Consider the following 57671-nt stretch of genomic DNA (forward strand, 5'->3'; position numbering starts at 1 on the left):
GAACGATAATGAATTGACTGTGCCAAATAACCGAAGTTATTTGTATTGGTCACTCAGTTCATTGAAATCTTTGTGCTTATCGAAATAAGCTTTGGATTATCATCAACGAGTGCCCACACAGATTGATAGGTTTATATTGTTAAAGAGCGTTCTTCTTTGTGACTCACATCACTTCGGAAGAGGCGGTCATTTTAGCGAGATAAAGTTTAGTGTCAACCACTTTTTTCAAACTTATTTTCAAGCGTTTCCGCTTGGCTAATTGACCTTGCTAATTCGTTCTCGTTTCTTTCGAAGCGTTCCCGTGTCAGCGAGGGGGCATTATAGAGATCGCCATCACATTGGCAAGCCCTTTTTTCAGTTTTTTTTGATTTTTTTGCCGTTTGAGTATTTTCTATTCAAAACGAGCTATTTTCCTCACTTTTCTTAGCCTCTCCAGGCAAAAAACCCTCTATATAAGGAGAAAAAATGAGTTCTCTTAGAAGTTACAAAGGAATTTCCCCACAAATTGGGCAACGAGTCTATATAGATAGCAGCTCTGTTTTAGTCGGAGACATTAAGATAGGCGACGATTCGAGTATTTGGCCACTTGTCGCAGCCCGAGGAGATGTTAACCACATTCATATTGGCCAGCGAACCAATATCCAAGATGGCAGTGTTTTACACGTTACCCATAAGAATGCAGAAAACCCAGAAGGCTACCCTCTTATTATTGGTAACGATGTGACTATCGGCCACAAGGTGATGTTGCACGGCTGCATTATTGAAGACCGTGTACTCGTCGGGATGGGTGCGATCGTATTAGATGCAGCAGTAATAGAAGAAGAAGTCATGATTGGCGCAGGGAGTTTAGTGCCACCGGGAAAACGCTTGGAAAGTGGTTATCTGTATGTAGGTAGTCCAGTTAAACAAGCTCGTCCTCTTAACGACAAGGAACGAGCTTTCTTACAGAAGTCTGCAGACAACTATGTGCAGAATAAAGAAGACTACCTTCATGAGGTTAAAGCGGTTAACTAACTACCTCTATATTACCTTCTCCATTGAACTCTTCTTCTTCAATGAGTTCTTCAGCAAGCTCTTCAAGATCAAATCGATATTGTGAAAAGACTTCCAGGGCTTGCTGTTCGTTCTTTATATCCTGCCCCGACAGCTGTTTCAGTTCATTCATGCTCACTAGACATTGAATTAGCGCACCTGATTGTTGCGCCGGAAAGAGAACGGCTTGTTTCTCTTCATCCCATGTTTGTATGTCTGGGAATAAGATCGATTGATTCATTACAATCCCTCTAGGTTCTTTCTTAACTCACGTAAAATTTGTTTGGTACCTGGTCTTAAGCCACGCCAAAGCATAAAACTTTCTGCCGCTTGGCCAACGAGCATCCCAAGCCCATCATAAGCGTGAGCAACACCATTATCTGTTGCCCATTGATTAAAGGTTGTTTGACCTGACCCATACATCATATCGTAGGCAGAAGTTTGGGGGGTGAATATAGTTGAGGAAATAGCAGGAAGCTCGCCACTCAAACTTGCAGAAGTCGAGTTAATGACAACATCAAACCCTTCTTGAATATCAGACATTGCCGCAGCTCGAACCGAGCCATAAGGTGCGAACATGTCAGCTAACTGTTCAGCTTTAGATAAAGTGCGATTGGTAATGACAATTTCTTGAGGTTGTTGATCGAGCAATGGCTTAACCACGCCGCGGGCTGCGCCACCAGCCCCAATAAGTAAGATACGCGCTCCTTTCAATGGGACTGAGTATTGAAGAAGGTCTTGAACTAAACCTTCACCATCAGTGTTATCACCAATGATCTCACCATCATCCAATTTTTTAAGCGTATTCACCGCGCCAGCCAACTGAGCTCTTTCGGTTAGTCTGGTGGCAAATTGGTAAGCATCTTCTTTGAAAGGCACAGTCACGTTACACCCCTTCCCTCCCGTAGAGAAAAAGTGCTTCGCTGAGCTGGTAAATTCATCAACAGGCGCTAACTCAGCAGTATAAGTCATCGGCTGATTAGTTTGTCTTGCAAATAGCGTATGAATGAAAGGGGATTTGCTATGTCCAATCGGATTACCAAAAACGGCATAACGGTCTATTTGCTGTGTCATATCCTTACCTACAGAAATTAAAAAGGGCCAGTGCTATCTACTGACCCTATCACTATCTATATATTGAAGAAAGCCTTACCACTCTCTTGGTTTAAGGTAGTGATCATACAACTCAGCTTCTGGGGAACCCGGCTCCACTTGATATGAATATTCCCATCGAGCAAGAGGAGGCATGGACATTAGAATCGACTCTGTTCGTCCACCACTTTGAAGACCAAACAAGGTGCCACGATCATAAACTAAGTTAAACTCGACATAGCGACCTCGACGATATAGCTGGAACTGGCGCTCTCGCTCACCGTACTCGGTCGCTTTACGACGCTCTACAATCGGAATGTACGCTTCGGTATAACCTTCACCGACCGCTTTTATGTAGTCGAAACACTTATCAAACTCCCAGTGATTTAGATCATCGAAAAATAAACCGCCGACACCACGTGTTTCATCACGATGAGGAAGGTAGAAGTATTTATCACACCACTCTTTGTGCTCTGGGTAGACTTCACTACCAAATGGCGCACAAACTTCTTTAGCCGTGTTGTGCCAGTATTGAGCATCTTCTTCAAAAGGATAAAACGGCGTGAGATCAAAGCCACCACCAAACCACCAAATTGGTGCTTCACCGTCTTTTTCTGCAATAAAGAAGCGAACATTCGCATGAGAGGTCGGGACATAAGGGTTGTTTGGGTGCATAACTAAAGACACACCCATCGCTTCAAAGCGGCGTCCAGCGAGTTCTGGACGATGCGCTGTTGCTGATGCAGGCATTTCTTTACCTTGAACATGAGAGAAGTTAACCCCTCCTTGCTCAAACACGGCGCCCTCTTTCATTACTCGTGTGCGACCGCCACCACCAAGTCTTTCTCCGGGTTCACGGTGCCATTCGTCTTCGACAAATACCGCTTTTCCATCCACTTGCTCTAATTGTTGGCAAATAGAATCTTGAAGCGTCATTAAAAATTGTTTTACTGCTGACTTATCAATCGCTGACATTCGACTTCCTTAACGCAGGCTTAACCCTGTCTTAATACTTGTGAGCTTCTTGCATCTCGAATTTCACTTGGGCTCAATCGCCCTCCAGTAGCACCCTCTAGCACCGCAACTAACCGGTCACCAAGACAGGCATATACCTGCTCTGTCGTCATGCAGGGTGGTTCACCCGTGAGATTCGCGCTGGTAGAGGTTAACGGCTTTCCAAAAGCATTACACATCTTTTGTACTAAAGGATGATCAGTCACACGCACGGCAATCGAATCGTGTTGGCCAGAGATCCAAGCCGAGACTTTTTCACTGCATGGCATTATCCAAGTAACCGGGCCAGGCCAAGTGTTTTTCACTGTGTTGAGCTGCGCTTGAGTTAACGCGGACTCGTCAATATAAGGCAGTAACTGTTCATAGTTCGCGGCAACTAAGATCAGCCCTTTCTCTTTCGGCCGTTGCTTTAACTTAAGTAACTTTTTGATAGCCGAGTCATTATCAGGGTCACACCCTACGCCGAAGACACCTTCTGTTGGGTAGGCAATGACTTCACCTTGCTGTAATGCAGAGAGTGCCTGTTCAAAATTGCTCACACATGCATCCTATTCGTTGACCGTTTCGACTAAGTGTACAAACAATCACTGACTGTGACTAAAGCAATTTTATGCGGATTGTTAGTTGAGCGATTGAAACCTGACGCAAACGTTTGCTTACTAGTAAAATCCCCGTATAATGCGCTCAGATTATTTGCTCACCAGTTCTAAGCAGCTTTGAAGGAGTTTGAGATGAAAGTCGGTATCATCATGGGTTCTAAGTCAGATTGGCCAACAATGAAACTAGCAGCAGAAATGCTAGATAGATTCGGTGTTGAGTACGAAACTAAAGTCGTCTCTGCACACCGCACTCCTCAACTTCTTGCTGACTATGCAACAAGTGCTAAAGAGCGAGGCCTGAAAGTGATCATCGCTGGCGCTGGCGGTGCCGCTCACCTTCCAGGCATGGCTGCAGCCTTTACTTCTTTGCCAGTACTTGGCGTTCCCGTTCAATCTCGCGCTTTAAGCGGTTTGGATTCTCTTTACTCTATCGTTCAAATGCCAAAGGGCATCGCGGTAGGCACGCTTGCTATTGGTGAAGCTGGTGCAGCTAACGCGGGTATTCTCGCGGCACAAATCCTTGGTACTCATGATGAAGAAGTGATGGCTAAGGTAGAAGCGTTCCGCAGTGAGCAAACTGAAACTGTATTAGCTAACCCGAATCCAGCTGAGGACTAATACCATGCATGTATTAGTGCTAGGCGCCGGCCAACTCGCTCGCATGATGTCGTTAGCAGGTGCTCCACTTAACCTTGAAATCTCAGCCTACGATGTGGGCAGTAAGGACATCGTTCATCCGCTAACTCAGGCCGTGATCGGTCACGGTTTAGAAAATGCGATTGCTCAAGCTGACGTCATTACGGCTGAGTTTGAACATATCCCTCATGACATTCTTGAGGTGTGCGAGCAAAGTGGCAAATTCCTTCCATCGACCGAGGCCATCAAGGCCGGTGGCGATCGCCGCATTGAAAAAGCGTTACTCGATGATGCGGATGTACGTAATGCCAAATATTATGTCATCCACTCTCGTGAAGATTTTGACCATGCTATCAACCACGTCGGTATTCCTATGGTGCTGAAGAGCGCACTGGGTGGATACGATGGAAAAGGTCAGTGGCGACTAAAAGACGCCAATCAGGCAGACGCAATCTGGGCGGAAATGGCCGAGTGTATTGCAGCCAGTGACAACCAAGCGATCGTTGCCGAAGAGTTTGTCCCATTTAACCGCGAAGTCTCTCTGGTTGGCGCTCGTGGCAAAGATGGCAGTGTTGCTGTTTATCCACTTGCTGAAAATGTTCATACCAACGGTGTACTCACACTATCGACGGCGATTGCTGATACTGAACTGCAAGAACAAGCAAAAGCAATGTTCACTGCGGTGGCCAATAAGCTCGACTATGTTGGCGTTTTGGCGCTCGAGTTTTTTGATGTTGATGGCACTCTCTTGGTCAACGAAATCGCACCACGAGTTCATAACTCGGGCCACTGGACTCAACAAGGTGCAGAAACCTGTCAGTTTGAGAACCACTTACGTGCAGTATGTGGCCTACCGTTAGGCTCTACTAAGCTGATTCGTTCAACCTCTATGATCAATATTCTTGGTGAAGACACATTACCGCAAGAGGTATTGAAAATGGATGGTTGCCATATCCACTGGTATGGCAAAGAAAAACGTGCCGGTCGTAAAATGGGCCATATCAATGTTTGTGGTGACTACAACGGCGAGCTACAACGTAAACTGTGTGCTTTAGCAGAAAGCTTAGACAAAGAAGCCTTTCCAGCAGTCCATGAGTTTGCTGCTAACTTCTCTGAATAATTCAGATTCAATGCCATAAAAAACGGCGCCTATGCGCCGTTTTTTCGTTTAACTTTGTTGTATATGGTGACACTTCCTGTCCGCGCATTGCTGCTTAACGCCACTGGCGAGTTTCTTCTCGACCAAAAGTGGATAACCGCACTTTTCACAACTGCCCGACACCGGCGGTAAATTAACGGCAAACTTACACTTGGGGTAGTTGTCGCATGCATAGAACAACTTACCAAAGCGTGTTTTGCGCTCAACTAGCTGCCCTTCGCTGCACTCTGGACATGAGTGCGACTCTGGTTTCTGCTCTTCTTTCGGCTGATCCAGTGATTCTATATGGTGACATTCAGGATAGTGACTACAACCAATGAACATGCCATAGCGACCTTGGCGTAACACCAGTTCATTGCCACACTCAGGGCAAGGCACACCAAGCTCTTTGACAATGTGACCGTCATTTTGATGAAGCGGTTTAATAAAGTCGCAAGTAGGGTATTGGTTACAACCAAGGAAAGGGCCATGTTTACCGTGGCGCAGTTGAAGTTCACCTTCTCGCTGCTCGCCTTGGCATTTAGGACATGATTGATGTTCCAACGCATGTTCATGCGCTGAAAACAAACTGTGGTCAATCTTACTACTCATATCAACTCAGAAGATTAGTGGAGAATACCTTGCTCTTTGGTATACAGCAGCTCTTCCATAAGCGTATAAGCATTTTCATTGCCCGGCACGTTAAATAGCACCATTAAGACAATCCATTTCAAGTCATCTAACTCAAACTCGTCTGTTTCGAGCCCCATGATACGGTCTACAACCATTTCACGAGTTTCTGTTGTTAGAACATTGACCTGCTCAAGAAAAGTTAGAAAGCCACGACATTCAATCGATAGACGCTCACACTCTTTCGTCGTGTAAATACGCGTTGAGTTCGAAGTGCTGCACACTGAGATCGCCGAGTGAGTTTCACTTTGCTGCAGTGCTGCAAGCTCTTCTAGCCAGACAAGGGCTTTGTAAATGTCTTTTTGATGAAAGCCAGCGCGAAGTAATTCGTCTTCTAACTCATCTTGATTGACTTGTAACTCTGCATCGCTATGGATGTAAGTCTCGAATAGATACATTAGGATATCCATCATCATAGCTAGCCCCTCCCCTTTCGAATATAGCCACCGGAAACTGCAACAACATGCCCTAGAAGCTCAAGCTCTAAGAGCTGCATCATGACTTCCTGCACAGGTATATTGGTCCTGCTAGCAAGAATATCAACTGGTGTAGCCTCACTTCCTACGTTAGCTAACAGCAAAGGAAATGGCAATTCTTCTTTACTCTCTATTTTCTCAAATAGATCAGTTTGTATAGGCGGCTTATTCTCATTAGACCAAGATCGCAGCGATTCTATTTCATCCATGATGTCCTTCACCGAAAGCACCAAACAAGCCCCCTGCTTTATCAGCAGGTTACCTCCTCTCGCACTGGCTTGGTGAAAGGAGCCAGGAAGAGCAAAGACCTCTCGACCTTGCTCAATAGCATAACGAGCCGTGATCAATGAGCCGCTCTTCTCTGCGGCTTCAATCACGAGAACACCAAGAGACAATCCACTAATGATTCGGTTACGGCGAGGAAAATGATCCGCTTTAGGTTTCGCCAACGGGTGGAACTCTGACACCAATGCTCCGCCCTGAGCAACAATGCGATCTGCCAACAAGCGATGACGGGCAGGATAAATCGTTTTAAGCCCACACCCTAAGACAGCAAAGGTTTTACCCCCGCCTTGTAGAGCGCCATCATGAGCGTAACCATCAACACCAAGCGCTAGCCCGCTCGTCACCACCAAATCATTTTCCGCTAACTCACGCCCAAACAGCCTTGCACTGTCAAGACCATCAATACTGGCATTACGGCTACCGACTATCGCGACTTGAGGGGAAGACAAAGACTCAGCATCTCCTTTAACAAACAGAATAGGAGGTGAGCTATCGGCTTGCTTCAGGAGCTCAGGATAGCGGACATCATTTGAGGGAATAATATGGTGATTGGGCGATTGTTCAAGCCAGTCAAAGCACTGTTCGACCTCTTTCGCTGAGGTTCGGTGAAGATAATGGATTTCTTTATCTGAGAAGCCCATTGCATGAAGCTGATCAGGGTGGGAGTCGAGGATGTTGGAGGGAGACTCTACCTCAAGTAAACGGGTGAACGTTTTGGGCCCGACTCGGGGAGTAAAGTAAAGAGCTAACCAAGCAGCTAACTCTTTGTCTTGCATTACTGCGCACCCGCTACAGGCTGAGGCGCAATCACTTTTGTATCCAGAGCTACGGGCTGTTTGCTCTCGGTAATAAGGGCTAAACTGAAGTGTTGATAAGGACGGATGATCATTAGATTACCAATATGGGTATCAGGGAACTGAGCACCCTTTTCGAGTTCTTTATCAAGAGAAGTATCGATATCGGCCCCTTGCTGATAGAGCTCAAACATATTGCCTTGGGCCAAATCATCGCTACTACCACGGTTCAAAACCACCACTTGGTTTTCACCCACATAATTCGTGCCTTCAATCGTGCCAAGAATATCGGCAAAAGAGCCTTGAGAAGAGGGAGTTGGATGGAAGGTAGTAGAAAGTTCAGCTATTTCACCTTCAACAATCGGTAAAGCAATGTCATTGACCAAGATCTCTTGAACTTGATGAGTCACGCTTAAGCTGGTCATCTTGTCATTCACGTCAACTCGCTCAGCCGTAGCAATGCGTTTTAGCGCGACGACAACATGCTCCCCACGAGTGAATGTCTCCATTTGGCGATAGATTCCCCAATTCGCTTGAGACTGCACACCTGAGATATAAAGCTGCTCTTGCTGCGTCAAATATTGCCTTCCGTTACTGGAACCTAACACTTTAGAACTCTGTTTTAGCTTTTGTTCACTGAGCAGTCGGTCTGATTCTAGGTAGGGGACCACCAGCTCTTCTAGCACGGTTGGAATCGGCTGTTTCTCAGCGACGCGTATTTTAGGGCTCAGTTTCTTCATTGATTTTCGGCTCAATACCGGCTGGCCATTTTTCCAAATCAAACTTAAGCGATCGCCCGGATAAATAAGGTGAGGGTTTTCAATTTCCGGGTTTACCTGCCACAACCTTGGCCATAACCAAGGGCTATCAAGGTAAAGCGCGGAGATATCCCATAAAGTATCGCCTTTGACGACCGTATAGGTGCTCGGCGCATCTTTTTTAATGGTGAGTGGTTGCGACTCTTCACTGGCATTACTTATAAAAGAGGTAAGCAGTAAACCAATGAAAAGCGTGGGGTACTTCAATAAACGTAACATAGCCAATCCCTGACAATCATTAAAACCCTTAGCCAACTTCTCTGTTTCGTCTTGTTCCATGCGAGAGAAGCTGTTCAAAAAGCCGCATTGATGCTGTCATTTGCCATATAAAATGTCTAGAATTGAGCCAACGAGGTTTATCCTGATTCGGCACAGTTCAACATTTCGAGTGTATATGTCTGTATTACAAGTATTAACATTCCCAGATGATCGTCTTCGCACCGTGGCAAAGCCAGTAGCGGAAGTGACTCCTGAGATTCAAAAGTTCGTTGATGACATGATTGAAACCATGTACGACGAAGAAGGTATTGGTCTGGCAGCAACCCAGGTTGATTTCCATCAACGTATTGTTGTTATCGATGTTTCTGAGACTCGCGACGAGCCTATGGTTCTGATCAACCCAGAAATCATTGAGAAGCGCGGTGAAGACGGCATTGAAGAAGGCTGTCTGTCTGTTCCTGGCGCTCGTGCGGAAGTAATGCGTGCAGCGGAAGTCACCGTCAAAGCACTTAACCGTGACGGTGAAGAGTTCACCTTTGAAGCGGATGACTTACTGGCTATCTGTGTTCAGCACGAACTTGATCATTTAGAAGGCAAACTGTTTGTTGATTACCTTTCGCCTCTAAAGCGTAAGCGCATTCAAGACAAGCTGGCTAAGATCAAACGCTTCAACGAGAAGAACGCGAACAAAGCCTAACCGCTAATCAATTAGAAGGAAGGTACCTTGAGCAAACCTTTGAAAATCGTTTTTGCTGGTACTCCGGATTTCGCCGCCCGTCACTTGGCGGCGTTGTTGTCTTCGGAGCATGAAGTTATCGCTGTTTATACGCAGCCAGATCGCCCAGCAGGCCGCGGCAAGAAACTGACTGCCAGCCCAGTGAAACACATTGCCCTAGAGCACAACATTCCCGTTTACCAACCTGAGAACTTTAAGTCAGACGAAGCAAAACAAGAGCTTGCTGATCTCAACGCTGACCTCATGGTTGTAGTGGCTTACGGTCTGCTGCTTCCTCAAGCGGTGCTTGATACGCCAAAACTTGGCTGTATCAACGTTCACGGTTCAATCTTACCTCGCTGGCGTGGCGCGGCTCCAATTCAACGTTCTATTTGGGCGGGTGATAAAGAGACCGGCGTGACCATCATGCAGATGGACATCGGCCTTGATACTGGCGATATGCTGAGTATTGCGACTTTGCCTATCGAAGCGACTGATACCAGCGCCACTATGTATGAGAAGTTGGCAGAGCTTGGCCCTGACGCTTTAGTTGAGTGTTTAGCGGATATTGCTGACGGCAAAGCCGTGCCTGAAAAGCAAGATGATGAGCTAGCAAACTACGCTAAAAAGCTCAGCAAAGAAGAAGCGCGTATCAACTGGGCAGATGATGCTGAACATATCGAGCGCTGCGTTCGTGCCTTCAACCCTTGGCCAATGAGCCACTTTGAGGCGGCTGAAAACAGCATCAAAGTATGGCAAAGCCGTGTTGATGATCAAACAACGACTCAGCCTGCAGGTACGATTCTGCAAGCGGACAAAACTGGCATCTACGTGGCAACAGGCAACGGCGTGCTGGTTCTAGAGCAACTGCAAGTACCCGGCAAAAAAGCAATGCCAGTTCAAGATATCCTGAACTCACGCGCAAGCTGGTTTGAAGTTGGTTCTCAACTGATTTAATTTTTCTCCCGATAGGGAAACGTACATTTTGAGGGTGGAGACACCCTCCCTTTATTTAAGGTATTCAACATGAATGTTCGCGCAGCTGCTGCAAACGTCCTTTTCCAAGTGGTCGATAAAGGCCAATCTCTTTCACACGCATTACCTGCGGCGCAAAAAACCATCAGACCAAGAGACCACGCACTCTTACAAGAGATCTGTTACGGCGCTCTGCGTTACTTGCCTCGCTTAGAGTCTATCGCTAATGAGCTGATGGATAATCCGTTGAAAGGGAAAAAGCGTGTTTTCCACCACTTGATCCTAGTTGGCCTGTACCAACTGAGTTTCATGCGTATTCCAGCACATGCGGCAGTAGCGGAAACCGTAGAGGGCACCAAGACGTTGAAAGGCCCAAGCCTACGCGGTCTGATCAATGCAGTTTTACGCAGTTACCTGCGTGAACAAGAAGAGCTGGATGAGAAAGCCGTTAGCCACAACGCGGGCAAATATGGTCACCCAAATTGGTTGCTGAACATGCTGCGCGAGAGCTACCCAGAACAATGGGAACAGTTGGTCGAAGCGAACAACAGCAAAGCGCCAATGTGGCTGCGTGTTAACCGCCAACACCATACTCGTGATGAATATCTAGAACTGCTGAAAGATGCAAACATTGAATTCAGCATTCACCCAGAAGCAGCCGATGCCATAAAATTGGCTTCACCTTGTGACGTCACGCTTCTACCCGGTTTCGACCGTGGTTGGGTTTCAGTCCAAGATGCAGCAGCTCAGCTGTCTGTAAACTACTTGCAGCCACAAGATGGTGAGCTGATTCTTGATTGTTGTGCAGCGCCAGGCGGTAAAACAGCACACATTTTAGAGCATACAGAAGACACTGAAGTGGTTGCGATTGACTGTGATGCCAAGCGTCTTGATCGTGTCTACGATAACCTAGAACGCCTGCAATTACGTGCCGATGTGATTTGTGGTGACGCTCGTTACCCGCAAGAGTGGTGGACAGGCGAGAAGTTTGACCGCATTCTGCTGGATGCGCCATGTTCAGCGACCGGTGTTATTCGCCGCCACCCTGATATTAAATGGCTACGCAGAGCGAACGACATCGATGCGTTGGCAGAACTGCAGAGCGAAATCATGGATGCGATGTGGGGACAATTGAAAGCCGGCGGCACCATGGTGTACGCAACTTGCTCAATCACGCCACAGGAAAACGTGCTACAAGTGAAAGCATTCCTTGAACGTACCAGTAATGCAACCTTGGTCGGCTCTGACATTGAACATCCTGGCCGCCAAATTTTACCTGGTGAAGAGGACATGGACGGCTTCTACTATGCCGTCTTAACCAAGAACGCATAAATAATAAGGCGGTGACAATATTTGTCGCCGCCTTTTCAGTAGTTAGACGAGAGAAACCTATGAAAATCATCATTCTTGGTGCAGGTCAGGTTGGCGGCACACTGGCAGAAAACCTCGTTGGTGAAAACAACGACATCACCATCGTAGACCGAAACAGCGATCGGCTGCGTGAACTGCAAGACAAATACGACTTGCGTGTAGTCAACGGCTACGCAAGCCACCCAGACGTCCTGCGCGAGGCCGGTGCTCAAGATGCCGATATGTTGGTTGCTGTAACCAATATGGATGAAACCAACATGGCCGCCTGTCAGGTTGCCTTTTCTCTGTTTAACACCCCTAACCGAATTGCTCGTATTCGTTCTCCGCAATATTTATCGGAAAAAGAAGCCCTATTCCAATCCGGTGCGGTGCCCGTCGATCACCTTATCGCGCCAGAAGAACTCGTAACAAGCTACATCGAGCGCCTCATCCAATATCCTGGCGCACTGCAGGTTGTGAGCTTTGCCGAACAGAAAGTCAGCCTAGTAGCAGTAAAAGCTTACTATGGTGGCCCACTAGTAGGTAATGCGCTTTCTGCTCTGCGTGAGCATATGCCACATATTGATACCCGTGTGGCGGCGATTTTCCGCCAAGGCCGTCCTATTCGCCCACAAGGCACGACCATTATTGAAGCCGATGATGAAGTGTTCTTCGTAGCAGCAAGTAACCACATTCGCTCGGTAATGAGTGAGCTACAACGTCTAGAGAAACCTTACCGCCGCATCATGATTGTCGGTGGTGGTAACATCGGTGCTAGCCTTGCTCGCCGATTAGAACAGTCTTACAGCGTTAAGCTAATTGAACGCAGTTACCAACGCGCTGAAAAACTCTCAGAAGAACTAGAGAACACCATCGTTTTCTGTGGCGATGCCGCAGACCAAGAACTGCTGGTTGAAGAGAACATCGACCAGGTTGATGTGTTTATTGCTCTTACCAACGAAGATGAAACCAACATCATGTCTGCGATGCTGGCAAAACGCATGGGCGCCAAAAAGGTAATGGTGCTTATCCAGCGTGGTGCTTACGTTGATTTGGTACAAGGCGGCGTGATTGACGTGGCGATTTCTCCACAACAAGCGACCATCTCTGCCCTTTTGACCCACGTTCGCCGCGCCGACATTGTTAACGTATCATCATTACGCCGAGGCGCTGCCGAAGCAATCGAAGCGATTGCTCACGGTGACGAAACCACCTCTAAAGTGGTTGGCCGAGCGATTGGCGACATCAAGCTGCCACCGGGTACCACCATTGGTGCGATTGTACGTGGTGAAGAAGTCCTGATTGCGCATGATAGAACCGTTATCGAGCAAGATGACCACGTTGTCATGTTCCTTGTCGACAAAAAATACGTACCTGATGTCGAAGCGCTATTCCAACCGAGTCCGTTCTTCCTGTAAGGCTCCTTTATGGTCAATTTTCGTCCCGTACTATTTGTAATAGGGTTGGTGCTCTCTAAGCTCGCCCTATTTATGTACGTTCCGACTGCGGTTGCCTTTATCACAGGTACCGCAGGTTTTCTTGAGTTTGGGCAAGCGGTCATCATTACGCACCTTGCGGCGTTTCTCTGTCTCACGCTAGGGCGAACCAAGTCTTTCAAACTCAGTGTTCGGGATATGTTCCTGATCACCAGCTTAGTGTGGATGATTGCCAGTGCCTTTGCGGCGCTGCCGTTTGTTTTTATCAACCATATCAGCTTCACCGATGCCTACTTCGAAACCATGTCAGGGATTACCACCACGGGTTCTACGGTACTCAGTGGCTTAGATAATATGGCGCCGAGCATTCTGCTATGGCGCAGCATCTTACAGTGGCTTGGTGGGATTGGCTTTATCGTTATGGCGGTTGCGGTACTGCCGATGCTCAACGTAGGTGGTATGAAGCTGTTCCATACCGAATCGTCCGATTGGTCAGATAAGAGTAGCCCAAGAGCAAAAACGGTCGCTAAGAATATCGTCGTGGTCTATTTGGTGCTCACTGGTCTCTGCATGCTTGGCTACCTAGCAACCGGCATGACATTGTTTGAAGCCATCAACCATGCCTTTACCACGCTCTCTACTGGTGGCTATTCCACTTCTGACGGGTCAATGAACCACTTTGCTAACTCGGCACACTGGATTGCTACCCTGTTTATGTTCTTGGGTGGCCTGCCCTTCTTGCTGTTTGTCGCCGCCATGCGAAAACGCCGACTCGATCAGCTGATCAATGATGCCCAAGTGCGAGGCTTCACTTATCTGTTTTTGGTTAGCAGCGTGATTATCTCGGCTTGGCTGGTGATTCGTGATGGCTACACAGTGCTGGATGCGCTGCGAGTATCGATGTTCAACATCGTTTCAGTGGTCACTACGACAGGGTTTGGCTTAGAAGATTTTACCGCTTGGGGCGCACTGCCAACGACGCTGTTTGCCTTCTTGATGATGGCGGGCGCATGTTCAGGTTCAACGTCTGGCGGCATCAAAATCTTCCGCTTTCAGATTGCGATTACTCTGCTCAACAAACAGATGATGAAGCTTATCCACCCGTCAGGTGTATTTGTTCAACGCTACAATCAACGACCAGTGAATGATGACATCGTCCGCTCAGTAGTCGCTTTCGGTTTAACCTTCTTTATCACTATTATCGTGATTGCAGGTGGCCTAAGTGCCATGGGGTTAGACCCAATTACCAGTATCTCAGGTGCGATTACAGCCGTTGCTAACGTTGGCCCAGGCATGGGTAGCGTCATTGGCCCAACGGGTAACTTCGCTCCTTTGCCTGACGCCGCTAAATGGCTACTAAGCTTAGGTATGTTGATGGGTCGACTGGAAATTCTGACCTTGTTAGTGCTATTTTTCCCCGCTTTCTGGCGACGCTAAACCGGATCAACGTAGAGATAGATAGCAAAGAAATGGCAAGCGCATCCGGCTAATACAAATCCATGCCAAATTGCATGATTGTAAGGGATGCGCTTCATGACATAGAACACCACACCCAGCGAATAAATCACGCCACCAGCGGCCAATAAGGTTAGCCCTTCTACCGACAGGTTCATTGCGAGTTGGTAAATCACAATCAAAGATAGCCAACCCATCGTCAGATAAGTCACCAGTGATAGCTTTTTAAAGCGATAGACGAAGGCTAACTTCATCACAATCCCAAATAACGCAATGCCCCAAATTACCGCCATCAGTCCGATAGCCAATGGCGTTCTTAATGTGACAAGCAAGAAAGGGGTATAACTGCCAGCAATCAGTAAGTAGATGGCGCAGTGATCAAAGGTTTTTAACGCACGCTTCGCGCGAGGATTAGGAATGGCGTGATAAAGCGTCGAGGCAAGAAATAGCAGAATCATGCTGCCGCCATAAACACTCATACTGACAATCGTCATTGTGTCGGCATTGTGCTGAGAAGCCTTGGTGAGCAGTAAGACTAAACCAACAATACTAAGTAGCATGCCTAACGCATGAGTCAACGTATTAGCGAACTCTTCTTTTACACTGTATTCGGCAGCAGGATGGGTAGGCATGCGTGTCACACTCTTGAGTAAATTGGAACAATTACTCAAGAGTATTACACATTAAGCGTACACTTGTAAGCTGAAATATTTTAACTTTCTGTTAAGAATGGCTATCTAAATACTCAAGTACCTGCTTACCCGCTTCTACCGCCGATGTATTTAGTGGTAGTGACAACTCTCGTTTCAGCTGACCTACTCCGAGTAAGCTCGCCAACATCCCTTTGGCCCCTTCGCGATGACGATCCACTTCAAACCACAGCTTGAGTTCATCATCGGTTCGATAAGCGACCACTTCAAGCTCTCGCCAACGACCATGAAAAGGCCCTGTTGTCGGTACAAATTCAAATTCTTGGACAAATGGCATCGCAAAGCCATCGACCTCTTCACACTCTACCTGCCTAATACGCAAGCCTTGCTCTTCCAACGCGGTAAAAATGCCGTCCAACAACGGATCAGGACGAACAGTAAGAATGTCTTTGTCGGTTGGATCTTTCGCCATCGCGATATCTAAGCCCGTTTCCAACCACACTTTGGAGTCGCCAATCGTCACTGGGGTATTCCAAGGGACATCGAGCTCAACCTCAAAGTCGCGAGTTTCACCCGGCTTAATCGTAAACGCGTAAGGCAATGACCATTTGGCTAACACATAGCTTGCCGGCACTCGGCGCATACGCCCAGCCGTCTGTTTGCTCTTATCATGATCTGCGGGCATCTCTTTGATGTAACGGCAATAGAGTTTCAAATCGATATTATCGATCTCTTGCTCCGTTGATCCGCCATAGACATGAATGGTGATATTGACCTTTTGGCCCGGGTGCAATACCTCTTGCTGCAGAACTGAATCTACATTCGCCGAACCAATACCAAAACTTGCCAAAGTTTTCTTAAATAACGACATAGTTACCTCTTGGTTTCAAAAGTGATTCAATAACTTTCATACTAATCTCGTTTACTGTCTCACTGCTACTACCTGCTTCACATAATTGTAGCCAACGAAAAACGATTAGATATCGACCAATCTGACTGATAATGCTAATCTATTTATTGATATGCGTGCATATCACTACTCCTGATTAATTATTTGGATTGGCGAAAGCCAAAAAGAGCCAAACTTCAGCAATGAAGATCGACTCATGGTTAATCAGGCCATTACATTGGCAATGGATATGCCTGACAGTTAGGTATGTTAAATGCGCCCAATGACCGTCAGGTTTTCGCACACTAACCGTAGTGCGATGCGCCGCCGCAGTGGCTTTACAGCTGCTCCAGTAGCAAAGAAAACAGCTCCGACAATGACACTCGTTGAAAAGAGTGCTATCACAGCCTCAGTTTCAACCAAAGTTGTTCAGGCAGCTTAGTTAAAAAGCGCAGTCTTCACTGCGCTTTTTTCTTACCTTCATTCAACCAATTTGATACCTTTAGCGTTAAATCATTACAAAAATCATGGAGAAACCCTGTGAAGTGTCACCGTATTGAGGAGCTTCTTGAACTGCTTGAACCTGAATGGCAAAAAGATCAAGAACTTAACCTGCTACAAATGATCGTTAAATTGGCGCAAGAAGCAGGCTACGAAGGTAAGCTTGAAGGCCTCACTGACGATGTACTTATCTACCACCTTAAAATGCGTAACAGCGCAAAAGATGAGATGATCCCAGGCCTGAAAAAAGACCAAGAAGATGACTTTAAAACAGCGATCCTTCGAGCTCGCGGCATCATCGACTAGATAAAGATTGAAAGTAAAAAGCGGCGTCAGCCGCTTTTTTTATATCTATTCTGATATGGAAGGACAAACTGTTAGGCGATTTATTTCTATAACTGTACTAGGGTCTGTTGACCTTTTGCGGTTAAATTTTGTTCGAGATAAAAGCGTTTTAATCGCGGCGAGAGGTTTGTAGCCTAGTCATTCTAAGCAAAAAACTCTCAACAAAGAGAAAAACGCTTTTAGCCGAACCCTTTGGGCAGCGTTTGTGGCTCCTTTCTACTGCGTTATCGGCTTATCAGGTAGAGCAACTACATTTCAAAGCCTCTGCCTTGTATAAAGAACCCACAAACGGCTGCAAAAATCAGCTCAAAAGATCAACAGACCCTAATGTTTGTTGTTAAAGGTTGATAACCTTAAAGAAATGAAATTGTTATTGCGTATATAATCGCCGCCCATTAGTTAATACTAAAATTGCAATGTCTATAGAGTGTGAAACGTATAAATCACACCGCAAAGCCTAAGAAGGAAGCTTCATGAGTCAGGACAAGATCGATATAAAAGATGTGACTCCTAAAACCTTTAACCCTAAGACGCACAAAACAAAGGGCGACAGGTTTAACCCTAGCAATCGTATTTATGTACGAGAAAGCAAAGGAACATTCCAGCAATTACGTCGCTACGGCGGATGGTTTCTGTTGCTCTTTTTTGCGTTGATTCCATGGATTCCCTATGGCGAGCGCCAAGCGATCTTGCTTGATATCGGCCAGCAGCAATTCAACTTTTTTGGTACCACCCTTTACCCGCAAGATCTTACCTTGCTGGCTTTGCTGTTTGTGATCGCGGCCTTTGCGCTGTTTTTCATTACCACCTTCCTCGGCCGGGTTTGGTGTGGCTATCTCTGCCCTCAAACCGTTTGGACCTTTATGTATATTTGGTTCGAAGAGAAGCTCGAGGGCAGCGCCAATAAACGCCGCAAACAGGATTCAGGTAAGCTAACCGCTAACTTAGCCATGCGCAAAGCGGCCAAACATGTCGCCTGGTGGGCCATTGCCCTTGCGACGGGTTTTACCTTCACCGGTTACTTTGTTCCTATCCAAGATTTGGTTGTGGGCTTCTTTACCTTCAGCGCTGAGTTTTGGCCTGTCTTCTGGGTACTGTTCTTTGCGGTTTGTACCTACGCGAATGCGGGCTGGATGCGTTCTATCATGTGTATCCACATGTGCCCTTACGCGCGTTTCCAATCTGCGATGTTCGATAAAGATACCTTCATTGTGGGCTATGACAGCAAGCGCGGCGAAACACGTGGCCCTCGCTCACGCAAAGCCGATCATAAAGCACTTGGCTTAGGCGACTGTATCGATTGTGACTTATGTGTACAGGTCTGCCCAACCGGGATTGATATTCGTGATGGCCTACAATACGAATGTATCAACTGTGGTGCGTGTATTGATGCCTGTGATAAAACCATGGACCGTATGGGCTATGAGAAAGGTCTTATTAGCTACACCACCGAGCACCGCTTATCGGGCAAACACACCAAAGTCGCTCGTCCTAAACTGCTTGGCTATGGTGCCATATTACTGGTTATGATTGGCTTGTTCTTCGTTCAGGTGGCGAGTGTCGACCCAGCAGGACTCAGTGTGCTTCGTGACCGTAATCAGCTATTCAGAGTCAATGGAGCGGGTGAAATTGAAAACACCTACACACTTAAGATCATCAACAAAACTCAGCAAGAGCAACAATACACGCTGAATGTGGAAGGTTTGAGTGATGTCTCTTGGTACGGCAAGCAAACCGTGCAAGTGGACCCGGGCGAAGTATTAAACCTGCCGATGAGTTTAGGCATAAACCCTGATAATCTCAGCTCTCCTGTTTCGACAATTCAGTTTATACTGTCGGATAGCGAAGACTTCTCTATTTCAGTAGAAAGCCGCTTTATTAAGAAGCTTTAGACTTTCTACCCACAGAATGGAAAGGGGCTCAGTAATGAGCCTCTTTTATTTTATGACCCAACAAGCATTTAACTTTGATGCCCTTACCCCAGATTTCATGTGGTACGCATTAGAAAGCATTGGTATCCGAGCTGAGTCCGGTTTTCTTGCGCTCAATAGCTATGAAAACCGTGTTTATCAATTTACCGATGAAGAGCGTCAACGCTATGTGGTGAAGTTCTACCGCCCAGAGCGTTGGAGCGAAGCACAAATTCAAGAAGAGCATGACTTCACCCTTGAGCTCATTGAGTCCGAGATCCCAGTCGCGCCCCCCGTCAAGCTCAACGGTCAAACCTTGCATTACTACCAAGGCTACCTATTTGCGCTATTTGAAAGTGTCGGTGGGCGTCAATTTGAGGTCGACAACCTTGAGCAACTTGAAGGCGTGGGTCGATTCCTCGGTCGTATTCATAAAGTCGGCTCTCGCGCCCCGTTTGAACACCGACCAACCGTTGGTCTAGATGAATACCTTTATCAGCCACGCAAGCTCCTAGAGTCATCGCAATTTATCCCGATGCATCTAGAGAACGCTTTCTTTAATGATTTAGACCTACTGATTAAGTCGCTAGAGAACCAATGGAATAACTCGACCAATATCATTCGACTTCATGGTGACTGCCACCCGGGCAATATCTTATGGCGAGATGGGCCAATGTTTGTCGACCTGGACGACTCTCGTAATGGCCCTGCGATTCAAGACTTATGGATGCTACTCAACGGTGAGAGAGCCGATAAGATCATGCAGTTGGATATAATCTTGGAAGCGTATCAAGAGTTTAATGATTTCAATGTCAATGAATTGAAACTAATTGAGCCATTGCGCGGTCTACGTATGGTGCACTATATGGCATGGTTAGCAAAAAGATGGCAAGATCCGGCTTTTCCTATCGCTTTCCCTTGGTTTAATGATCCAAAATATTGGGAAAGCCAGGTACTGGCCATTAAAGAGCAAATCTCTGCACTGGAAGAACCACCACTTTCGCTCATGCCGCAGTGGTAAATAAAACAAAACATGGAGTCAACAATGAAAAAGCTGTTCGCACTAGTTGCAACATTGATGCTAAGCCTCTCTGCTCACGCAGCACAATTTAGCCAAGGTGAGCACTACAAAGTGCTAAATTTAGAAGCATCAAAAAAACCAACAGTAACGGAATTCTTCTCTTTCTACTGCCCACACTGTAATACGTTTGAACCTATCATTCAGCAATTGAAAGCTCAGCTACCAGCCGATGCTAAGTTCCAGAAGAACCACGTTTCTTTTATGGGCGGCAACATGGGTGAGTCAATGAGCAAGGCTTACGCGACCATGGTGGCACTAAAAGTCGAAGATAAGATGACACCGGTTATGTTTAACCGTATTCACAACATGCGTAAAGCGCCTAAAAACGATGAAGAGCTTCGTCAAATCTTCCTAGATGAAGGTGTTGATGCGAAAAAATTCGACGGTGCATTCAAAGGCTTTGCGGTAGATTCTATGGTTCGTCGTTTCGACAAGCAGTTTAAAGATAGCGGTCTTTCAGGCGTGCCTGCTGTTGTCGTTAACAACAAGTACCTTGTTGAAGCTCAATCAATCAAAACCATTGATGAGTACTTCGCACTGGTTAACTACCTACTGACACTGAAGTAATCAGTCGATGCAGATAGACAAAAGGGAGCTGATGCTCCCTTTTTTGTTGATGTTATTTTGGCTGATGAAGCTGTTTAAGTAACTCATCTTTCTCTTGCCACACCTCACCCAGCCACTGTTGAAACTGACGCTTAAAAGGCTTGTCGTTAAAGTAATCCCCTTGCACTTTCTCATCCACAGGCAACACCTTAGTTCGCACCACTATCTTGGTCATACGCCCCATCAACACATCTTTAAACGGTTTATCGGTATTTTCTGGATAGGCTAACGTCACATCAATGATGTTCTCAAATTGATCGCCCATCGCCGCGAGTGTGTAGGCAATGCCACCCGTTTTAGGTTGCAGTAAATATTCGTAACCGGCTTTGCTCTTAGCCTGCTTAGCAGAAGTAAAGCGTGTCCCTTCGACGTAATTCACCACCGTTGTCGGTGTGTGCTGAAACTTAGCACATGAGCGGCGCGTGGTGGCTAAATCTTGGCCACGCTTTTCAGGATGACGAATCAAGTACTGACGCGAATAACGGCGCATAAACGGCATATCGAGCGCCCAACAAGCCATGCCGATAAATGGCACATACAACAGTTGCTGCTTAAGGAAAAACTTCGGCATTGGGATACGGTCTTTAAATACGCAACACAGCACCACAATATCTGTCCAGCTAAGGTGGTTGCTGATCATCAAGTACCAACCGTCCTTCTTAAGCTCCTTTCCACCCTCGACATCCCATTCCACTCGGTTGGAGACATTCAGGATGAGAGAGTTAACCGTAGCCCATAACCACATGATTTTATTCGCTAACTGAGTTCCTTTCGCTTTGAGAGCCGCACTAGGCAGCAGAAGCTTAAAGATCGCCACCACACAAATAGCAATGGAACAGAGTGCTGAGTTAAGGATGACTAATGTGCTGTTCAGAACAAGAAGTAGATGTGCCAACATATCGCTTAATAGAGAAAATTAACCAAAAGTTTATAAATAATCGTTTATGAATGATAAAGCAGCGTGTAATTATACAAGCCATTGGAAAGTTTGAAACTAATCTGGCTATGGTCAGAGTAGTTTGAACAAAGCCCGACCTAGTTAGAGGTACGTTTGCTGGGTCTACATTATGGAGAGTCATTAATGACAACAAAAATACTCGCACTCACTCTAACGATTGCCGCCTCTGCTCCAGCAATGGCTCAGCTGTCAGAGCGCGGCGGCCTCAGCGGAGAAGTCTCATTAAGTGCCGGTTACACCTCTTCCACCTCTAACTTTAATACCGACACCAATGCAACTATCACTGACAACACCCAAAAAGGCGAAAGTGACAGCGGCTTCATACCGGTTCCTTTAGGCAATATCGCCTATACCTTTGGATCTCAGTTAGATAAGCAGTTTTACGCCGGTACGGCCCGTGAAGATATCGCCGTAGGCACCTTAGCGCTAGAGCTAGGCTATAAGCAACAACTGGCTAATGGAACAGTGATTGATGCCTCTTTCCTTCCAACCATTATGTCTGGTGAAACTTGGGCCAACCCATTCCAAGAAAATGTCGTCAGAACAACAACCGATGAGACCGGTAATGCGTACCGCCTTAAGTTCAGCAATATCGCCAAGTCCGGTTTTAGCCTAGATACGGCTTACGCCGTGAAAGATATTGATAGCGAACAATCGGGTCAGGCACTTTCGAGTGAAGCGCAAAATGCCCTACGACGTGATGCAAACTTGCTCTATGTGAAAGGTGACTACCGACTGTTCCTTGACCGTACCACCTTCTTGATTCCATCCATCACCTACATCCAAACGGATGCAGATGGTAAGGCAAACTCCAATACGTCATGGGGTGGTGAATTATCACTATTTAAAATCATTCATCGCCATCAGTTTGTATTAACGGCTGGTTATACAACCCGAGACTACGATGCTTCTCATCCCGTGTATGACACGGTTCGATCAGACGATGAGTTAAGCTTCTTCGCCGCCTATGAGTATAAAGACTTGATGGGCTGGAAAGACTGGTCGCTAATCTCATTTGCAGGCTACGGAACCACTGACTCCAATATCGACTTTTACGATGAAGAGCAGGTGATTTTATCACTCGGTGTTAACTACCAATTCTAAGCATTGACGCCCGCTAAATTGCGGGCTTTTTTATACCGATTGTGCGGTGAGCTCCCGAAGCAACCGATCCATAGCACGATAACCTAATGCTTCGGCCAGATGAGATCGGGTGATTTGCTCAGCGCCATCTAAATCCGCAATGGTTCGAGCAACCTTAATAATTCGATGATAAGCGCGAATCGACAACCCAAGACGATGAAGCGCACTTTCTAGAAACTGGGCGTCTTGCTTGTCTAGTGGGCAGTAGCGCTCAATTTCTCGACTGCCAAGTAACGCGTTCACCTTATTGCTTCTCGATAACATTACTTCACGGGCGTCATAAACTCGCTGACGAACGACCTCGGTGGTTTCACCTCGATCACCGCCTTCAGCCAATGTGCCTTTTGGCAGAGCAGGTATTTCTAGTGACATATCAAAACGATCCAGTAATGGCCCCGATAAGCGACTCAAATAACGCAGAATCATCTGCGGATTGACCCTCGCTTGATTGCCTTCGTAATACCCTGTCGGGCTTGGATTGAGCGCACCGACCAATTGAAATCGAGCAGGAAAACGTGTTTTACCTTGGGCACGCGAAATGATAATTTCACCGGATTCTAGAGGCTCACGCAAAGAGTCGAGCACCTTGCGTTCGAACTCGGGCATTTCATCAAGGAAGAGTAAGCCATTGTGAGCCAAAGAGATCTCACCCGGACGAGGAATCGACCCACCACCCACTAAGGCAGCCATTGAGCTTGAATGATGGGGCGAGCGAAATGGGCGCTGTTTCCAGTTATGAGCATTAATTTCTTGCTGAGTTAATGAAGCCACCGAAGCGGTTTCCATCGCTTCGTCATCACTCATCTCAGGCAATAAATCGCAGAGTCGAGATGCAAGCATGGTTTTACCGGTCCCGGGAGGGCCAAGGAAAAGCAGGTTGTGATTCCCTGCCGCTGCAATTTCTAACGCTCGCTTACCTTGCTGCTGACCAATGATATCTTGCAGATCGCGTTGATGATGGCGAATAACATGCTGAGCACCACTTTGATGTAACGATAGTTTCTGCTGACCACACAAATCTGCACACACCTCCAGTAAGCTCTGCGCGGATTTATGGTTATCCGCTCCTACCAACGCGGCTTGGTCACCATTGCAATGAGGCACCACCAAGCTACGATTAGCCTTATTGGCCGCCAGTGCTGCAGGTAATACGCCTTTGACTCTGCGCAGCTCTCCAGACAAGGCCAATTCACCAATAAACTCTTTCTTCTCGATCTCTTGTAAAGGAATTTGCTCCGAGGCGGCTAAGATGCCCAACGCGATGGGTAAATCAAAACGCCCGCCCTCTTTAGGTAGATCCGCCGGAGCTAAGTTGACCGTAATACGCTTAGCAGGAAATTCAAAGCGAGAGTTAATGATGGCACTGCGCACTCGGTCTCGAGACTCTTTCACTGTGGTTTCCGGCAAGCCAACTAAAGTAAAGCCTGGCATACCGTTACTGATATGGACTTCAACACTGACAGTAGGCGCTTCAACCCCAACGCACGCTCGGCTGTGGATAACGGCTAACCCCATAACCACACCCTATTTTCTAAATTGAACATTTATCCCCCTGATACTTCGTTCATTTCTTTATCAAGGTTGTTATATAGCTTGGCTAGATGCTGAAAGAATGTGAAAAAAGAATGACTTTTTGCTTGTCATTTAACGGAATTGTATGTTACCACTAGAGACGCAAACATTTTCGTGCCTAACTAAGCACAAATATAACTATAGAAAGAATGATGAACTTTAACGCCCGCTTCAACGCACTGATTGCCCTGATTATCGTGGTCATTATTGACACCACGCGGGGTCTAGTGGGCGAAAGATAGCCACAGAATAGAAAAAACCCCCGCACTGAAAAGTCCGGGGGTTTTTTACAATTAATACGCCGTAAATTTAGGCATATAACGAATTGAAAAGCTCATTAAAGAGCTGCAGGAAGAATGGGAGCGCACATGAAGTGCAAGGCAACACAACAAATGATGATGGATCACCAAGGAGGCTTACGATGACAGGTGCTGAATTAGTCGTAGCCGCATTGGCTCAGCAAGGAATAAAGACCGTTTTTGGTTACCCGGGTGGGGCAATCATGCCTATCTACGATGCGCTTTACGATGGTGGTGTCGAGCATATCCTCTGCCGTCATGAGCAAGGTGCGGCAATGGCCGCCATCGGTATGGCACGAGCCACTCAAGACGTAGCAGTATGCATGGCAACCTCAGGCCCAGGTGCAACAAACCTTGTCACAGGCCTCGCTGATGCTTTTATGGATTCCATCCCACTTGTTGCGATCACCGGTCAGGTTGCTAGCTCTCACATTGGTACTGATGCTTTCCAAGAGATGGACGTGATCGGTATGTCGTTGTCTTGTACCAAACACAGCTACCTAGTGACTGACATCAACGAACTTGCACCAACCATGGCTGAAGCCTTCGAAGTGGCAAAAACCGGTCGCCCTGGTCCTGTTATTGTCGATATCGCTAAAGACGTTCAGCTTGCTCAATCGCCAGTGACCTCTCTTCCTCCATTTACTCCGCCACCTATGCCTGTCGCACAAGCAAGCGATATTGCAAAAGCACAGGAGCTTCTTTCAACAAGTTGTCGCCCTGTCTTGTACGTTGGTGGTGGTGTTCAACTTGGTCACGCTACCGATTCAGTACGCGAGTTCCTACGTTTAAACCCAATGCCATCGGTAAGCACACTGAAAGGCTTAGGCACTATTGAACGTCACGACCCACACTACCTTGGTATGCTAGGGATGCACGGCACCAAAGCAGCTAACCTAGTGGTACAAGAGTGTGACTTACTGATTGCAGTGGGTGCGCGTTTTGATGACCGAGTAACCGGCAAGCTCGATACTTTTGCGCCAAACGCTAAGGTCATTCACATTGATATCGATGCCGCCGAGCTGCACAAACTGCGCACGGCCAATGCGGCGGTTCGCGCGGAAATTCCAGCGGTACTTCCTCATTTAGAGCTAACTCACGACATCACGCCTTGGGTTAAGCACAGTGAAAGCCTGCGCAGTGGATTCAAATGGCGCTACGATCACCCAGGCGATCTTATCTACGCTCCGGGTTTACTCAAGCAGCTGTCAGACATGATGCCAGATAGCTCTATCGTCTCGACAGACGTTGGCCAACACCAAATGTGGGCGGCACAACACATTCAGCCGCGCGATCCACAAAACTTCATCACGTCGGCGGGTCTAGGCACCATGGGCTTCGGTCTTCCTGCTGCGATGGGTGCGGCAGTGGCTCGCCCTGATGACCAATCCATCCTCGTGACGGGTGATGGCTCTTTCATGATGAACATCCAAGAACTGGGTACATTAAAGCGTCGTCAAATCCCTGTAAAAGTAGTGCTCCTGAATAACCAACGTTTGGGCATGGTTCGCCAGTGGCAATCTCTGTTCTTTGACGGCCGCCACAGTGAAACCATCCTAGATGACAACCCAGATTTCGTAATGCTAGCGAAAGCTTTTGATATCCCTGGTAAAACCATCACGAAGAAAGAAGAAGTTGAGCCAGCCCTAAAAGAAATGCTAGAAAGTAAGACGTCATACCTTCTTCATGTTTTGATTGATGAAGAAGAAAACGTATGGCCACTTGTACCGCCAGGTGCATCAAACAATGACATGCTGGAGAACACATAACATGGAAAGATACTTACTAGACATCAAAGCAGACGATAAACCTGTCCTGTTAGAGCGTGTTCTTCGCGTTGTTCGCCACCGTGGCTTTATTGTTAAGCAAGTGGCGGGTACGCAAAACCACGAAAGCAAAGTCGCGAGCGTAGAAATCATCGTTGATAGCGATCGCCCAATTTCATTTCTCACCAATCAGATTGAGAAGCTTTGGGACGTACGCACCGTTGAAGTGACGCAAATTGCGCGCGACGAACTACCGAATAACAACCTACAACAAAAGATTTGTGCATAAGGAAGGCAATAAATGGCTACAAAAACTGCAGATTACATTTGGTTCAACGGTGAAATGGTTCCTTGGGCAGAGGCAAATGTACACGTGTTAACTCACGCGATGCACTACGGCACTTCGGTTTTCGAAGGGGTACGCTGTTACAACACACCTAAAGGTCCAATTGTCTTCCGTCACCTAGAACACGCAAAACGTCTTAAAGATTCCGCGAAGATTTACCGCTTCCCAATTCCATACACGGTTGAAGAAATCATGGAAGCGACGCGCGAAACACTGCGTCAAAACAAACTAGACAGTGCATACATTCGCCCACTCGGTTTTGTTGGCAATGTTGGCCTTGGCGTGTGTCCGCCAGCAGAAACAGAAATGGATCTGATCATTGCGGCCTTTCCTTGGGGTTCATACCTAGGTGAAGAAGCGTTAGAAGCTGGCGTCGATGCGATGATTTCAAGTTGGAACCGTGCAGCACCAAACACAATTCCAACCGCAGCTAAAGCAGGTGGTAACTACCTATCATCGCTACTCGTTGGTGGTGAAGCACGTCGTCACGGTTACGACGAAGGTATCGCCCTAAGCGTAGATGGTTACCTATCTGAAGGTGCGGGTGAGAACATCTTCGTGATTAAAGATGGCGTTATCATGACTCCACCAGCAACCAGCGCAATCCTACCGGGTATTACTCGTGACTCGATCATGACACTGGCACGCGATCGTGGTTACGAAGTACGTGAAACCAACATTGCTCGTGAAGCACTTTACCTTGCAGATGAAGTCTTTATGACAGGTACTGCGGCAGAAGTTGTTCCTGTTTCAACCATCGATAAAATTGAAGTAGGCACAGGCAAACGCGGCCCAATCACCAAAGAGCTGCAAGAAGCCTACTTTGGCCTATTCAACGGCACCACGGAAGATAAGTGGGGCTGGTTAGATTACGTTTACCCAGAAAACGCGGCGAAATAAGGAAATAGAAGATGCCTATATATAGATCAGCAACCACCACTCATGGCCGTAATATGGCGGGTGCTCGTGCCCTTTGGCGCGCAACTGGGGTAAAAGACGAAGATTTTGGTAAACCAATTATTGCCGTTGTTAACTCATTCACTCAATTTGTACCAGGTCACGTCCACCTAAAAGATATGGGCCAACTGGTTGCAGGTGAAATCGAAAAAGCCGGCGGTATCGCAAAAGAATTCAACACCATCGCCGTGGATGATGGTATCGCAATGGGCCACGGCGGTATGCTTTACTCACTGCCATCACGTGAACTTATCGCAGACTCAGTAGAATACATGGTCAACGCGCACTGTGCTGACGCGATGGTGTGTATCTCTAACTGTGACAAAATCACTCCAGGGATGCTGATGGCGTCAATGCGCCTTAACATTCCAGTAATTTTCGTCTCTGGCGGTCCAATGGAAGCGGGTAAGACTAAGCTTTCTGACCAGATCATCAAGCTCGACCTTGTTGATGCGATGATCCAAGGCGCTGACCCGAAAGTATCAGACGAGCAAAGTGAACAGATCGAACGTTCTGCGTGCCCTACCTGTGGCTCATGTTCAGGTATGTTCACCGCCAACTCAATGAACTGTCTAACGGAAGCGCTGGGTCTTTCTCAGCCTGGTAACGGTTCAATGCTGGCAACCCACGCAGACCGTGAGCAATTATTCATCAATGCAGGTAAACGTATTGTTGAATTGACTAAGCGTTACTACGAGCAAGACGACGAATCTGCATTGCCACGCAATATCGCTACCTTTGATGCGTTCGAAAACGCGATGGCGCTAGATATCGCGATGGGGGGTTCAACCAACACCATTCTTCACCTACTAGCCGCAGCGCAAGAAGGTGAGATTGACTTCGATATGGACGATATCGATCGCTTATCTCGCAAAGTGCCTCATCTATGTAAAGTGGCGCCATCAACGCAGAAATATCATATGGAAGACGTACACCGCGCGGGTGGTGTCATGGCTATTCTTGGTGAACTTGATCGCGCAGGTCTACTGCACAATGACGCTCGCACCGTGCTTGGCCTTTCAATGAAAGAGCAACTAGCTCAATACGACATCATCCAAACAGAAGACGAAGACGTACTGAAGTTCTTCCGTGCAGGCCCTGCTGGCATTCGTACCACGAAAGCATTCTCTCAAGATTGTCGCTGGGATCGTCTTGATGATGACCGTGCTGAAGGTTGTATCCGTACTAAAGAAAATGCCTTTAGCCAAGAAGGTGGCCTCGCGGTACTGTCAGGCAACATCGCCCTTGATGGTTGTATTGTTAAGACCGCTGGTGTGGATGAAAGCATCCATAAGTTCACTGGCCCTGCAGTCGTGTTTGAAAGCCAAGAAGATGCCGTAGAAGGTATTTTAGGCGGCAAAGTAAAAGCCGGTGACGTAGTCATCATTCGTTACGAAGGTCCTAAAGGTGGCCCGGGTATGCAAGAAATGCTTTACCCAACCACTTACCTAAAATCGATGGGTCTTGGTAAAGAGTGTGCACTTCTGACTGATGGTCGTTTCTCTGGTGGTACATCAGGTCTATCAATCGGTCACGCTTCTCCTGAAGCAGCAAACGGCGGCGCAATTGGTTTGGTAAAACAAGGTGATATTATCGCGATTGATATTCCAAACCGTTCAATTTCTTTAGAAGTTTCTGAACAAGAGCTTGCTGAGCGCCGTGCGAAACAAGATGAGCTAGGCTGGAAACCAGTCGACCGTCAACGTGAAGTTTCTTTTGCCCTGAAAGCGTATGCAAGTATGGCGACCAGTGCTGATAAAGGTGCTGTACGAGATAAATCCAAGCTAGAGGACTAGCTTATGAGTGACTCTTTATTCTCAGGACAAGAGCCTCAGACTGGCGCAGATTACCTGCGCCAGATCTTACGAGCGCCTGTCTATGAAGTGGCAACGGTAACGCCACTTCAAGAGATGCCTCGCCTTGCAGAGCGAATTGGTAACAATGTGCAGATTAAGCGAGAAGACCGCCAGCCGGTACACTCGTTTAAACTGCGTGGCGCGTACAACATGGTCGCGAGCCTGACCGAACAGCAAAAAGCCGCAGGTGTGATTGCCGCGTCAGCAGGTAACCATGCCCAAGGTATGGCGCTATCAGGGACAAAGCTCGGCATTAAGACCACTATCGTGATGCCAAAAACCACACCCGATATCAAAGTCGAGGCAGTACGTGGCTTTGGCGGTAACGTGGTTCTACATGGCAGCAACTTTGATGAAGCGAAAGCTGAAGCAGAGCGTCTGTCTGCTAAACATGGCTACACCTTTGTACCACCATTCGATCACCCACTAGTGATTGCAGGTCAAGGTACGATTGGTATGGAGATGCTGCAGCAAAATGGCCACCTCGATTATATCTTCGTTCCTGTCGGTGGCGGCGGTCTAGCTGCTGGTGTTGCGGTGCTGGTTAAACAGCTAATGCCTGAAATCAAAGTGATCGCCGTTGAGCCAGAAGATTCAGCCTGTCTAAAAGCAGCGCTAGATGCAGGTGAACCGGTGGTGCTTGATCAAGTCAGCATGTTTGCCGATGGTGTTGCGGTTAAGCGCATTGGTGAAGAGACCTACCGTCTATGTGAAAAGTACATTGATGGTCATATCTCAGTTTCAAGCGATGAAATTTGTGCAGCGGTAAAAGACATTTTCGAAGACACGCGTGCAATTGCCGAACCTTCGGGCGCTTTAGCACTAGCTGGCCTGAAAAAGTTTGCTGAACAAAATGAGCTCAAAGACAAACAACTTGGCACAGTGCTGTCAGGGGCTAACACCAACTTCCATGGTCTACGTTACGTCTCTGAGCGTTGTGAGCTGGGTGAAAAACGTGAAGGTCTATTGGCTGTCACCATCCCTGAACGTCAAGGTGCATTCTTTGAGTTCTGTAACTTGATTGGTGGCCGTGCAGTGACTGAGTTTAACTATCGCTACAACGACGACCAACTGGCGAACATCTTTGTGGGTGTTCGTCTGCAAGGTGGCCAAGAAGAGTTAGATAACATCATTCATGATCTGCGTGACGGCGGCTACCCAGTAGTTGACCTCTCTGATGATGAAATGGCGAAGTTGCACGTGCGCTATATGATTGGTGGTAAACCTTCAAAGCCACTCAAAGAGCGTCTTTACAGCTTCGAGTTCCCAGAATACCCAGGTGCACTCGTGAAATTCTTAAGCACGCTCGGTACTCACTGGAACATCAGCTTGTTTAACTACCGTAACCACGGTGCTGACTACGGCCGAGTGCTGTGTGGCTTTGAGCTCGACGAATCTGATCTGTCGAAGTTCTCTGCTCACCTGCGTGAACTGGGCTATCAATGTAAGGACGAAACCGACAACCCGTCGTATAAATTCTTCCTTTCCTAGTCAGTCGTAAACGTATTTGAAAGTCTCTAATCGTCTGGGTTAGAGGCTTTTCTCTATCCTCTACAAATTCGTATCGAACATTTCCGATAGATAAAATCTTCTTCTCACTCTCTCACCCGTGAATAACTCTTAGACAAAATGCGTGATGCGCATAGATATAATGCTAAAGTTTCATTTTTGTCATAGCCAGTTTAGGTCTACACTAAATCCAGTTTCTAAATTGCTGCTCTATTTGTGGAGATCACTATGTTTAACGCACTGATTCTAAACCAAGAAGAAAAACGTACTATCGCAACCATCGAACAGATCGATGAAGCCCAATTGCCAGAAGGCGAAGTACTGATCGATGTTGATTACTCATCACTAAACTACAAAGACGGTTTAGCAATCACGGGTAAAGGCAAAATCATCCGCAACTTCCCTATGGTGCCGGGCATCGACCTTGCTGGTACAGTAGTGAGCTCTGAAGATGGTCGCTACCAAGCCGGTGACAAAGTTGTCCTAACTGGTTGGGGCGTGGGTGAAAACCATTGGGGTGGCATGGCACAGCGTGCACGTCTAAAAGCAGACTGGCTAGTACCACTACCACAAGGCCTAGACAGCAAAAAAGCGATGATGGTCGGTACAGCAGGCTTTACTGGCATGCTGTGTGTTCAAGCACTACTTGATGCAGGCATCAAACCAGAAGATGGTGAAATTCTAGTGACTGGCGCAAGTGGTGGCGTTGGCTCGGTAGCAGTCACACTGCTGGGTCAGCTAGGCTATAAAGTGGCTGCAGTAACAGGTCGCGTTGAACAAAACGGCCCACTACTTGAAAAACTTGGCGCTAGCCGCATCATCGACCGCGTAGAATTTGAAGAGCCAGCACGCCCGCTTGAAAAGCAAATCTGGGCAGGTGCGGTTGATACTGTCGGCAGCAAAGTGTTAGCGAAAGTACTGGCGCAAATGGATTACAACAGCGCAGTAGCCGCTTGTGGTCTGGCTGGTGGTTTTGACTTACCAACTACAGTAATGCCGTTTATTCTGCGTAATGTACGTCTGCAAGGTATCGACTCAGTTTCATGCCCAACCGAAAAACGTATCGCGGCATGGGAAAAACTGGTTGAGCTACTACCAGATAGCTACTTCGAGCAAGCGTGTACTGAAGTAGAGCTCGCTGACGCGCCAAAATACGCGGAAGACATCACCAACGGTCAAGTAACAGGCCGCGTTGTTATCAAGCTTTAGTCGATTAACGGCACAATGTCATTCCTTAGAGTGAGGAGCGAACGAGTAAGGAATCTCTAAACGCGAGAGATTCCGGACATTTCGTTCCTCAATTCCGGAATGACATTTCTAATTCTATTCGATCAATCCAAACCAATATCTTCAATTCGTTTGGCAATCAAGCGACTGCACTCTTCCTTTACGATTCCACGTAACCATTCCTGAGCAGGAGAATGCTCACAACGCGGATGCCAGATCATCGAGTAATCAAACGGCGTAAACTGGAACGGCAGTGGCTTTATCACTAAGTCATAACGCTCGGCGACTAAATAAGCTAAATCAGCGGGCACAGTAATAATGATTGGCATAGTATCAATGATCGCCAGCGCCGCTTCTAAATGGTAAGCACGCAGCACCATCTTACGCTTCGGCTGATCAACGAGTGCCCCCTCGATTAATGCCTTAACCCCGTCACTGATCGCAATCATCGCATGAGGATAAGTGAGATAATCCGCCAAGCTCATTTCTTTGTTGGCTAACGGGTGCTGCTTTGAGAGTAAACACAGCACACCAACACGACCTAAAATTTCACTGCGCAGCGGCTCTACTGGGCCTATCGGGCGACAAATGGCTAAGTCGGCATTCTCGTAAGTGAGCTGATCGGCTAATCGATCATGCTGCAAAGGCAGAAAGTTAAAGGAAACGTTCGGTGCTTCTTGATAAATACGAGGTAAAGCAAATGGCAAAATAGTTTGCATCGCATAGTCAGTCGTCGCAATGGTAAAGGTCTGCTCAAAGCTTTGTGGGTCAAACTCTAATGGCGAAAGCAACTGACGCAAAGACTCTAGCGGTTCACCTAAACAGCGATCCATTTCAAGCGCTTTCTCGGTCGGGATTAGGTGTTGGCCTTGGCGGGTAAATAAAGGGTCGCCAAGCATCTCTCGCAACCGCCCAAGCACTCGACTCATCGCTGATTGACTGAGATTCAAACGATGAGCGGCTTTGCTCACGCTACACTCTTCGATCAACACGCGAAGCGCGACCAGCAAGTTGAGATCTCGGCGATAAATGTCTTCTAATTCCACGTGAGTCACTCATTTTCTATCAAGGTGACGTGAATTGTACCTTTTTCAGGCAAAAAAAATCCCGCTTTTCAGCGGGGAAGCCCAAGAAAACTGGGGATAGTGTCGGAATGTAGTTGAGCGTAGTGCAAAACGGATAACAGTTGGAAGAGCTCTTACCCGTTCTCTTGTTCTTCAGATGCGCTCGGCCAGCGATGCATCTCAAGCCAAATCCCTACCACCGTCGCGCCCATACCAAGCAATGGCATAAACGAAGACGGTTCGGATGGTGAACGTAAAACAAGTGCGCAAAAAGAAATAAAACACAGCACAGAGTAGATTGTTAAACGATCTAAAGCTGTTAGCATGCTTGCCTCTTGTTAATTGTTACCAACTTGTTAACTAAGTTAAAACAAAATGATCACTTTGCCAAGGGGTTATTGAATATTTTTTCTCCACAAGTATCATCTAGCCCTAATTGAGGTAAATGAAGATATGACCATGACATTCAACCCACAGCAGGCCGATAAAACCCTAGAGGCAGAAGGATTACGTTGCCCAGAGCCAGTGATGATGGTCAGGAAGACAATTCGAAACATGCAAGATGGTGAGGTTTTATTGGTGAAAGCCGATGATCCATCGACAACACGCGACATTCCTAGTTTTTGCCGCTTTATGGATCATCAACTGATAGATTCTCAAACTGAAGAGCTACCTTTTCAGTACCTAATCAAGAAAGGCATGGAGTAATCTCTGTCTCAGAAAACAAAACGGCAGCCAAATGGCTGCCGTTTTTTATTCGTCATATTCGAGGGTGTGGACTTCGCTTTGCAACTTACTCAGCTGCTTTCTCATCGCCCGCATTTCTTCATGCATTGGGATAATGTGCGCAACACGGATCCAAGCTTCGACCGTCAATCCAGTCAAAATAAAAGACCCAGCAACGATAGGTAACCACATATCGGTTAGCACCATCGCTAACAAGCACAAAGCTAGACCAAAAGTGAACAAGTAACTCTGACTTTTTGGGGTCATCCCCATGTAACGTGTAAGCATAACCTTGCCCTCTCGCTATCATTCACAAGGTTAAATTACCATGACAATGATGACACTAATATGTCCGCGATCACGACTTTACACGATACTCAACCAAACCTTACTCGCGTTCTACTTCACCGACAGTTATTGATATTTAACACCACAATCACGAATGTTCATTACAGAATAGCAGCACCAATCGCCAAGCCAACAAACAGTAAAGCCGTGACTTTTCGAATCAGCGCAAGCGGCATTTTATCAGCTGACAACTTACCAATAAGAACAACCGGAACGTTCGCGAGAAGCATACCGATAGTGGTACCTAGAATAACCATCATCAGGGCATCGGCATACTGAGCGCCAAGAATCGAAGTTGCGATTTGAGTTTTATCGCCAATCTCAGCCACGAAGAACGCAATGAAACTGGCAATAAACGGGCCACGGTTAGAAATCTGTTCATCGTCATCCAACTTGTCTGGAATCAGAACCCACGCCGCCATGGCAATAAAACTGACCACCAGCACCCACTTTAAGGTTTCAGGCGTCATGTAATCGGCAACAACCACACCCAACCATGCAGCTAATGCATGATTTGCAATCGTAGCGAAAAAAATGGCGGCAATAATAGGGATCGGTTTGCGGTATCGACTGGCTAACAGTAGAGATAAAAGTTGGGTTTTATCACCAATTTCCGCTAAGGCTACGGTGGTGATGGAAATAGCTAAAACGCTCACGACATGCTCTTTATAGGGCGGGAATAGTATATTTAACCAAAGACAAACCTCATGCCCCACCCCGGTTCATGATGATTTGTCTAAGGTCTTGCTAAACCACATCGGCGTATTGTTATAGTTGGCCGATATTGGGTCTCGAATGCCATGATGATTTTGCATCAATTATGTTGACAGACGAACCTATTATCCCAGTGTTGATAGATAGGTAAGCTACTCCCCAAAGACGGCGTGATTTTATCCACCTCACGGCCGATACTCAACCTTCAAACTGCAAATAAACTCCCTTTTAGTGGAAATCAGTTAGATAAGTCGGAAAAATTCCACTAAAGGATATTTTTGGCTACCAATTAATCAAGATTAGCGCTACTCCCATGCCAAATATCTGGGTATACTTGATTGTTATTTTTCTCTGTTTCAAACAGACCTTTTACTCAAAGAATTGCGCGAATTACTATGCAAAAATACGATATCAAAACCTTCCAGGGAATGATCCTCGCGCTGCAGGATTACTGGGCACAAAACGGTTGTACCATTGTTCAACCTCTAGATATGGAAGTAGGTGCGGGCACCTCTCACCCAATGACATGTCTACGTGCACTTGGCCCAGAGCCAATGTCGACAGCTTACGTTCAACCTTCACGTCGTCCTACCGATGGCCGTTATGGTGAAAACCCGAACCGTCTGCAGCACTATTATCAATTCCAAGTAGCCCTAAAACCTTCTCCAGATAATATTCAGGAGTTGTACCTAGGCTCACTTGAAGTTCTTGGTATCGATCCGCTAGTTCACGATATTCGCTTCGTAGAAGACAACTGGGAAAACCCAACGCTAGGCGCATGGGGTCTTGGTTGGGAAGTATGGCTAAACGGCATGGAAGTGACTCAGTTTACTTACTTCCAGCAAGTTGGCGGCCTTGAGTGTAAGCCTGTAACCGGTGAGATCACTTACGGTATCGAACGTCTAGCAATGTACATCCAAGAAGTAGACTCTGTTTACGATCTTGTATGGAACGTAGCACCAGACGGCAGCAACGTGACTTACGGTGATATCTTCCACCAAAACGAAGTTGAGCAATCAACCTACAACTTCGAGCACGCTGACGTAGATTTCCTATTCACTTTCTTCGACCAGTGCGAGAAAGAGTGTAAAGAGCTACTTGAGCTAGAGAAGCCGCTACCGCTTCCAGCTTACGAGCGCATTCTAAAAGCGGGTCACGCGTTCAACATTCTTGATGCGCGTAAAGCTATCTCTGTTACAGAGCGCCAACGTTACATCCTTCGTATCCGCAACCTGACTAAATCAGTTGCTGAAGCATACTACGCATCACGTGAAGCGCTTGGCTTCCCAATGTGTCGTACCCAAGAACAAAAAGTTCAAGGCGAGGAGAAGTAATCATGGCTAAAGAATTTCTAATTGAGCTGGGTACTGAAGAGCTACCACCAACGCAACTTCGCACTCTAGCGGAAGCGTTCGCAGCAAACTTCGAAGCTGAGCTAAAAGGCGCAGACCTAGCACATGAAGGTGTGAAATGGTACGCCGCTCCTCGTCGTCTAGCACTTAAGGTTTCAGCGCTAGCTGAAGGCCAAGCAGACAAAGTGGTTGAGAAGCGCGGTCCTGCAGTTTCTGTGGCATTCGATGCTGACGGCAATGCAACTAAAGCGGCTCAAGGCTGGGCACGTGGTAATGGCATCACTGTTGAACAAGCTGACCGTCTAGTGACAGACAAAGGCGAATGGCTACTGTTCAAACAAGAAGTAAAAGGCCAAGCAACGTCTGAAATCGTTGTTGAGCTGGCAGCAAAAGCACTGGGTAACCTGCCTATCGCTAAGCCAATGCGTTGGGGTAACAAGACAACTCAGTTTATCCGCCCGGTTAAAACGCTAACTATGCTAATGGGCGCTGACCTTATCGAAGGTGAGATCTTAGGCGTAGCATCAGACCGCACTATCCGTGGTCACCGCTTCATGGGTGAGCAAGAGTTCACTATCGAATCTGCAGAGCAATACCCAGCGATCCTAGAAGAGCGCGGTAAAGTAATGGCAGATTACGAAGCGCGTAAAGCGATCATCCTTGCTGACTCACAAAAAGCAGCAGCAGCGGTTGGTGGTACAGCGGATCTAGAAGATGACCTAGTAGAAGAAGTGACTTCTCTGGTTGAGTGGCCAGTAGTGCTAACTGCGAAGTTTGAAGAAGAGTTCCTAAAAGTACCTTCTGAAGCGTTGGTTTACACCATGAAAGGTGACCAGAAGTACTTCCCTGTCTACGATGACAACAAGAAGCTACTGCCTAACTTCATCTTCGTTTCAAACATCGAATCAAAAGAGCCTCGCTACGTAATCGAAGGTAACGAGAAGGTTGTACGTCCACGTCTTGCGGATGCAGAATTCTTCTTCAACACTGACCGTAAGCGTCCTTTAATCGATCGTCTACCTGAGCTAGAGCAAGCTATCTTCCAGAAGCAGCTTGGTACTATCAAAGACAAGACTGACCGTATTACTGAACTTGCTGGCTACATCGCTGAGCAAATCGATGCTGACGTTGAAAAATCTAAGCGTGCTGGTCTACTAGCGAAATGTGACCTAATGACCTCTATGGTATTCGAATTTACCGATACTCAAGGTGTAATGGGCATGCACTACGCAACTCACGATGGTGAAGACGAGCAAGTTGCACTAGCACTTTACGAACAGTACATGCCTCGTTTCGCTGGTGACGATCTACCAAGCACAGGCATTTCTTCTGCAGTTGCAATGGCAGACAAGCTAGACACTATCGTAGGTATCTTCGGTATTGGCCAAGCACCTAAGGGTTCAGACCCATTTGCACTTCGTCGTGCATCTCTAGGTGTACTACGTATCATCGTAGAAAACGGCTACAACCTAGACCTAACAGACCTGATCGCGAAAGCGAAGTCTCTGTTTGCCCAAGAAGATGGTACTAGCCGCCTGACTAACGACAACGTTGAAACTGATGTTATTGAATTTATGCTTGGTCGTTTCAATGCATGGTACAAAGACGAAGGCTTCAGCGTGGATATCATCCAAGCGGTACTGGCTAACCGTCCAACCAAACCAGCAGACTTTGACCAGCGCGTAAAAGCGGTATCTCACTTCCGCGAGCTAGAAGCCGCAGAAGCACTAGCCGCAGCAAACAAGCGTGTAGGTAACATCCTAGCGAAATTCGACGGTGAACTCGCTGCAGAAATCGACCTAGCACTTCTTCAAGAAGACGCAGAGAAAGCACTAGCAGAAAGCGTTGAAGTAATGACAGAAGCGCTAGAGCCAGCGTTCGCTACAGGTAACTACCAAGAAGCGCTAAGCAAGCTAGCGGGTCTACGTGAGCCTGTTGATGCATTCTTCGATAACGTAATGGTAATGGCAGACGACGAAGCTCTGAAGAAGAACCGTCTAACGCTACTGAACAACCTACGTAACCTGTTCCTACAGATCGCAGACATCTCTTTACTGCAAAAGTAAGTCTTAAGATAAACGCCTCAAGACCTTACTTTAAGTAAGACCTTTAAAGCCCAACTTCTCGGAGTTGGGCTTTTCTTTATCTCTCGTCTTGTATACCTCGATTTAGTGCTTTTCGTCTTATGGTCATTGAGGTATGTTCAAGGATTACTCTGTTGGTCAGCCACGCTCTGATCGCTCTACACTTAAAGCAATGACAATAATGAATTAGGTACAATCAGCAATGCAGTTTTCTAAGTTTGGTGAGAAATTTAATCAGTACTCAGGTATTACTCAGTTAATGGATGATTTGAATGATGGTTTACGTACTCCGGGTGCCATCATGCTCGGTGGAGGTAACCCCGCCGCCATTCCAGCCATGCTCGATTACTTTCAGCAAACCAGTGAAGAGATGCTTGCCAGTGGAGAACTTGTCGCGGCCATGGCCAACTACGATGGCCCACAAGGTAAAGATGCGTTTGTTAAAGCACTCGCACAGCTGCTGAAAGATACCTATGGTTGGGACATCTCAGAAAAGAACATCAGCTTAACCAACGGCAGCCAGAGTGGTTTTTTCTACCTATTTAACCTGCTCGCAGGTCAACAGCCGAATGGTTCACACAAAAAGATTCTACTGCCTCTAGCGCCTGAATATATTGGCTACGGTGACGCAGGTGTCGATGAGGACATCTTTGTTTCTTATCACCCAGAAATTGAACTGCTCGAGAATGGCCTATTTAAATACCACGTTGACTTTGAGCAACTGAAAGTCGATGACTCCGTAGCAGCGATTTGTGCCTCTCGTCCTACTAACCCAACCGGTAACGTACTGACTGACGAAGAAATCCATAAACTGGATAAGTTGGCGCGTGAGAACAACATTCCATTGATCATCGATAATGCCTACGGCTTGCCGTTCCCAAATATCATTTTTGAAGATGTTGAGCCGTTCTGGAATGAAAACACCATTCTATGTATGAGCCTATCTAAGCTTGGTTTGCCAGGTGTGCGCTGCGGTATTGTGATTGCGCGTGAAGAAGTCACCCAAGCGATGACCAACATGAATGGCATTATCAGCCTAGCGCCGGGAAGCTTAGGTCCAGCGATTGCCAATCGTATGATTGAGAAAGGCGATCTACTAGAGCTGAGTTCAAATGTCATCAAGCCGTTCTACCAACAGAAATCTCAACGTGCTGTTCAGCTCCTGCAAGAGGCGATTACCGATGAGCGCTTCCGTATTCACAAACCCGAAGGCGCTATCTTCCTTTGGTTATGGTTTGATGAGTTGCCTATCACCACAATGGAGCTCTACAAACGCCTTAAAGCTCGTGGTGTATTGATTGTGCCTGGTGAGTATTTCTTTATTGGCCAAGAAGATGATTGGGAACACGCACGTCAGTGTCTGCGCATGAACTATGTACAAGATGACGAGATGATGCAGAAAGGCATTAAGATGATTGCCGAAGAAGTTGAGAAAGCGTACCAACAAGGTTAGCACTTATCCGTGACCTGAATAGCGATGGCTTTCCAAGTCGCTTGAGCAAGATTCATTACTAGGGATAAGCACAATTGCTATGTCTACGCATACTTGCCGCAATCGCTACACAGGTCGCGTATATCCCATCGAGCTAGATACAAAAAAAGAGCACCGCCTTTTTCAAGGTAAGGGTGCTCTTTCACTCTTATTCCCGACATATTCTGGCTAGTTAAAGCCTGTGGTGATTAACCTTCGATTAGGTTATTGCCACCAATCGCAATTTTACGTGGCTGCATTGCTTCTGGGATTTCGCGCTCTAGGTCAATATGAAGTAGACCATTTTCCATGCTTGCACCCACCACTTTTACGTAGTCTGCTAGCTGGAATTTACGTTCGAAATCACGCTCTGCGATACCTTGGTATACGTAGGTCTTTTCAGCTTCTGTTTTACGCTCCCCCTTCACGATCAACATATTTTCTTTTTGAGTAAGGTCTAGCTGATCTTCAGCAAAGCCTGCAACTGCCATAGTAATACGGTAGTTGTTCTCATCTTTTTGCTCGATGTTGTAAGGAGGGTAACCGCCAGAAGTGTTCTTCGATGTGTTCGCTTCCATCATGTTGAATAGACGATCGAAGCCAATTGCGTTGCGGTAAAGTGGAGTGAAATCTACAGTTCTCATAATGCTATCCTTTTAGTAAGCAATAGTCCTAGTCGTGAGTTTGCGCGAATCTACTTTGTATAGATTGCTGCCGACTAAGGGATTTATCCTCTACTCCTCGGGCTCTGTTAGCGCTGGGACGTAGTAATAAATCGATTAAATTGTGCGCCTCTAAAGTCATCCTCTCTTGAGCGATGCCTTATTAGCGAATCCAGAGGTCTGTTTCTTCTCTCTTGAGCAAGACAGCTTCCCTCTTCACAAATAGATATGTGGTTGAGGAAAATTAGTTTCAAGGGATCGGATTAAAAAATTTTCACTACGCTTCTAGAGATCCCCAACTCGGTCGTTCCTCCCTCTTGAGGATGACGCTCCAGCCAATTGAAAAATAGTTAAATATCCACTGATACAAAAAAGCACCGTCCAATGGACAGTGCTTTTAATAGTTTAGGATTCTTTATAACTAAAGAAATCTATACATCCAAGTTGGCAACCTTGAGGGCATTCTCTTCGATGAAGTTACGACGAGGTTCAACTTGGTCACCCATTAGTGTCGTGAACAGTTGGTCAGCGCCTACTGCATCTTCAATCGTTACTTGCATCATGCGGCGAGTTTCTGGGTCCATTGTGGTTTCCCAAAGCTGATCTGGGTTCATCTCACCTAGACCTTTGTAGCGCTGTAGACTTAGACCACGACGTGACTCTTTGATTAACCACTCTAGTGCTTCAACAAAGCTTGAAACAGGCTGAGTACGCTCACCACGCTTGATGTAAGCCCCCTCTTCAATCAAGCCCTCTAACGCTTCAGACAGAGAAGCAAGCTTGCCATATTCTTTCGAGTTGATGAGATCGATACTTAGAACGTGCTCGTGTGTCACACCGTGAGTACGAACCACAATCTTCGGTAGGCTTAAACCTAGCTCAGCGTGTTGTTCTACTTCAAAGCTGTACTGGCTTGCGCCCACTTCTTTCGCATTTAGCTGATCAACAAGCTGCTTAGTCCAAGCTTCTACTGTTGATGCATCATGACACTGCTCTGCCGTTAGACGAGGCGTGTAGATTAGCTCATGTACTAGTGCACGTGGGTAGCGGCGGCTCATACGATCCACCAGCTTAATACCCGCATTGTATTGCTGAACTAGCTTCTCTAATGCTTCACCTGATAGCGCTGGCGCTTCTGGGTTTACGTGTAGAGCAGCGTTGTCTAGAGCAAGAGCCACTTGGTACTGGTTCATTGCATCTTCATCTTTGATGTACTGCTCTTGTTTGCCCTTCTTCACTTTGTAAAGTGGTGGCTGAGCGATGTACACATAGCCGCGCTCAATAAGCTCTGGCATTTGACGGTAGAAGAAGGTCAATAGCAGCGTACGGATGTGCGAACCATCGACATCGGCATCGGTCATGATGATGATGTTGTGGTAACGCAGTTTGTCCGGGTTGTACTCGTCACGACCGATACCACAACCTAGTGCTGTGATTAGCGTTGCTACTTCTTGTGAAGACAGCATTTTGTCGAAACGTGCTTTTTCAACGTTAAGAATCTTACCTTTTAGCGGTAGGATTGCTTGGTTCTTACGGTTACGGCCTTGTTTTGCGGAGCCGCCTGCCGAATCACCCTCCACTATGTAGAGTTCAGAGAGTGCAGGGTCTTTTTCCTGACAGTCAGCCAGTTTACCTGGTAGACCCGCTAAATCGAGCGCGCCTTTACGACGAGTCATTTCACGAGCTTTACGCGCGGCTTCACGAGCACGTGCTGCGTCGATAATCTTAGAACAAACCATCTTCGCTTCTGTTGGGTTCTCAACTAGGAACTCAGACAGTTTCTCACCCATTGCCGATTCAACCGCAGATTTCACTTCTGATGAAACCAGCTTGTCTTTGGTTTGGCTTGAGAACTTAGGATCTGGCACTTTCACCGAAACAACTGCCGTTAGACCTTCACGCGCATCATCACCTGATGTCGCAGTCTTCGCTTTCTTCGAGAAACCTTCTTTGTCCATGAACGAGTTCAGGGTACGAGTTAGAGCTGCACGGAAACCAGCAAGGTGAGTACCACCATCACGTTGAGGGATGTTGTTAGTGAAACAGTAGATGTTTTCTTGGAAACCATCGTTCCACTGCATCGCTACTTCAACTGAAATACCATCTTCACGTTCAAAATCGAAGTGGAAGATTTTCTCGATGATAGGTGTTTTGTTGGTGTTTAGGTGATCAACGAACGCTTGGATACCACCTTCAAACATGAAGTGGTCGCTCTTGTCTTCTTCACGCTCATCTTTAAGCTTGATAGAAACACCAGAGTTTAGGAATGATAGCTCGCGTAGACGTTTTGCTAGAATATCGTAGTGGAATTCAGTGTTAGTGAACGTCTCGCCACTTGGCCAGAAACGGATTTGAGTACCGGTTTTATCCGTATCGCCTACTACCGCTAGTGGCGCTTGAGGCTCACCGTGATGGTAAGTTTGTGTATGGATATGACCACCGCGGTGGATAGTAAGTGTCACTTTTTCTGATAGCGCGTTTACTACCGAAACACCTACACCGTGTAGACCACCCGATACCTTGTATGAGTTGTCATCGAACTTACCACCAGCGTGAAGTACCGTCATGATCACTTCTGCTGCAGATACTTTCTCTTCTGGGTGCATTTCCGTTGGAATACCACGGCCATCATCGCTTACCGAAACTGAGTTGTCCTCATGAATTGTCACAATGATGTCTTTACAGTGACCAGCTAACGCTTCATCAATTGAGTTATCCACCACCTCAAAAACCATGTGGTGCAGACCGGTGCCATCATCCGTGTCGCCGATGTACATACCAGGACGCTTACGAACCGCATCCAGACCCTTTAGTACCTTAATACTCGATGAATCGTAATTTTCAGACATGAGTTATCTTCCGCTATATATTTTGCTCTATTGTGCCATGTTCCACATGGAACATCCTGCCATTTTCATCTCGCATATCAGCAATCTGACTGTCAGTAATAGAGCTTACAAAAACTTGAGCCCCCGTCTCTTTCAAGCAGTCTGCTAGACGCTTACGACGTTGGCTATCTAATTCAGAGGCAAAGTCATCAATTAAGTAGATGCATTGCTTGCCCGTCATCTCAGTCAGGTGCTGCCCTTGCGCGACACGCAGTGCACACACCATCAACTTTAACTGACCTCGTGACAGCACATCTTCAACTGGTGTGCCATTCACTTTGATGCGTAAATCGGCTTTATTAGGCCCACTGAAGGTGTAGCCGAGTGCCTGATCACGCTCGAAATTCTTTTCTAGTAATTCTTGGTAAGGGGTGTCTTTGTCCCAACCTCGATAATACTTTAATTGGATATCAAATTCTGGCAAAAACTCTTGGCAGATTTGCTCCGCTTTGACTTTCATTTGTTCAACGTAAGTCGCTCGCCATTGACTGATGTTTTCAGCCAACCTTGCCATCTCTTGATCCCAATAACTGAGCTCTCGATAGCTAGAGGCGGTTTTTAATAATGCATTGCGCTGCTTGTTAAGACGTTTAAATCGTCCCCACGCATCGTAGAATGCCGACTCGGTGTGAAAAACTCCCCAGTCGATAAATGAACGTCTGTGCTTCGGCCCATCGGTCAGCAAATCAAACCCTTCAGGGTGAATCAACTGAAGTGGTAGAACCTGCGCCAGTTGTGCCAATTTTTGGCCAGATTGACCGCCTATTTTAACCTCTGTTGAGCCGTCACGCTGCTTATTAATGCCAATTGGTAGCTCAAATTGATCCGAGTTCAAAAAACGACCATGAACAAACAGTTCATTGCACTCATTTTGAATCACTCTGCCGGTCAATGAGCTCTTGAATGAGCGGCCATGGCCCAAGAGGTAAATAGCTTCTAAGACACTGGTTTTGCCACTGCCATTCGGCCCAATAAGAAAGTTAAAGCCTGCTGACAGGTTAATGTCACAGGCTTCGATGTTTCTAAACTGTTTTATAATAAGACGAGAAAGCGGCATGCTAGAGTCGAATCGGCATTACCACGTACATGGCACTGTCATCATCCGCATTTTCTATCAGCGCACTGGCATTGGCGTCTGACATCGATACGCGAACCTTTTCACAGCGCAAGGTATTCAGAACATCTAAGACATAGCTGACGTTGAAACCTATCTCAATAGGCTCTCCCTCGAAGCTAACATCCAGCATCTCTTCTGCTTCTTCTTGCTCTGGGTTATTGGCCGTAATGCGCATTTCTGTGTCCGCTAAGTTCACACGAACACCGCGGAATTTTTCATTGGATAGAATCGCAGCACGTGAAAAGGCTGAACGTAACTCATCACAGCTTGCTTCTAGCGTTTTGCTGGTGCTTTGCGGCATTACGCGGCGGTAGTCAGGGAATCGACCATCCACCAGCTTAGAGGTAAACACGTAGTTGTTCACTTCCGCACGAACGTTTGAGCTACCGATTTGCAGAACCACAGGCTGCTCTGGTGCATCAAGCAATTTCACAAGCTCTAAAACGCCTTTACGTGGCACGATAATTTGCTTTTGTGCGAAATCCGCACCCAGTTGTGTTTGCGATACCGCCATACGGTGGCCATCGGTGGCAACACTGCGCAGTGTCGAACCATCAATCTCAAACAACATACCGTTGAGGTAGTAACGCACGTCTTGGTTTGCCATTGAGAATTGTGTTTTCTCGACCAAACCACGAAGTTCAGCTTGAGTCAGTGATACTTCAACTTCACTCTGCCAATCTTCAATATTTGGAAAGTCATTCGCAGAGATGGTGGATAGAGAGAATCGGCTGCGACCAGAACGAACTTGTACACGATCACCTTCTAGAACAAAAGTGATCACAGAATCGTCTGGTAGGCCACGACAGATATCAAGGAACTTACGCGAAGGAACCGTGATACTACCCGCTTCAAATTCGCCTTCCAAAGTAACGCGGCTGATCAGCTCAACTTCGAGGTCTGTCGCCGTCATTGATAGCACGTTGTCTTCTACTTTTAACAGCAAATTACCTAATACAGGCAAAGTAGGACGGCCACCCAGTGCACCCGAAACTTGTTGAAGGGGTTTCAGCAGGTGACTACGCTCAATGGAAAATTTCATAGGATGCTCTTAATCCGAATTCGTTGGTGATTTCGTTGCTTAGAATACTGCTTATCGCACAAGAGTGCGACTTAAGAAGACAAAGTACGAATCAGGTTCGAGTAATCTTCTTTGATGTCGTGGCTTTCTTCACGCAGTTGCTCAATCTTACGGCAAGCGTGTAGAACCGTCGTATGGTCTCGACCACCAAATGCATCACCAATCTCAGGCAAGCTGTGGTTAGTCAGCTCTTTAGCAAGCGCCATCGCTAACTGACGAGGGCGTGCCACTGAACGAGAACGACGCTTCGATAAAAGGTCAGCGACTTTAATCTTGTAGTATTCCGCGACCGTCTTTTGGATGTTATCGATGGTGACAAGCTTCTCTTGCAGAGCAAGCAAATCACGCAATGCTTCACGCACAAAGTCGATAGTAATCGGACGACCGGTGAAGTTGGCATTGGCAATCACACGGTTCAGCGCACCTTCCAGCTCACGAACGTTTGAACGCAGACGTTTTGCAATAAAGAACGCCACTTCGTCAGCAAGGTGAATTTGGTGATCTTCCGCTTTTTTCATCAAGATCGCGACGCGCGTTTCAAGCTCAGGTGGCTCGATCGCAACGGTTAGACCCCAACCAAAACGAGATTTTAGACGATCTTCTACGCCGCTGATCTCTTTCGGATAACGGTCAGAAGTCAGAATGATCTGTTGGTTGCCCTCAAGGAGTGCGTTAAACGTATGGAAGAACTCTTCCTGCGAACGCTCTTTGTTGGCAAAAAATTGGATATCATCGATCAATAACGCATCAACACTACGGTAGTAACGCTTAAACTCTTCAATCGCGTTGTTTTGCAATGCTTTCACCATGTCTTGCACAAAACGCTCAGAGTGCATGTAAACCACTTTTGCGTTTGGCTTGTTATCGACAATGGCGTTACCCACCGCATGCAATAAGTGCGTTTTACCTAAGCCCGTGCCACCGTATAAAAACAGTGGGTTATAAGCCGAGCCTGGGTTATCTGATACCTGACGTGCCGCCGCTAAACCTAGTTGGTTCGATTTACCTTCAACGAAGTTAGTGAACTTATGTTTTGGGTTTACATTTGAGCGGTGATTGATATCAGCAATCGCTTGAGCGTCATCGTCCCAAGTTTTATGAACAGGCTTACGAGCTTGCAGTTGTGCCGGTGCTGAGGATTCTGCCGCCACATCGGCCGGAGTACGCTTAGGTGCTGGCTTTGGTGCCGCTACAGGGCGACTACCCACTTCAAAACGTAAGCTTGGTACATCATTGCCACAGTACTCTTGAAGCAGACGATTGATGCTGTTTAAGTACTTATCACGCACCCAATCAAGCACGAAGCGGTTTGGGGCAAAAAGAGTGAGTGTATTGTCATTGAGCTCCGCTTGTAACGGACGAACCCACATGCTGAATTCAGTAGCTGGTAGCTCTTCTTGAAGCTGTTGCAAACATTGCAACCAAAGCGAAGATGACACGGTGCCCCCACTCGAAGTTATTGATCGGAAAAGATTGGCAATTTTACCTGTTGATAACCAAGATCGCCAGCAAATGATCGGTGATCCAGTGAATAAGATCTAAGTTATTCACAATATTTTCGACATTATTCGGTGGATCCCCACACCCTGCCCCATTTTTACCCACACTTTGATCCACAAATGGGCAATATCGTCGAGATCGTCTTGCTGGTGATAACTCTGTGCATGAAAATTTTTCTTACCCGCTTTTTTTCGTCTTTTCTTGCTCCTATTCGTCTAACTAAATAGAGCAAAAAATCAACCTTATTACTCTACTGTCTAGGTTATTGCACTTGGTTATTTATCTAATGATGTAAAGAGACAGTAGTATTTATCCCCATAATTATATGGAGTTGTACTATGAAAAACTGGATTAAGGCTGCCGTTGCAGCTATCGCGCTTTCTGCTGCCACTGTTCAAGCGGCGACTGAGGTTAAAGTCGGCATGTCTGGCCGTTATTTCCCATTCACATTTGTTCAGCAAGATAAACTGCAAGGCTTTGAAGTGGACTTATGGGATGAGATCGGTAAACGTAATGACTACCAAGTAGAATACGTAACGGCTAACTTCTCTGGTTTATTCGGCTTACTAGAAACAGGCCGTATTGATACGATTTCAAACCAAATCACCATGACGGATGCACGTAAGGCGAAATACCTATTTGCGGACCCATACGTGGTCGATGGTGCACAGATTACGGTTCGTAAAGGCAACAGCGAAATCAAAGGTGTGGATGATCTGTCAGGTAAGACTGTTGCGGTTAACCTAGGTTCGAACTTTGAACAACTACTGCGTGACTACGATAAAGACGGTAAGATCAACATTAAGACTTACGATACAGGTATCGAGCACGATGTCGCACTTGGCCGCGCGGATGCGTTTGTCATGGATCGCCTATCGGCACTTGAGTTGATCAAAAAGACCGGCTTACCATTGCAACTTGCGGGCGAACCGTTTGAAACCATTCAAAATGCTTGGCCTTTTGTAAACAACGCAAACGGTAAGAAACTGCAAGCAGAAGTTAACCAAGCACTTGCAGCAATGCGTGCAGACGGTACTCTGGCAACTATCTCTGAAAAATGGTTTGGTGCTGATATCACCAAATAGGTCGCTCACGACACACGACGTCCGTTCTTACTATCGTTAGGCTTGGACTTACTTAACCCACTGCTCTCCTTCCTTTGCAGTGGGTTTTGCTTTTTTATTCTTGTGATTTATTTTTTTGGAACACGTTATGGGATTCGATTTTAACTACATGCTGGACCTGATGCCGATACTGCTTAAGTATCTCGGCACAACCATAGAAATGGCCACCTGGGGTTTGGTTTTTTCTCTGATTTTGTCGGTCATTTTGGCGAATATCCGTGTTTTTCGCGTTCCTGTTCTCGATCAACTTAGCCAACTCTACATCAGCTTCTTCCGCGGTACACCGCTGCTCGTTCAGCTATTTCTCCTTTACTATGGTCTACCGCAGGTTTTCCCGTTTTTAGTCGGCCTTGATGCCTTCAGTGCGGCAGTTATTGGTTTAACACTCCACTTTGCGGCGTATATGGCCGAAAGTATTCGAGCCGCGATTATTGGTATTGATCGCAGCCAAATGGAAGCGAGCCTTTCTGTGGGCATGACCACCACCCAAGCGATGCGCCGAGTAATCCTACCGCAAGCAACACGTGTCGCTCTCCCTTCGCTAATGAACTACTTCATCGATATGATCAAATCGACCTCGCTCGCGTTCACACTGGGTGTGGCTGAAATCATGGCTAAAGCGCAAATGGAGGCTTCTTCGAGCTTCCGCTTCTTTGAGGCTTTCCTCGCTGTTGCCCTAATCTATTGGGGAGTGGTCGTCATCCTAACCCGCGTGCAAATTTGGGCAGAAGCGAAACTGAATAAGGCGTATGTACGATGATTAAATTAGACAATATTCATAAGCGCTTCGGTGACACTGAAGTGCTGAAAGGAATAGACCTAGAGATTGACCAAGGTGAAATCATCGTCATTATTGGTTCAAGCGGCACAGGTAAATCGACATTGCTCCGCACGGTCAACTTCCTAGAAAGCGCCGACAAAGGAACCATTACTATTGATGATGTCCGTGTCGATGCAGAAAAGCACACAAAATCCGAAGTGCTCGCACTGCGACGTAAAACTGGGTTTGTTTTCCAAAGCTACGCACTGTTTGCTCACATGACAGCAAGACAAAATATTGCTGAAGGCCTGATCACAGTACGTGGATGGAAAAAATCCGATGCCTTGGCTCGTGCTCAAGCGATCTTAGATGACATTGGTTTGGGCGATAAAGGTGACAGTTATCCAGCCGCACTGTCAGGTGGCCAACAACAGCGTGTGGGTATCGGACGTGCAATGGCTCTTCAACCAGAACTGCTGTTATTTGATGAGCCAACATCGGCACTCGACCCGGAATGGGTTGGAGAAGTTCTTAATTTAATGAAGGACTTAGCAACAAAACATCAGACCATGCTGGTGGTCACGCATGAAATGCAATTTGCCAAAGAGGTCGCGGATCGCGTGATCTTTATGGCAGAAGGCAACATTGTAGAGCAAGGTTCTCCACAGGATATTTTTGGTAATCCACAGGATCCTCGCTTGAAGAAGTTCCTTCGACAAGTCGGTGCTGAATAAAGATCTCGCATGAGGATCGTTTGATCCTTGAGATTTTGCTCACACTACGTATAATCGCTCGGCCGGAATTTTGACTCACTTTCACCTATTTTACTGTCGCTCAAAGATTGACAGTTTATGTGACTGTGATTACAATTCCGCCTCTTTGTTGAGAGGCGTCGGTTTGTCCTCTTTATATATAAAGAAGACGTTAGTGCCCACGCCGGGTTAACATTGACCTAAAACTACTGATCAGTAAAGGTATTTATCATGAAACGCACTTTTCAACCTTCAGTTCTAAAGCGCAAGCGTACTCACGGTTTCCGTGCACGTATGGCTACTAAGAACGGTCGTGCAACAATCAACGCACGTCGCGCTAAAGGCCGTAAGCGTCTTTCTAAGTAATCTTCGATTATTTTGAATACGTACGCGTTCAATCGGGAGTTACGCTTGTTAACTCCCGAGCATTATCAAAATGTCTTCCAGCAAGCTCACCGAGCTGGCTCACCTCATTTCACCATCATTGCTCGTAAAAATAGCCTATCTCATCCTCGACTAGGTTTAGCCGTTCCCAAGAAACAGATTAAAACAGCCGTTGGCCGTAATCGTTTTAAGCGCCTTGCTCGTGAAAGCTTTCGTAACAATCAACATCAACTTGCACGCAAAGATTATGTTGTTATTGCCAAGAAAAGCGCGCAAGATCTCAGCAATGAAGAAATTTTCAAACTGTTTGATAAATTATGGCAGCGCCTGTCTCGCCCTTCACGCGGGTAGCAATCGGATTCGTTCGATTTTATCAAGGCTTTATTAGTCCGCTCCTTGGACCACGTTGTCGTTTTTCCCCAACTTGCTCTACTTATGCCCTAGAAGCGTTGAAAGCTCACGGTTTTGTAAAAGGGTGTTGGTTATCAAGCAAACGTCTATTAAAATGCAATCCTTTAAATACGAAGGGTTGGACATACGATCCCGTACCACCAGTCCAACAACAAGACAGAGATAAATAACGATGGATTCTCAACGTAATATCCTGTTAATCGCGCTAGCACTGGTTTCTTTCCTATTGTTCCAACAATGGCAAGTTGCAAAGAACCCTACGCCTCAGCCGGTTGAGCAGGCTCAATCAAGCAGCACTTTACCTGCCCCATCATTTGCCGATGAGCTAGACCCTGCGCCAGCGCAGCAAGCTTCAGCAAAAACTATTACCGTGACAACTGATGTATTGACTCTGTCGATTGATACGGTTGGTGGTGATGTTATTCACGCAGATCTTAACGAGTACTCTAACGAGCTTGATTCTGCTGACCCATTTGTTCTACTTAAAAACGAACCAGGTCACCAGTTTATTGCTCAAAGTGGTCTAGTCGGCCCACAAGGTATCGACCTAAGCAGCACCAATCGTCCAGCTTACGCGGTCAGCGCTGACAGCTTCACTCTTGCTGAAGGCCAAGACGAACTTCGCGTTCCAATGACATTCTCAGCGAACGGTCTTGAGTACACAAAGACATTCGTGATGAAACGTGGCAGCTACGCGCTTGACGTTGAATACGACATCGTAAACAAATCCGGCAACAACGCGACATTTGGTATGTACGCTCACCTTCGTCAAAACCTTCTTGACGCTGGTGGTAGCATCACAATGCCAACATACCGCGGTGGTGCTTACTCAACTGAAGATACTCGTTACAAGAAGTACAGCTTCGAAGACATGCAAGATCGTAACCTGTCTCTAAACCTGGCTAACGGCCAAGGTTGGGCAGCAATGATCCAGCACTACTTTGCTTCTGCATGGATCCCTCGTAATGAGCCAGGTGCTAACGTTTACACTCGCGTGATCGGCAACCTAGGTGATATTGGTGTTCGTATGCCAAATAAAACCATTGCTGACGGCGACAATGCAAAATTCCAAGCAACACTTTGGGTTGGTCCTAAACTGCAAGACCAAATGGCTGAAGTGGCACCAAACCTAGATCTCGTAGTCGACTACGGTTGGTTATGGTTTATCGCAAAACCACTGCATACACTACTGTCATTTATCCAAAGCTTTGTGGGTAACTGGGGTGTGGCAATCATCTGTTTGACCTTCATTGTTCGTGGTGCAATGTACCCACTGACAAAAGCGCAATACACGTCTATGGCGAAGATGCGTATGCTGCAGCCAAAACTGCAAGCAATGCGTGAGCGTATCGGTGATGACCGTCAGCGTATGAGCCAAGAGATGATGGAGCTGTACAAGAAAGAGAAAGTGAACCCATTAGGTGGCTGTCTTCCTCTTATCCTACAGATGCCTATCTTCATCGCACTGTACTGGGCATTGATGGAGTCGGTTGAGCTGCGTCATTCACCATTCTTTGGTTGGATTCACGACCTTTCAGCGCAAGACCCTTACTACATCTTGCCACTACTGATGGGTGCTTCAATGTTCCTAATCCAGAAGATGAGCCCAACGACTGTAACGGATCCAATGCAGCAGAAGATCATGACCTTTATGCCGGTTATGTTTACTTTCTTCTTCCTGTTCTTCCCATCAGGTCTGGTTCTTTACTGGCTAGTATCGAACATAGTAACACTGATTCAACAGTCGCTTATCTACAAAGCGCTGGAGAAAAAAGGCTTACACTCTAAGTAACCTTTAAGTGGAAATAGCAAGAAAGGCGGCCAAAAGGTCGCCTTTTTTATTTGAGCTGATTACAATTCAACACATTACTTATTTGCCACTGTATGGCACCTAAAATAGACAGGCACAACTATGACAACTGATACCATTGTTGCACAGGCAACCGCCCCTGGGCGTGGTGGCGTAGGTATTATCCGCGTATCTGGCCCATTAGCAGCAAACGTCGCACTCGAAGTAACAGGCAAAGCATTGCGCCCTCGTTACGCCGAATATCTGCCGTTTACCGCTGAAAATGGGAGCCAAATTGACCAAGGTATCGCGCTTTACTTCCCAAACCCACATTCATTCACGGGTGAAGATGTCCTAGAACTGCAAGGCCATGGCGGCCCAGTTGTGATGGATATGCTTATCAAACGAATTTTGAGTATTCCAGGGGTTCGTACAGCACGTCCTGGTGAATTCTCGGAACGTGCGTTCCTCAATGATAAGCTTGATTTAGCCCAGGCAGAAGCCATTGCCGACCTGATCGATGCAAGTTCAGAAGAAGCGGCTAAATCGGCACTACAATCGCTGCAGGGTGCCTTCTCAGGGCGCATCAACACCTTAGTCGAATCGCTGATTCATCTCCGTATTTATGTCGAGGCCGCTATCGACTTCCCAGAAGAAGAGATCGACTTTCTAGCCGATGGCAAAGTCGCGGCGGATCTACAAACCATCATTGATAACCTTGCGGCTGTCCGACAAGAAGCGAATCAAGGTGCGATTATGCGCGAAGGCATGAAAGTCGTCATTGCTGGCCGCCCAAATGCGGGTAAATCGAGCCTACTTAATGCACTTTCAGGTAAAGAGTCAGCGATTGTGACCGACATTGCCGGTACGACTCGAGATGTCTTGCGTGAACATATCCATATCGATGGTATGCCACTGCACATTATTGATACCGCAGGTCTGCGCGATGCATCTGATGAAGTTGAAAAGATTGGTATTGAGCGCGCTTGGGACGAAATAGCTCAAGCCGACCGAGTACTGTTTATGGTGGATGGCACCACAACAGATGCGACAGACCCAATCGAAATCTGGCCCGACTTCGTTGATCGTCTGCCAAACAATATCGGCATGACAGTGATCCGCAACAAAGCCGATCAAACCGGTGAAGATCTCGGCATCTGTCACGTTAATGATCCAACGTTAATTCGTCTGTCGGCAAAAACAGGAGAAGGGGTAGAATCACTGCGCACACACCTAAAAGAGTGCATGGGTTTTGCCGGAGGTAATGAAGGTGGTTTCATGGCCCGCCGTCGCCACTTAGAAGCACTGGAACGCGCTGCAGAACACCTTGATATAGGCCAACAGCAGCTGGAAGGCTATATGGCAGGTGAGATTCTGGCAGAAGAGCTCAGAATTGCTCAGCAGCATTTAAGTGAAATTACCGGTGAGTTTAGCTCTGATGACTTACTCGGACGCATCTTCTCTTCTTTCTGTATCGGAAAATAACCTCTAGCGCGACCCTTTGGTCGCGCTTTTTCATTTGAAAAGGAAATGGAATGATCCACATCATTACAGGTAGCACGCTCGGTAGCGCTGAATATGTCGGTGATCACTTGAGTGATCTATTGGTTGAAAAAGGGCTCACAACGACCATCCACAACCAACCTAATCTCGATGACATCACCCAGGAAGGCATTTGGCTGATCGTCACATCAACCCATGGAGCGGGAGAATACCCAGATAATATTCAGCCTTTCATCCAATCTCTTCAGACAACCCCGCCTCGTATGAGCGATGTAAAGTACGCGACAATAGCGATCGGTGATTCAAGTTATGACACCTTCTGCGCTGCTGGACAACACGCACATGAGTTACTCACTGACATCGGCGCAACCCCACTTGCAGACTGCTTTACTATCGATGTTCTCAGTCATGATGTACCAGAAGATGCCGCTGAAACGTGGCTAAACGATCATATCGAGCTATTTAAAGCGTAATTTTAGTGGTCGTAGATACGGCCACTTCATCCCAAATCCCCCCATTGTGAATAACTCTATCAACGAAACCACAAACTGTTTGCTGATAATTTAACCAATCCATCTGTGGATAACATACTATTTTTCCGGTGGTTAACCTATAGTTATCCCAATAACAACTTTGATCCTTTTTAACCCCTGTGTATAAGTAGCCATTTTGATCCCAGGTAATCCTCGATCAGATCAAAGCAAGATCACATGATATGATCCATAAAAGATCCATGATCTTGTTGATCATTTTCCACTTATCCACAGAAACGGTCGATCTTAATAATAGATCTAATAAAAGATCATATATATAGATCTTATATATATAAGAGTTTCTCTCTTTAAATGAAAAAAGCCAAAACCATTTTCTCTCTTCGTGAAAGAGGGTAGAATAACGCTCTTTTATCTATCCAACTCTCTCTTGAATACCTGAGGTCGGTTCATGCTTTATCACGAAAAATTTGACGTCATTGTTGTCGGTGGCGGTCACGCAGGAACGGAAGCCGCACTCGCATCAGCTCGTACAGGGCAAAACACGCTTTTGCTTACTCACAACATTGACACTTTAGGTCAAATGTCTTGTAACCCTGCCATTGGTGGTATCGGCAAAGGACATTTGGTGAAAGAAGTTGATGCTATGGGTGGATTAATGGCACAAGCCATCGATCATTCTGGTATTCAGTTTAGAACGTTAAATGCATCAAAAGGCCCAGCGGTTCGTGCGACACGAGCACAAGCTGACCGTGCGCTTTACAAAGCCTACGTCCGTAAAGCATTAGAAAACACACCAAACCTGACGCTATTCCAACAATCTGTTGATGATTTGATCGTTGAAAACGATCGCGTCACCGGTGTAGTAACTCAAATGGGTCTGCGTTTTCAAGCTAAAGCAGTCGTCTTAACGGTAGGTACATTCCTTGGTGGTAAAATCCACATCGGCATGGAAAGTTCTTCTGGCGGTCGAGCTGGGGATCCTCCTTCGATCGCTCTAGCGGATCGTTTACGTGATTTGCCATTTAGAGTCGATCGTCTTAAAACGGGTACTCCTCCTCGCATTGACGCTCGTAGCGTCGATTTTTCAGAGTTGGAAGTTCAGCATGGCGATAACCCGGCACCGGTGTTCTCTTTCATGGGTAAGCGCGAACATCATCCGCGTCAGATCCCATGCTTTATCACGCACACCAATGAGCAAACGCATGATGTGATTCGAAATAACCTCGATCGTAGCCCAATGTATGCTGGCGTGATTGAGGGCATCGGTCCACGCTACTGCCCATCGATCGAAGATAAAGTGATGCGTTTTGCTGATAAGAACAGCCACCAGATCTTTATTGAGCCAGAAGGTTTAGATACTCACGAACTTTACCCTAATGGTATTTCCACCAGCTTGCCGTTTGATGTACAGGTGCAGATCGTTCGTTCGATGAAGGGTTTTGAAAACGCGCATATCGTCCGTCCGGGCTACGCTATCGAATACGATTTCTTCGACCCTCGCGATTTGAAGCACACTTATGAAACTAAGTTTATTAGTGGCTTGTTCTTTGCCGGTCAAATTAACGGCACAACTGGCTATGAAGAAGCCGCGGCGCAGGGGTTGATGGCCGGTCTGAATGCTAGCCTGCACAGCCAAGACAAAGAAGGCTGGAGCCCTCGTCGTGACCAAGCTTACATGGGGGTTCTGATTGATGATCTCTCAACCATGGGAACGAAAGAGCCGTACCGAATGTTTACCTCACGCGCGGAATACCGTCTGTTGCTTCGTGAAGACAATGCGGATTTACGTTTAACAGAAAAAGCACGTGATTTGGGCTTGATTGATGACGCTCGTTGGGCACGCTTCAACGAGAAAGTGGAAAATATGACCACTGAACGTCAACGCTTAGCTGAAACTTGGATGAATCCAAAATCAGAAGGTGTTGCTGCACTCAATGAGCTACTTAAATCACCAATGACGCGAGAAGCGAGTGGTGAGGATCTTCTCCGCCGTCCTGAGATGACTTACGATCAGTTAACTCAGCTAGATGCATTTGCGCCTGCAATGGACGATCTTCAAGCGGCTGAGCAGGTTGAAATTCAAGTAAAATACGAAGGTTACATCAAGCGACAGCAAGATGAGATTGAAAAGTCTCTTCGCCATGAGAATACCAAGCTGCCTGTTGATCTTGATTACTCTAAGGTGAGTGGCCTGTCTAATGAAGTCGTGGCGAAACTTTCAGATGCGAAGCCTGAGTCGATCGGTATTGCTTCACGCATTTCAGGTATCACGCCTGCTGCAATTTCAATTCTTTTGGTTCATTTGAAGAAACACGGCATGCTTAAAAAAGGCGAGGAAGAATAATGTCTCAGCTACGCTCTCAACTTGATGCACTTATAGCACAGACCGATTTAGACGTATCAGAACAGCAGCGCGAACAGTTGGTTGGCTACGTTGCTATGCTCGACAAGTGGAATAAAGCGTATAACCTAACGTCGGTTCGTGACCCTCAAGAGATGCTGGTCAAACACATCATGGATAGCATCATTGTTAGCACTCACTTACAAGGTGAGCGCTTCATTGATGTGGGCACTGGCCCTGGTTTGCCAGGGATTCCATTAGCAATAATGAATCCAGGTAAGCAGTTTTTCCTACTCGATAGCTTAGGCAAACGCATTCGCTTCATTAAGCAAGTTCTGCATGAACTTAAGATTGAGAATGTGACGCCGATTCAAAGTCGAGTCGAAGAGTATCAACCTGAAGATAAGTTTGATGGTGTACTGAGCCGAGCGTTCGCATCCATTACGGATATGGTTGAATGGTGTCACCATTTACCAAAAGCTCAAACCGGCTGTTTCTTAGCACTGAAAGGTCAATTACCACAGAGTGAGATTGAACAATTACCTGAGTGGTGTTCTGTGACTGATGTCAAAGCTTTGAAAGTTCCTCAATTGGAAGGTGAGCGTCATCTAGTAATCTTATCGCGCAAGGAATAATAGCGAGGTCCATCGTGGGAAAAATCGTAGCAATTGCCAATCAGAAAGGCGGGGTTGGTAAAACAACAACATGTATCAACTTAGCCGCATCTATGGCAGCGACTAAGCGCAAGGTCTTGGTGATTGATCTCG

Annotated in this window: 57 protein-coding genes (1 of these 57 running past the window's edge); 36 read left to right on the plus strand and 21 right to left on the minus strand. The window is 46.7% G+C overall.

Annotated elements, in window-relative coordinates:
- The first annotated feature begins 465 nt into the window (after positions 1-465).
- The gene (locus tag EJ063_RS18025) at positions 466-1014 is read left to right on the plus strand and encodes a gamma carbonic anhydrase family protein (RefSeq protein ID WP_126575702.1); all 549 of its coding nucleotides are present in this window, start codon (positions 466-468) and stop codon (positions 1012-1014) included.
- Here EJ063_RS18025 and EJ063_RS18030 read toward each other — a convergent pair.
- The 4 genes from EJ063_RS18030 to tsaC all read right to left on the minus strand — a co-directional run bounded on the left by EJ063_RS18030 (position 1007) and on the right by tsaC (position 3677).
- Positions 1007-1273, minus strand: a complete 267-nt coding sequence (locus tag EJ063_RS18030; RefSeq protein ID WP_126575703.1) for a DUF1488 family protein — start codon at positions 1271-1273, stop codon at positions 1007-1009. The two genes, EJ063_RS18025 and EJ063_RS18030, sit on opposite strands and share 8 nt — an antisense overlap.
- Entirely contained in the window at positions 1273-2106 is an 834-nt protein-coding gene (gene aroE, locus EJ063_RS18035) for a shikimate dehydrogenase (protein ID WP_126575704.1), read from the minus strand. Before aroE ends, EJ063_RS18030 begins: the two co-directional genes overlap by 1 nt.
- A gap of 75 nt (positions 2107-2181) precedes the next feature.
- A complete protein-coding gene (gene hemF / locus EJ063_RS18040; RefSeq protein ID WP_126575705.1) occupies positions 2182-3099 on the minus strand; it encodes an oxygen-dependent coproporphyrinogen oxidase in 918 nt (305 codons plus the stop codon).
- Between the two features lie 20 nt (positions 3100-3119).
- Positions 3120-3677 (minus strand): L-threonylcarbamoyladenylate synthase type 1 TsaC, encoded by a 558-nt coding sequence (gene tsaC / locus EJ063_RS18045; protein ID WP_126575706.1) that lies wholly within the window; start codon positions 3675-3677, stop codon positions 3120-3122.
- A 192-nt stretch (positions 3678-3869) separates the two neighbouring features.
- Between tsaC and purE the strand changes: the two genes are divergently transcribed.
- Entirely contained in the window at positions 3870-4355 is a 486-nt protein-coding gene (gene purE / locus EJ063_RS18050) for a 5-(carboxyamino)imidazole ribonucleotide mutase (RefSeq protein ID WP_004410971.1), read from the plus strand.
- 4 nt (positions 4356-4359) lie between these two features.
- The gene (locus tag EJ063_RS18055) at positions 4360-5493 is read left to right on the plus strand and encodes a 5-(carboxyamino)imidazole ribonucleotide synthase (protein ID WP_126575707.1); all 1134 of its coding nucleotides are present in this window, start codon (positions 4360-4362) and stop codon (positions 5491-5493) included.
- A 48-nt stretch (positions 5494-5541) separates the two neighbouring features.
- Here EJ063_RS18055 and EJ063_RS18060 read toward each other — a convergent pair whose 3' ends face one another.
- Genes EJ063_RS18060 through EJ063_RS18075 form a run of 4 tightly spaced genes read right to left on the minus strand, consistent with a single transcriptional unit; the run spans position 5542 to position 8793 of the window.
- Positions 5542-6123 carry a DNA topoisomerase family protein gene (locus EJ063_RS18060; protein WP_126575708.1) on the minus strand — a complete coding sequence of 194 codons (582 nt, stop codon included), beginning with the start codon at positions 6121-6123 and terminating at the stop codon, positions 5542-5544.
- 14 nt (positions 6124-6137) lie between these two features.
- Positions 6138-6617: a DUF494 family protein gene (locus EJ063_RS18065; RefSeq protein WP_126575709.1), complete on the minus strand. Its 480-nt coding sequence runs from the start codon at positions 6615-6617 to the stop codon at positions 6138-6140.
- A gap of 2 nt (positions 6618-6619) precedes the next feature.
- Positions 6620-7738: a DNA-processing protein DprA gene (gene dprA / locus EJ063_RS18070; protein WP_126575710.1), complete on the minus strand. Its 1119-nt coding sequence runs from the start codon at positions 7736-7738 to the stop codon at positions 6620-6622.
- Positions 7738-8793, minus strand: a complete 1056-nt coding sequence (locus EJ063_RS18075) for a LysM peptidoglycan-binding domain-containing protein (RefSeq protein WP_126575711.1) — start codon at positions 8791-8793, stop codon at positions 7738-7740. Before EJ063_RS18075 ends, dprA begins: the two co-directional genes overlap by 1 nt.
- A gap of 175 nt (positions 8794-8968) precedes the next feature.
- Here EJ063_RS18075 and def point away from each other — a divergent pair, with 175 nt between their 5' ends.
- The 5 genes from def (at position 8969) to EJ063_RS18100 (ending at position 14706) form a co-directional block, all read left to right on the plus strand.
- The gene (gene def / locus EJ063_RS18080; protein ID WP_208640376.1) at positions 8969-9490 is read left to right on the plus strand and encodes a peptide deformylase; all 522 of its coding nucleotides are present in this window, start codon (positions 8969-8971) and stop codon (positions 9488-9490) included.
- A 27-nt stretch (positions 9491-9517) separates the two neighbouring features.
- Entirely contained in the window at positions 9518-10465 is a 948-nt protein-coding gene (gene fmt / locus EJ063_RS18085) for a methionyl-tRNA formyltransferase (protein ID WP_126575713.1), read from the plus strand.
- 69 nt (positions 10466-10534) lie between these two features.
- Positions 10535-11815: a 16S rRNA (cytosine(967)-C(5))-methyltransferase RsmB gene (gene rsmB, locus EJ063_RS18090; protein ID WP_126575714.1), complete on the plus strand. Its 1281-nt coding sequence runs from the start codon at positions 10535-10537 to the stop codon at positions 11813-11815.
- A 17-nt stretch (positions 11816-11832) separates the two neighbouring features.
- On the plus strand, positions 11833-13251 hold the full coding sequence (gene trkA / locus EJ063_RS18095) for a Trk system potassium transporter TrkA (RefSeq protein ID WP_279630385.1): 1419 nt from the start codon (positions 11833-11835) through the stop codon (positions 13249-13251).
- 9 nt (positions 13252-13260) lie between these two features.
- The gene (locus tag EJ063_RS18100) at positions 13261-14706 is read left to right on the plus strand and encodes a TrkH family potassium uptake protein (protein WP_126575716.1); all 1446 of its coding nucleotides are present in this window, start codon (positions 13261-13263) and stop codon (positions 14704-14706) included.
- Here EJ063_RS18100 and trhA read toward each other — a convergent pair.
- Both trhA and EJ063_RS18110 read right to left on the minus strand, forming a co-directional pair.
- Positions 14703-15356 carry a PAQR family membrane homeostasis protein TrhA gene (gene trhA, locus EJ063_RS18105; protein ID WP_126575717.1) on the minus strand — a complete coding sequence of 218 codons (654 nt, stop codon included), beginning with the start codon at positions 15354-15356 and terminating at the stop codon, positions 14703-14705. The two genes, EJ063_RS18100 and trhA, sit on opposite strands and share 4 nt — an antisense overlap.
- 91 nt (positions 15357-15447) lie before the next feature.
- The gene (locus EJ063_RS18110) at positions 15448-16245 is read right to left on the minus strand and encodes a sporulation protein (protein ID WP_126575718.1); all 798 of its coding nucleotides are present in this window, start codon (positions 16243-16245) and stop codon (positions 15448-15450) included.
- 292 nt (positions 16246-16537) lie between these two features.
- Here EJ063_RS18110 and EJ063_RS18115 point away from each other — a divergent pair, with 292 nt between their 5' ends.
- The 5 genes from EJ063_RS18115 (at position 16538) to EJ063_RS18140 (ending at position 20667) form a co-directional block, all read left to right on the plus strand.
- On the plus strand, positions 16538-16705 hold the full coding sequence (locus EJ063_RS18115) for a hypothetical protein (RefSeq protein WP_126575719.1): 168 nt from the start codon (positions 16538-16540) through the stop codon (positions 16703-16705).
- 98 nt (positions 16706-16803) lie between these two features.
- Positions 16804-17070, plus strand: coding sequence for a YihD family protein (locus EJ063_RS18120; protein ID WP_126575720.1), 267 nt, complete (start codon positions 16804-16806; stop codon positions 17068-17070).
- Between the two features lie 512 nt (positions 17071-17582).
- A complete protein-coding gene (gene ccoG, locus EJ063_RS18130; RefSeq protein ID WP_126575721.1) occupies positions 17583-19001 on the plus strand; it encodes a cytochrome c oxidase accessory protein CcoG in 1419 nt (472 codons plus the stop codon).
- A gap of 52 nt (positions 19002-19053) precedes the next feature.
- On the plus strand, positions 19054-20040 hold the full coding sequence (locus tag EJ063_RS18135) for a serine/threonine protein kinase (RefSeq protein ID WP_126575769.1): 987 nt from the start codon (positions 19054-19056) through the stop codon (positions 20038-20040).
- A 24-nt stretch (positions 20041-20064) separates the two neighbouring features.
- Positions 20065-20667 (plus strand): thiol:disulfide interchange protein DsbA/DsbL, encoded by a 603-nt coding sequence (locus EJ063_RS18140; protein WP_126575722.1) that lies wholly within the window; start codon positions 20065-20067, stop codon positions 20665-20667.
- A gap of 52 nt (positions 20668-20719) precedes the next feature.
- Here EJ063_RS18140 and yihG read toward each other — a convergent pair whose 3' ends face one another.
- The gene (yihG, locus tag EJ063_RS18145) at positions 20720-21604 is read right to left on the minus strand and encodes a 1-acylglycerol-3-phosphate O-acyltransferase, YihG family (RefSeq protein ID WP_126575723.1); all 885 of its coding nucleotides are present in this window, start codon (positions 21602-21604) and stop codon (positions 20720-20722) included.
- Between the two features lie 183 nt (positions 21605-21787).
- On the opposite strand from yihG, the gene EJ063_RS18150 reads away from it, so the two are divergent.
- Positions 21788-22768 carry a DUF2860 domain-containing protein gene (locus EJ063_RS18150; protein ID WP_126575724.1) on the plus strand — a complete coding sequence of 327 codons (981 nt, stop codon included), beginning with the start codon at positions 21788-21790 and terminating at the stop codon, positions 22766-22768.
- A 30-nt stretch (positions 22769-22798) separates the two neighbouring features.
- Here EJ063_RS18150 and EJ063_RS18155 read toward each other — a convergent pair whose 3' ends face one another.
- Positions 22799-24322, minus strand: coding sequence for a YifB family Mg chelatase-like AAA ATPase (locus tag EJ063_RS18155; protein WP_126575725.1), 1524 nt, complete (start codon positions 24320-24322; stop codon positions 22799-22801).
- Between the two features lie 478 nt (positions 24323-24800).
- Here EJ063_RS18155 and ilvG point away from each other — a divergent pair, with 478 nt between their 5' ends.
- The 6 genes from ilvG (at position 24801) to acuI (ending at position 32321) form a co-directional block, all read left to right on the plus strand.
- Entirely contained in the window at positions 24801-26447 is a 1647-nt protein-coding gene (ilvG, locus tag EJ063_RS18160; protein WP_126575726.1) for an acetolactate synthase 2 catalytic subunit, read from the plus strand.
- Position 26448: 1 nt separating this feature from the next.
- Entirely contained in the window at positions 26449-26733 is a 285-nt protein-coding gene (gene ilvM / locus EJ063_RS18165) for an acetolactate synthase 2 small subunit (RefSeq protein WP_126575727.1), read from the plus strand.
- Between the two features lie 12 nt (positions 26734-26745).
- Positions 26746-27690 carry a branched-chain-amino-acid transaminase gene (gene ilvE / locus EJ063_RS18170; protein WP_126575728.1) on the plus strand — a complete coding sequence of 315 codons (945 nt, stop codon included), beginning with the start codon at positions 26746-26748 and terminating at the stop codon, positions 27688-27690.
- 11 nt (positions 27691-27701) lie between these two features.
- Positions 27702-29543 carry a dihydroxy-acid dehydratase gene (gene ilvD, locus EJ063_RS18175; protein WP_126575729.1) on the plus strand — a complete coding sequence of 614 codons (1842 nt, stop codon included), beginning with the start codon at positions 27702-27704 and terminating at the stop codon, positions 29541-29543.
- A 3-nt stretch (positions 29544-29546) separates the two neighbouring features.
- Positions 29547-31094, plus strand: a complete 1548-nt coding sequence (ilvA, locus tag EJ063_RS18180; RefSeq protein ID WP_126575730.1) for a threonine ammonia-lyase, biosynthetic — start codon at positions 29547-29549, stop codon at positions 31092-31094.
- Positions 31095-31340: 246 nt separating this feature from the next.
- On the plus strand, positions 31341-32321 hold the full coding sequence (gene acuI, locus EJ063_RS18185; RefSeq protein ID WP_126575731.1) for an acrylyl-CoA reductase (NADPH): 981 nt from the start codon (positions 31341-31343) through the stop codon (positions 32319-32321).
- 122 nt (positions 32322-32443) lie between these two features.
- Here acuI and EJ063_RS18190 read toward each other — a convergent pair whose 3' ends face one another.
- On the minus strand, positions 32444-33385 hold the full coding sequence (locus EJ063_RS18190) for a LysR family transcriptional regulator (protein ID WP_126575732.1): 942 nt from the start codon (positions 33383-33385) through the stop codon (positions 32444-32446).
- 152 nt (positions 33386-33537) lie between these two features.
- Positions 33538-33729, minus strand: coding sequence for a hypothetical protein (locus tag EJ063_RS18195; RefSeq protein WP_126575733.1), 192 nt, complete (start codon positions 33727-33729; stop codon positions 33538-33540).
- Positions 33730-33862: 133 nt separating this feature from the next.
- On the opposite strand from EJ063_RS18195, the gene tusA reads away from it, so the two are divergent.
- The gene (gene tusA, locus EJ063_RS18200) at positions 33863-34111 is read left to right on the plus strand and encodes a sulfurtransferase TusA (RefSeq protein WP_053439990.1); all 249 of its coding nucleotides are present in this window, start codon (positions 33863-33865) and stop codon (positions 34109-34111) included.
- A gap of 45 nt (positions 34112-34156) precedes the next feature.
- Here tusA and EJ063_RS18205 read toward each other — a convergent pair whose 3' ends face one another.
- Together EJ063_RS18205 and EJ063_RS18210 are read right to left on the minus strand one after the other, a co-directional pair.
- Positions 34157-34417 (minus strand): hypothetical protein, encoded by a 261-nt coding sequence (locus EJ063_RS18205; RefSeq protein WP_126575734.1) that lies wholly within the window; start codon positions 34415-34417, stop codon positions 34157-34159.
- 161 nt (positions 34418-34578) lie between these two features.
- Positions 34579-35133, minus strand: a complete 555-nt coding sequence (locus EJ063_RS18210; RefSeq protein WP_126575735.1) for a TMEM165/GDT1 family protein — start codon at positions 35131-35133, stop codon at positions 34579-34581.
- Positions 35134-35586: 453 nt separating this feature from the next.
- Between EJ063_RS18210 and glyQ the strand changes: the two genes are divergently transcribed.
- From glyQ to EJ063_RS18225, 3 genes are all read left to right on the plus strand, one after another.
- Positions 35587-36525, plus strand: a complete 939-nt coding sequence (gene glyQ / locus EJ063_RS18215) for a glycine--tRNA ligase subunit alpha (RefSeq protein ID WP_126575736.1) — start codon at positions 35587-35589, stop codon at positions 36523-36525.
- Between the two features lie 2 nt (positions 36526-36527).
- Positions 36528-38609, plus strand: a complete 2082-nt coding sequence (glyS, locus tag EJ063_RS18220) for a glycine--tRNA ligase subunit beta (RefSeq protein WP_126575737.1) — start codon at positions 36528-36530, stop codon at positions 38607-38609.
- Between the two features lie 220 nt (positions 38610-38829).
- On the plus strand, positions 38830-40080 hold the full coding sequence (locus EJ063_RS18225; protein ID WP_126575738.1) for a valine--pyruvate transaminase: 1251 nt from the start codon (positions 38830-38832) through the stop codon (positions 40078-40080).
- Positions 40081-40307: 227 nt separating this feature from the next.
- Here EJ063_RS18225 and EJ063_RS18230 read toward each other — a convergent pair whose 3' ends face one another.
- From EJ063_RS18230 to dnaA, 5 genes are all read right to left on the minus strand, one after another.
- Positions 40308-40742, minus strand: a complete 435-nt coding sequence (locus tag EJ063_RS18230) for an Hsp20 family protein (RefSeq protein ID WP_126575739.1) — start codon at positions 40740-40742, stop codon at positions 40308-40310.
- Between the two features lie 449 nt (positions 40743-41191).
- On the minus strand, positions 41192-43609 hold the full coding sequence (gyrB, locus tag EJ063_RS18235; RefSeq protein WP_126575740.1) for a DNA topoisomerase (ATP-hydrolyzing) subunit B: 2418 nt from the start codon (positions 43607-43609) through the stop codon (positions 41192-41194).
- Positions 43610-43622: 13 nt separating this feature from the next.
- Positions 43623-44705: a DNA replication/repair protein RecF gene (gene recF, locus EJ063_RS18240; RefSeq protein WP_126575741.1), complete on the minus strand. Its 1083-nt coding sequence runs from the start codon at positions 44703-44705 to the stop codon at positions 43623-43625.
- Between the two features lies 1 nt (position 44706).
- Complete coding sequence (gene dnaN, locus EJ063_RS18245) at positions 44707-45807, minus strand: DNA polymerase III subunit beta (protein WP_126575742.1); 1101 nt, start codon at positions 45805-45807, stop codon at positions 44707-44709.
- Between the two features lie 71 nt (positions 45808-45878).
- Positions 45879-47285, minus strand: a complete 1407-nt coding sequence (dnaA, locus tag EJ063_RS18250) for a chromosomal replication initiator protein DnaA (protein ID WP_053440000.1) — start codon at positions 47283-47285, stop codon at positions 45879-45881.
- Positions 47286-47684: 399 nt separating this feature from the next.
- Here dnaA and EJ063_RS18255 point away from each other — a divergent pair, with 399 nt between their 5' ends.
- From EJ063_RS18255 to EJ063_RS18310, 12 genes are all read left to right on the plus strand, one after another.
- Positions 47685-48431: an amino acid ABC transporter substrate-binding protein gene (locus tag EJ063_RS18255; RefSeq protein WP_126575743.1), complete on the plus strand. Its 747-nt coding sequence runs from the start codon at positions 47685-47687 to the stop codon at positions 48429-48431.
- Positions 48432-48558: 127 nt separating this feature from the next.
- Entirely contained in the window at positions 48559-49230 is a 672-nt protein-coding gene (locus tag EJ063_RS18260) for an amino acid ABC transporter permease (protein ID WP_126575744.1), read from the plus strand.
- On the plus strand, positions 49227-49964 hold the full coding sequence (locus tag EJ063_RS18265; protein ID WP_126575745.1) for an amino acid ABC transporter ATP-binding protein: 738 nt from the start codon (positions 49227-49229) through the stop codon (positions 49962-49964). Before EJ063_RS18260 ends, EJ063_RS18265 begins: the two co-directional genes overlap by 4 nt.
- Positions 49965-50213: 249 nt before the next feature.
- Positions 50214-50348: a 50S ribosomal protein L34 gene (rpmH, locus tag EJ063_RS18270; protein WP_004411068.1), complete on the plus strand. Its 135-nt coding sequence runs from the start codon at positions 50214-50216 to the stop codon at positions 50346-50348.
- A 45-nt stretch (positions 50349-50393) separates the two neighbouring features.
- Positions 50394-50717, plus strand: coding sequence for a ribonuclease P protein component (rnpA, locus tag EJ063_RS18275; protein ID WP_244225205.1), 324 nt, complete (start codon positions 50394-50396; stop codon positions 50715-50717).
- Positions 50684-50947 (plus strand): membrane protein insertion efficiency factor YidD, encoded by a 264-nt coding sequence (gene yidD / locus EJ063_RS18280; protein WP_126575747.1) that lies wholly within the window; start codon positions 50684-50686, stop codon positions 50945-50947. Before rnpA ends, yidD begins: the two co-directional genes overlap by 34 nt.
- Before the next feature lie 2 nt (positions 50948-50949).
- Complete coding sequence (gene yidC, locus EJ063_RS18285) at positions 50950-52569, plus strand: membrane protein insertase YidC (RefSeq protein WP_126575748.1); 1620 nt, start codon at positions 50950-50952, stop codon at positions 52567-52569.
- A gap of 120 nt (positions 52570-52689) precedes the next feature.
- On the plus strand, positions 52690-54051 hold the full coding sequence (gene mnmE, locus EJ063_RS18290) for a tRNA uridine-5-carboxymethylaminomethyl(34) synthesis GTPase MnmE (RefSeq protein ID WP_126575749.1): 1362 nt from the start codon (positions 52690-52692) through the stop codon (positions 54049-54051).
- Positions 54052-54101: 50 nt separating this feature from the next.
- Positions 54102-54542, plus strand: a complete 441-nt coding sequence (mioC, locus tag EJ063_RS18295; RefSeq protein ID WP_126575750.1) for an FMN-binding protein MioC — start codon at positions 54102-54104, stop codon at positions 54540-54542.
- A 469-nt stretch (positions 54543-55011) separates the two neighbouring features.
- Positions 55012-56907 carry a tRNA uridine-5-carboxymethylaminomethyl(34) synthesis enzyme MnmG gene (gene mnmG, locus EJ063_RS18300; protein ID WP_126575751.1) on the plus strand — a complete coding sequence of 632 codons (1896 nt, stop codon included), beginning with the start codon at positions 55012-55014 and terminating at the stop codon, positions 56905-56907.
- Positions 56907-57539 (plus strand): 16S rRNA (guanine(527)-N(7))-methyltransferase RsmG, encoded by a 633-nt coding sequence (gene rsmG / locus EJ063_RS18305; RefSeq protein ID WP_126575752.1) that lies wholly within the window; start codon positions 56907-56909, stop codon positions 57537-57539. The genes mnmG and rsmG overlap by 1 nt, the downstream gene beginning before the upstream one ends.
- A 14-nt stretch (positions 57540-57553) precedes the next feature.
- Positions 57554-57671, plus strand: the beginning of a protein-coding gene (locus tag EJ063_RS18310; protein WP_126575753.1) for a ParA family protein. It continues 656 nt past the right edge of the window; the window shows 118 of its 774 coding nt (coding positions 1-118); its start codon is at positions 57554-57556; the stop codon falls past the right edge of the window.

Origin of the sequence: Vibrio aquaticus (genome assembly GCF_003970385.1) — a bacterium.
GTDB classification, from domain to species: Bacteria; Pseudomonadota; Gammaproteobacteria; order Enterobacterales; family Vibrionaceae; genus Vibrio; species Vibrio aquaticus.

Excerpts from the sequence above, each read along its gene's own strand:
- rsmG (WP_126575752.1), top strand. The coding sequence starts at position 56,907 with ATGTCTCAGCTACGCTCTCAACTTGATGCACTTATAGCACAGACCGAT.
- glyQ (WP_126575736.1), top strand. The coding sequence starts at position 35,587 with ATGCAAAAATACGATATCAAAACCTTCCAGGGAATGATCCTCGCGCTG.
- EJ063_RS18155 (WP_126575725.1), bottom strand. The coding sequence starts at position 24,322 with ATGGGGTTAGCCGTTATCCACAGCCGAGCGTGCGTTGGGGTTGAAGCG.
- acuI (WP_126575731.1), top strand. The coding sequence starts at position 31,341 with ATGTTTAACGCACTGATTCTAAACCAAGAAGAAAAACGTACTATCGCA.
- EJ063_RS18025 (WP_126575702.1), top strand. The coding sequence starts at position 466 with ATGAGTTCTCTTAGAAGTTACAAAGGAATTTCCCCACAAATTGGGCAA.
- ccoG (WP_126575721.1), top strand. The coding sequence starts at position 17,583 with ATGAGTCAGGACAAGATCGATATAAAAGATGTGACTCCTAAAACCTTT.
- EJ063_RS18225 (WP_126575738.1), top strand. The coding sequence starts at position 38,830 with ATGCAGTTTTCTAAGTTTGGTGAGAAATTTAATCAGTACTCAGGTATT.
- ilvD (WP_126575729.1), top strand. The coding sequence starts at position 27,702 with ATGCCTATATATAGATCAGCAACCACCACTCATGGCCGTAATATGGCG.
- EJ063_RS18260 (WP_126575744.1), top strand. The coding sequence starts at position 48,559 with ATGGGATTCGATTTTAACTACATGCTGGACCTGATGCCGATACTGCTT.
- EJ063_RS18205 (WP_126575734.1), bottom strand. The coding sequence starts at position 34,417 with ATGCTTACACGTTACATGGGGATGACCCCAAAAAGTCAGAGTTACTTG.
- EJ063_RS18255 (WP_126575743.1), top strand. The coding sequence starts at position 47,685 with ATGAAAAACTGGATTAAGGCTGCCGTTGCAGCTATCGCGCTTTCTGCT.
- yidC (WP_126575748.1), top strand. The coding sequence starts at position 50,950 with ATGGATTCTCAACGTAATATCCTGTTAATCGCGCTAGCACTGGTTTCT.
- ilvM (WP_126575727.1), top strand. The coding sequence starts at position 26,449 with ATGGAAAGATACTTACTAGACATCAAAGCAGACGATAAACCTGTCCTG.
- mioC (WP_126575750.1), top strand. The coding sequence starts at position 54,102 with ATGATCCACATCATTACAGGTAGCACGCTCGGTAGCGCTGAATATGTC.
- ilvE (WP_126575728.1), top strand. The coding sequence starts at position 26,746 with ATGGCTACAAAAACTGCAGATTACATTTGGTTCAACGGTGAAATGGTT.
- tusA (WP_053439990.1), top strand. The coding sequence starts at position 33,863 with ATGACATTCAACCCACAGCAGGCCGATAAAACCCTAGAGGCAGAAGGA.
- EJ063_RS18055 (WP_126575707.1), top strand. The coding sequence starts at position 4,360 with ATGCATGTATTAGTGCTAGGCGCCGGCCAACTCGCTCGCATGATGTCG.
- rsmB (WP_126575714.1), top strand. The coding sequence starts at position 10,535 with ATGAATGTTCGCGCAGCTGCTGCAAACGTCCTTTTCCAAGTGGTCGAT.
- EJ063_RS18100 (WP_126575716.1), top strand. The coding sequence starts at position 13,261 with ATGGTCAATTTTCGTCCCGTACTATTTGTAATAGGGTTGGTGCTCTCT.
- ilvG (WP_126575726.1), top strand. The coding sequence starts at position 24,801 with ATGACAGGTGCTGAATTAGTCGTAGCCGCATTGGCTCAGCAAGGAATA.
- dprA (WP_126575710.1), bottom strand. The coding sequence starts at position 7,738 with ATGCAAGACAAAGAGTTAGCTGCTTGGTTAGCTCTTTACTTTACTCCC.
- rpmH (WP_004411068.1), top strand. The coding sequence starts at position 50,214 with ATGAAACGCACTTTTCAACCTTCAGTTCTAAAGCGCAAGCGTACTCAC.
- gyrB (WP_126575740.1), bottom strand. The coding sequence starts at position 43,609 with ATGTCTGAAAATTACGATTCATCGAGTATTAAGGTACTAAAGGGTCTG.
- EJ063_RS18140 (WP_126575722.1), top strand. The coding sequence starts at position 20,065 with ATGAAAAAGCTGTTCGCACTAGTTGCAACATTGATGCTAAGCCTCTCT.
- EJ063_RS18065 (WP_126575709.1), bottom strand. The coding sequence starts at position 6,617 with ATGATGATGGATATCCTAATGTATCTATTCGAGACTTACATCCATAGC.
- EJ063_RS18195 (WP_126575733.1), bottom strand. The coding sequence starts at position 33,729 with ATGCTAACAGCTTTAGATCGTTTAACAATCTACTCTGTGCTGTGTTTT.
- EJ063_RS18265 (WP_126575745.1), top strand. The coding sequence starts at position 49,227 with ATGATTAAATTAGACAATATTCATAAGCGCTTCGGTGACACTGAAGTG.
- hemF (WP_126575705.1), bottom strand. The coding sequence starts at position 3,099 with ATGTCAGCGATTGATAAGTCAGCAGTAAAACAATTTTTAATGACGCTT.
- ilvA (WP_126575730.1), top strand. The coding sequence starts at position 29,547 with ATGAGTGACTCTTTATTCTCAGGACAAGAGCCTCAGACTGGCGCAGAT.
- trhA (WP_126575717.1), bottom strand. The coding sequence starts at position 15,356 with ATGCCTACCCATCCTGCTGCCGAATACAGTGTAAAAGAAGAGTTCGCT.
- recF (WP_126575741.1), bottom strand. The coding sequence starts at position 44,705 with ATGCCGCTTTCTCGTCTTATTATAAAACAGTTTAGAAACATCGAAGCC.
- EJ063_RS18115 (WP_126575719.1), top strand. The coding sequence starts at position 16,538 with ATGCGCCCAATGACCGTCAGGTTTTCGCACACTAACCGTAGTGCGATG.
- EJ063_RS18110 (WP_126575718.1), bottom strand. The coding sequence starts at position 16,245 with ATGTCGTTATTTAAGAAAACTTTGGCAAGTTTTGGTATTGGTTCGGCG.
- EJ063_RS18150 (WP_126575724.1), top strand. The coding sequence starts at position 21,788 with ATGACAACAAAAATACTCGCACTCACTCTAACGATTGCCGCCTCTGCT.
- EJ063_RS18030 (WP_126575703.1), bottom strand. The coding sequence starts at position 1,273 with ATGAATCAATCGATCTTATTCCCAGACATACAAACATGGGATGAAGAG.
- glyS (WP_126575737.1), top strand. The coding sequence starts at position 36,528 with ATGGCTAAAGAATTTCTAATTGAGCTGGGTACTGAAGAGCTACCACCA.
- EJ063_RS18075 (WP_126575711.1), bottom strand. The coding sequence starts at position 8,793 with ATGTTACGTTTATTGAAGTACCCCACGCTTTTCATTGGTTTACTGCTT.
- mnmE (WP_126575749.1), top strand. The coding sequence starts at position 52,690 with ATGACAACTGATACCATTGTTGCACAGGCAACCGCCCCTGGGCGTGGT.
- EJ063_RS18135 (WP_126575769.1), top strand. The coding sequence starts at position 19,054 with ATGACCCAACAAGCATTTAACTTTGATGCCCTTACCCCAGATTTCATG.
- yidD (WP_126575747.1), top strand. The coding sequence starts at position 50,684 with ATGGCAGCGCCTGTCTCGCCCTTCACGCGGGTAGCAATCGGATTCGTT.
- aroE (WP_126575704.1), bottom strand. The coding sequence starts at position 2,106 with ATGACACAGCAAATAGACCGTTATGCCGTTTTTGGTAATCCGATTGGA.
- EJ063_RS18230 (WP_126575739.1), bottom strand. The coding sequence starts at position 40,742 with ATGAGAACTGTAGATTTCACTCCACTTTACCGCAACGCAATTGGCTTC.
- mnmG (WP_126575751.1), top strand. The coding sequence starts at position 55,012 with ATGCTTTATCACGAAAAATTTGACGTCATTGTTGTCGGTGGCGGTCAC.
- EJ063_RS18060 (WP_126575708.1), bottom strand. The coding sequence starts at position 6,123 with ATGAGTAGTAAGATTGACCACAGTTTGTTTTCAGCGCATGAACATGCG.
- yihG (WP_126575723.1), bottom strand. The coding sequence starts at position 21,604 with ATGTTGGCACATCTACTTCTTGTTCTGAACAGCACATTAGTCATCCTT.
- def (WP_208640376.1), top strand. The coding sequence starts at position 8,969 with ATGTCTGTATTACAAGTATTAACATTCCCAGATGATCGTCTTCGCACC.
- purE (WP_004410971.1), top strand. The coding sequence starts at position 3,870 with ATGAAAGTCGGTATCATCATGGGTTCTAAGTCAGATTGGCCAACAATG.
- dnaN (WP_126575742.1), bottom strand. The coding sequence starts at position 45,807 with ATGAAATTTTCCATTGAGCGTAGTCACCTGCTGAAACCCCTTCAACAA.